The 55240-nt window shown below is 62.6% G+C and carries 61 protein-coding genes (2 of these 61 running past the window's edge); 28 read left to right on the forward strand and 33 right to left on the reverse strand.

Annotation, left to right across the window (positions count from 1 at the left end; genetic code table 11):
* Together UP09_RS28020 and UP09_RS28025 are read right to left on the reverse strand one after the other, a co-directional pair.
* A protein-coding gene (locus UP09_RS28020; RefSeq protein WP_082070317.1) for a DUF429 domain-containing protein crosses the window boundary here: on the reverse strand, positions 1 to 408 show its 5' portion. 267 nt of this gene lie to the left of the window's left edge; only the first 408 of its 675 coding nucleotides appear in the window; the start codon lies at positions 406 to 408; the stop codon falls past the left edge of the window.
* On the reverse strand, positions 405 to 2060 hold the full coding sequence (locus UP09_RS28025) for a fumarate hydratase (protein ID WP_044541572.1): 1656 nt from the start codon (positions 2058 to 2060) through the stop codon (positions 405 to 407). The genes UP09_RS28020 and UP09_RS28025 overlap by 4 nt, the downstream gene beginning before the upstream one ends.
* A 212-nt stretch (positions 2061 to 2272) precedes the next feature.
* On the opposite strand from UP09_RS28025, the gene UP09_RS28030 reads away from it, so the two are divergent.
* From UP09_RS28030 to UP09_RS28040, 3 genes are all read left to right on the forward strand, one after another.
* Positions 2273 to 2587 carry a Kazal-type serine protease inhibitor family protein gene (locus UP09_RS28030; RefSeq protein WP_044541573.1) on the forward strand — a complete coding sequence of 105 codons (315 nt, stop codon included), beginning with the start codon at positions 2273 to 2275 and terminating at the stop codon, positions 2585 to 2587.
* 110 nt (positions 2588 to 2697) lie between these two features.
* Positions 2698 to 3189: a hypothetical protein gene (locus UP09_RS28035; protein WP_044541574.1), complete on the forward strand. Its 492-nt coding sequence runs from the start codon at positions 2698 to 2700 to the stop codon at positions 3187 to 3189.
* Positions 3190 to 3299: 110 nt separating this feature from the next.
* Positions 3300 to 3974 (forward strand): methyltransferase family protein, encoded by a 675-nt coding sequence (locus UP09_RS28040; RefSeq protein WP_044541575.1) that lies wholly within the window; start codon positions 3300 to 3302, stop codon positions 3972 to 3974.
* Between the two features lie 5 nt (positions 3975 to 3979).
* On the opposite strand, the gene UP09_RS28045 is transcribed toward UP09_RS28040, so the two are convergent.
* The 10 genes from UP09_RS28045 to flgB form a co-directional block, all read right to left on the reverse strand.
* Positions 3980 to 4687: a glutathione S-transferase gene (locus tag UP09_RS28045; protein WP_044541576.1), complete on the reverse strand. Its 708-nt coding sequence runs from the start codon at positions 4685 to 4687 to the stop codon at positions 3980 to 3982.
* Between the two features lie 85 nt (positions 4688 to 4772).
* Positions 4773 to 5450 carry a lectin gene (locus tag UP09_RS28050; protein ID WP_044541663.1) on the reverse strand — a complete coding sequence of 226 codons (678 nt, stop codon included), beginning with the start codon at positions 5448 to 5450 and terminating at the stop codon, positions 4773 to 4775.
* A 148-nt stretch (positions 5451 to 5598) separates the two neighbouring features.
* A complete protein-coding gene (locus tag UP09_RS28055; RefSeq protein ID WP_044541577.1) occupies positions 5599 to 6561 on the reverse strand; it encodes a Tim44 domain-containing protein in 963 nt (320 codons plus the stop codon).
* Between the two features lie 152 nt (positions 6562 to 6713).
* Complete coding sequence (cckA, locus tag UP09_RS28060) at positions 6714 to 9284, reverse strand: cell cycle histidine kinase CckA (protein ID WP_044541578.1); 2571 nt, start codon at positions 9282 to 9284, stop codon at positions 6714 to 6716.
* A 145-nt stretch (positions 9285 to 9429) separates the two neighbouring features.
* A complete protein-coding gene (gene flhB / locus UP09_RS28065) occupies positions 9430 to 10506 on the reverse strand; it encodes a flagellar biosynthesis protein FlhB (protein ID WP_044541579.1) in 1077 nt (358 codons plus the stop codon).
* 15 nt (positions 10507 to 10521) lie between these two features.
* Complete coding sequence (gene fliR / locus UP09_RS28070) at positions 10522 to 11292, reverse strand: flagellar biosynthetic protein FliR (RefSeq protein ID WP_044541580.1); 771 nt, start codon at positions 11290 to 11292, stop codon at positions 10522 to 10524.
* Positions 11293 to 11310: 18 nt separating this feature from the next.
* Positions 11311 to 11574: a flagellar biosynthesis protein FliQ gene (gene fliQ, locus UP09_RS28075; protein WP_044541581.1), complete on the reverse strand. Its 264-nt coding sequence runs from the start codon at positions 11572 to 11574 to the stop codon at positions 11311 to 11313.
* A gap of 120 nt (positions 11575 to 11694) precedes the next feature.
* Positions 11695 to 12015 carry a flagellar hook-basal body complex protein FliE gene (gene fliE / locus UP09_RS28080; RefSeq protein ID WP_044541582.1) on the reverse strand — a complete coding sequence of 107 codons (321 nt, stop codon included), beginning with the start codon at positions 12013 to 12015 and terminating at the stop codon, positions 11695 to 11697.
* 30 nt (positions 12016 to 12045) lie between these two features.
* Positions 12046 to 12471 (reverse strand): flagellar basal body rod protein FlgC, encoded by a 426-nt coding sequence (flgC, locus tag UP09_RS28085; RefSeq protein WP_044541583.1) that lies wholly within the window; start codon positions 12469 to 12471, stop codon positions 12046 to 12048.
* Between the two features lie 27 nt (positions 12472 to 12498).
* Complete coding sequence (flgB, locus tag UP09_RS28090; protein ID WP_044541584.1) at positions 12499 to 12909, reverse strand: flagellar basal body rod protein FlgB; 411 nt, start codon at positions 12907 to 12909, stop codon at positions 12499 to 12501.
* 368 nt (positions 12910 to 13277) lie between these two features.
* Between flgB and UP09_RS28095 the strand changes: the two genes are divergently transcribed.
* The 5 genes from UP09_RS28095 (at position 13278) to UP09_RS28115 (ending at position 17506) form a co-directional block, all read left to right on the forward strand.
* Positions 13278 to 14240 carry a flagellar biosynthetic protein FliO gene (locus tag UP09_RS28095; protein ID WP_044541585.1) on the forward strand — a complete coding sequence of 321 codons (963 nt, stop codon included), beginning with the start codon at positions 13278 to 13280 and terminating at the stop codon, positions 14238 to 14240.
* Positions 14237 to 14989: a flagellar type III secretion system pore protein FliP gene (gene fliP / locus UP09_RS28100; RefSeq protein WP_044541586.1), complete on the forward strand. Its 753-nt coding sequence runs from the start codon at positions 14237 to 14239 to the stop codon at positions 14987 to 14989. Before UP09_RS28095 ends, fliP begins: the two co-directional genes overlap by 4 nt.
* An 87-nt stretch (positions 14990 to 15076) precedes the next feature.
* The gene (locus tag UP09_RS28105) at positions 15077 to 15964 is read left to right on the forward strand and encodes a hypothetical protein (RefSeq protein WP_044541664.1); all 888 of its coding nucleotides are present in this window, start codon (positions 15077 to 15079) and stop codon (positions 15962 to 15964) included.
* 50 nt (positions 15965 to 16014) lie between these two features.
* Positions 16015 to 17166 (forward strand): aminotransferase class V-fold PLP-dependent enzyme, encoded by a 1152-nt coding sequence (locus UP09_RS28110; protein ID WP_044541587.1) that lies wholly within the window; start codon positions 16015 to 16017, stop codon positions 17164 to 17166.
* Between the two features lie 154 nt (positions 17167 to 17320).
* Entirely contained in the window at positions 17321 to 17506 is a 186-nt protein-coding gene (locus UP09_RS28115) for a hypothetical protein (protein ID WP_044541588.1), read from the forward strand.
* Between the two features lie 7 nt (positions 17507 to 17513).
* Here the strand turns inward: UP09_RS28115 and UP09_RS28120 are convergent, their stop codons facing one another.
* From UP09_RS28120 to UP09_RS28135, 4 genes are all read right to left on the reverse strand, one after another.
* The gene (locus UP09_RS28120; protein WP_156164811.1) at positions 17514 to 18761 is read right to left on the reverse strand and encodes a YbfB/YjiJ family MFS transporter; all 1248 of its coding nucleotides are present in this window, start codon (positions 18759 to 18761) and stop codon (positions 17514 to 17516) included.
* A 65-nt stretch (positions 18762 to 18826) separates the two neighbouring features.
* Positions 18827 to 19066, reverse strand: a complete 240-nt coding sequence (locus UP09_RS28125) for a tautomerase family protein (protein WP_044541589.1) — start codon at positions 19064 to 19066, stop codon at positions 18827 to 18829.
* A 20-nt stretch (positions 19067 to 19086) separates the two neighbouring features.
* Positions 19087 to 19797 carry an SDR family NAD(P)-dependent oxidoreductase gene (locus UP09_RS28130; RefSeq protein ID WP_044541666.1) on the reverse strand — a complete coding sequence of 237 codons (711 nt, stop codon included), beginning with the start codon at positions 19795 to 19797 and terminating at the stop codon, positions 19087 to 19089.
* 87 nt (positions 19798 to 19884) lie between these two features.
* Positions 19885 to 20853, reverse strand: coding sequence for a LysR family transcriptional regulator (locus UP09_RS28135; protein ID WP_044541590.1), 969 nt, complete (start codon positions 20851 to 20853; stop codon positions 19885 to 19887).
* A 152-nt stretch (positions 20854 to 21005) separates the two neighbouring features.
* On the opposite strand from UP09_RS28135, the gene UP09_RS28140 reads away from it, so the two are divergent.
* Complete coding sequence (locus tag UP09_RS28140) at positions 21006 to 22223, forward strand: serine hydrolase domain-containing protein (protein WP_044541591.1); 1218 nt, start codon at positions 21006 to 21008, stop codon at positions 22221 to 22223.
* A gap of 54 nt (positions 22224 to 22277) precedes the next feature.
* On the opposite strand, the gene UP09_RS28145 is transcribed toward UP09_RS28140, so the two are convergent.
* The 3 genes from UP09_RS28145 to UP09_RS28155 all read right to left on the reverse strand — a co-directional run bounded on the left by UP09_RS28145 (position 22278) and on the right by UP09_RS28155 (position 27584).
* Positions 22278 to 23231, reverse strand: coding sequence for an alpha/beta hydrolase family protein (locus tag UP09_RS28145; protein WP_210166774.1), 954 nt, complete (start codon positions 23229 to 23231; stop codon positions 22278 to 22280).
* 255 nt (positions 23232 to 23486) lie between these two features.
* Positions 23487 to 23726 (reverse strand): hypothetical protein, encoded by a 240-nt coding sequence (locus UP09_RS28150; RefSeq protein ID WP_044541593.1) that lies wholly within the window; start codon positions 23724 to 23726, stop codon positions 23487 to 23489.
* A 72-nt stretch (positions 23727 to 23798) separates the two neighbouring features.
* Entirely contained in the window at positions 23799 to 27584 is a 3786-nt protein-coding gene (locus UP09_RS28155; protein ID WP_044541594.1) for a hypothetical protein, read from the reverse strand.
* Positions 27585 to 27915: 331 nt separating this feature from the next.
* Here UP09_RS28155 and UP09_RS28160 point away from each other — a divergent pair, with 331 nt between their 5' ends.
* Positions 27916 to 29439 carry a phage tail sheath family protein gene (locus UP09_RS28160; RefSeq protein WP_044541595.1) on the forward strand — a complete coding sequence of 508 codons (1524 nt, stop codon included), beginning with the start codon at positions 27916 to 27918 and terminating at the stop codon, positions 29437 to 29439.
* Positions 29440 to 29637: 198 nt separating this feature from the next.
* On the opposite strand, the gene UP09_RS37155 is transcribed toward UP09_RS28160, so the two are convergent.
* Positions 29638 to 29883, reverse strand: a complete 246-nt coding sequence (locus tag UP09_RS37155) for a hypothetical protein (protein WP_082070318.1) — start codon at positions 29881 to 29883, stop codon at positions 29638 to 29640.
* Positions 29884 to 30139: 256 nt separating this feature from the next.
* Between UP09_RS37155 and UP09_RS37160 the strand changes: the two genes are divergently transcribed.
* Both UP09_RS37160 and UP09_RS28170 read left to right on the forward strand, forming a co-directional pair.
* Positions 30140 to 30589 carry a GNAT family N-acetyltransferase gene (locus UP09_RS37160; protein WP_082070319.1) on the forward strand — a complete coding sequence of 150 codons (450 nt, stop codon included), beginning with the start codon at positions 30140 to 30142 and terminating at the stop codon, positions 30587 to 30589.
* A gap of 365 nt (positions 30590 to 30954) precedes the next feature.
* Positions 30955 to 31887 carry an MBL fold metallo-hydrolase gene (locus tag UP09_RS28170; protein ID WP_245302248.1) on the forward strand — a complete coding sequence of 311 codons (933 nt, stop codon included), beginning with the start codon at positions 30955 to 30957 and terminating at the stop codon, positions 31885 to 31887.
* 55 nt (positions 31888 to 31942) lie between these two features.
* On the opposite strand, the gene UP09_RS28175 is transcribed toward UP09_RS28170, so the two are convergent.
* The 6 genes from UP09_RS28175 to fliL form a co-directional block, all read right to left on the reverse strand.
* Positions 31943 to 32980 carry a serine hydrolase domain-containing protein gene (locus UP09_RS28175; RefSeq protein WP_044541597.1) on the reverse strand — a complete coding sequence of 346 codons (1038 nt, stop codon included), beginning with the start codon at positions 32978 to 32980 and terminating at the stop codon, positions 31943 to 31945.
* A gap of 130 nt (positions 32981 to 33110) precedes the next feature.
* Positions 33111 to 33812, reverse strand: a complete 702-nt coding sequence (locus UP09_RS28180; RefSeq protein ID WP_044541598.1) for a Crp/Fnr family transcriptional regulator — start codon at positions 33810 to 33812, stop codon at positions 33111 to 33113.
* 248 nt (positions 33813 to 34060) lie between these two features.
* Positions 34061 to 34864, reverse strand: a complete 804-nt coding sequence (locus tag UP09_RS28185; protein ID WP_044541599.1) for a MotE family protein — start codon at positions 34862 to 34864, stop codon at positions 34061 to 34063.
* A complete protein-coding gene (locus UP09_RS28190; RefSeq protein WP_044541600.1) occupies positions 34861 to 35334 on the reverse strand; it encodes a DUF6468 domain-containing protein in 474 nt (157 codons plus the stop codon). Before UP09_RS28190 ends, UP09_RS28185 begins: the two co-directional genes overlap by 4 nt.
* Positions 35331 to 36533: a flagellar motor switch protein FliM gene (fliM, locus tag UP09_RS28195; RefSeq protein ID WP_044541601.1), complete on the reverse strand. Its 1203-nt coding sequence runs from the start codon at positions 36531 to 36533 to the stop codon at positions 35331 to 35333. Before fliM ends, UP09_RS28190 begins: the two co-directional genes overlap by 4 nt.
* A gap of 18 nt (positions 36534 to 36551) precedes the next feature.
* Positions 36552 to 37043: a flagellar basal body-associated protein FliL gene (gene fliL / locus UP09_RS28200; RefSeq protein WP_044541602.1), complete on the reverse strand. Its 492-nt coding sequence runs from the start codon at positions 37041 to 37043 to the stop codon at positions 36552 to 36554.
* Positions 37044 to 37426: 383 nt separating this feature from the next.
* On the opposite strand from fliL, the gene flgF reads away from it, so the two are divergent.
* From flgF to UP09_RS28235, 7 genes are all read left to right on the forward strand, one after another.
* Entirely contained in the window at positions 37427 to 38191 is a 765-nt protein-coding gene (gene flgF / locus UP09_RS28205; RefSeq protein WP_044541603.1) for a flagellar basal-body rod protein FlgF, read from the forward strand.
* A gap of 16 nt (positions 38192 to 38207) precedes the next feature.
* Positions 38208 to 38996: a flagellar basal-body rod protein FlgG gene (flgG, locus tag UP09_RS28210; protein ID WP_044541604.1), complete on the forward strand. Its 789-nt coding sequence runs from the start codon at positions 38208 to 38210 to the stop codon at positions 38994 to 38996.
* An 11-nt stretch (positions 38997 to 39007) separates the two neighbouring features.
* Positions 39008 to 40102 carry a flagellar basal body P-ring formation chaperone FlgA gene (gene flgA / locus UP09_RS28215; protein WP_502689090.1) on the forward strand — a complete coding sequence of 365 codons (1095 nt, stop codon included), beginning with the start codon at positions 39008 to 39010 and terminating at the stop codon, positions 40100 to 40102.
* Positions 40103 to 40107: 5 nt separating this feature from the next.
* Positions 40108 to 40863, forward strand: a complete 756-nt coding sequence (gene flgH / locus UP09_RS28220) for a flagellar basal body L-ring protein FlgH (protein WP_044541605.1) — start codon at positions 40108 to 40110, stop codon at positions 40861 to 40863.
* A 261-nt stretch (positions 40864 to 41124) separates the two neighbouring features.
* The gene (locus UP09_RS28225) at positions 41125 to 41961 is read left to right on the forward strand and encodes a transglutaminase-like domain-containing protein (protein WP_044541669.1); all 837 of its coding nucleotides are present in this window, start codon (positions 41125 to 41127) and stop codon (positions 41959 to 41961) included.
* 178 nt (positions 41962 to 42139) lie between these two features.
* The gene (locus tag UP09_RS28230) at positions 42140 to 42577 is read left to right on the forward strand and encodes a hypothetical protein (RefSeq protein ID WP_044541670.1); all 438 of its coding nucleotides are present in this window, start codon (positions 42140 to 42142) and stop codon (positions 42575 to 42577) included.
* 12 nt (positions 42578 to 42589) lie between these two features.
* Positions 42590 to 42964: an antibiotic biosynthesis monooxygenase gene (locus tag UP09_RS28235; RefSeq protein WP_245302249.1), complete on the forward strand. Its 375-nt coding sequence runs from the start codon at positions 42590 to 42592 to the stop codon at positions 42962 to 42964.
* Between the two features lie 73 nt (positions 42965 to 43037).
* Here UP09_RS28235 and UP09_RS28240 read toward each other — a convergent pair whose 3' ends face one another.
* The 4 genes from UP09_RS28240 to UP09_RS28255 all read right to left on the reverse strand — a co-directional run bounded on the left by UP09_RS28240 (position 43038) and on the right by UP09_RS28255 (position 44657).
* The gene (locus UP09_RS28240; protein WP_044541606.1) at positions 43038 to 43466 is read right to left on the reverse strand and encodes a DUF1801 domain-containing protein; all 429 of its coding nucleotides are present in this window, start codon (positions 43464 to 43466) and stop codon (positions 43038 to 43040) included.
* A 33-nt stretch (positions 43467 to 43499) separates the two neighbouring features.
* Complete coding sequence (locus tag UP09_RS28245; protein ID WP_044541607.1) at positions 43500 to 43730, reverse strand: hypothetical protein; 231 nt, start codon at positions 43728 to 43730, stop codon at positions 43500 to 43502.
* A gap of 175 nt (positions 43731 to 43905) precedes the next feature.
* Positions 43906 to 44337, reverse strand: a complete 432-nt coding sequence (locus UP09_RS28250; RefSeq protein WP_044541608.1) for an SRPBCC family protein — start codon at positions 44335 to 44337, stop codon at positions 43906 to 43908.
* The gene (locus UP09_RS28255; protein ID WP_044541609.1) at positions 44334 to 44657 is read right to left on the reverse strand and encodes an ArsR/SmtB family transcription factor; all 324 of its coding nucleotides are present in this window, start codon (positions 44655 to 44657) and stop codon (positions 44334 to 44336) included. Before UP09_RS28255 ends, UP09_RS28250 begins: the two co-directional genes overlap by 4 nt.
* A 555-nt stretch (positions 44658 to 45212) precedes the next feature.
* Here UP09_RS28255 and UP09_RS28260 point away from each other — a divergent pair.
* The 3 genes from UP09_RS28260 to UP09_RS36460 all read left to right on the forward strand — a co-directional run bounded on the left by UP09_RS28260 (position 45213) and on the right by UP09_RS36460 (position 49589).
* Positions 45213 to 46685 carry a tyrosine-type recombinase/integrase gene (locus UP09_RS28260; RefSeq protein WP_082070321.1) on the forward strand — a complete coding sequence of 491 codons (1473 nt, stop codon included), beginning with the start codon at positions 45213 to 45215 and terminating at the stop codon, positions 46683 to 46685.
* 362 nt (positions 46686 to 47047) lie between these two features.
* Positions 47048 to 48481 carry a DUF8370 family protein gene (locus UP09_RS28265; protein WP_044541610.1) on the forward strand — a complete coding sequence of 478 codons (1434 nt, stop codon included), beginning with the start codon at positions 47048 to 47050 and terminating at the stop codon, positions 48479 to 48481.
* 148 nt (positions 48482 to 48629) lie between these two features.
* Positions 48630 to 49589, forward strand: coding sequence for an MrcB family domain-containing protein (locus UP09_RS36460; RefSeq protein WP_052833231.1), 960 nt, complete (start codon positions 48630 to 48632; stop codon positions 49587 to 49589).
* Here the strand turns inward: UP09_RS36460 and UP09_RS28280 are convergent, their stop codons facing one another.
* The 3 genes from UP09_RS28280 to UP09_RS28290 all read right to left on the reverse strand — a co-directional run bounded on the left by UP09_RS28280 (position 49590) and on the right by UP09_RS28290 (position 51988).
* Entirely contained in the window at positions 49590 to 51290 is a 1701-nt protein-coding gene (locus UP09_RS28280; RefSeq protein WP_044541611.1) for a DNA methyltransferase, read from the reverse strand. It lies immediately after the preceding gene.
* A gap of 204 nt (positions 51291 to 51494) precedes the next feature.
* Positions 51495 to 51743: a hypothetical protein gene (locus UP09_RS28285; protein ID WP_044541612.1), complete on the reverse strand. Its 249-nt coding sequence runs from the start codon at positions 51741 to 51743 to the stop codon at positions 51495 to 51497.
* A gap of 11 nt (positions 51744 to 51754) precedes the next feature.
* On the reverse strand, positions 51755 to 51988 hold the full coding sequence (locus tag UP09_RS28290; RefSeq protein ID WP_044541613.1) for a hypothetical protein: 234 nt from the start codon (positions 51986 to 51988) through the stop codon (positions 51755 to 51757).
* Between the two features lie 78 nt (positions 51989 to 52066).
* Here UP09_RS28290 and UP09_RS28295 point away from each other — a divergent pair, with 78 nt between their 5' ends.
* The 6 genes from UP09_RS28295 to UP09_RS37165 all read left to right on the forward strand — a co-directional run.
* Positions 52067 to 52480, forward strand: coding sequence for a hypothetical protein (locus UP09_RS28295; RefSeq protein WP_044541614.1), 414 nt, complete (start codon positions 52067 to 52069; stop codon positions 52478 to 52480).
* A 3-nt stretch (positions 52481 to 52483) separates the two neighbouring features.
* The gene (locus tag UP09_RS28300; protein ID WP_156164812.1) at positions 52484 to 53170 is read left to right on the forward strand and encodes a GNAT family N-acetyltransferase; all 687 of its coding nucleotides are present in this window, start codon (positions 52484 to 52486) and stop codon (positions 53168 to 53170) included.
* A 128-nt stretch (positions 53171 to 53298) separates the two neighbouring features.
* A complete protein-coding gene (locus tag UP09_RS37800) occupies positions 53299 to 53664 on the forward strand; it encodes a hypothetical protein (protein WP_156164813.1) in 366 nt (121 codons plus the stop codon).
* 13 nt (positions 53665 to 53677) lie between these two features.
* On the forward strand, positions 53678 to 54343 hold the full coding sequence (locus UP09_RS28305; protein WP_044541616.1) for an SOS response-associated peptidase: 666 nt from the start codon (positions 53678 to 53680) through the stop codon (positions 54341 to 54343).
* A gap of 34 nt (positions 54344 to 54377) precedes the next feature.
* Positions 54378 to 54911 (forward strand): hypothetical protein, encoded by a 534-nt coding sequence (locus tag UP09_RS28310; protein ID WP_156164814.1) that lies wholly within the window; start codon positions 54378 to 54380, stop codon positions 54909 to 54911.
* Between the two features lie 153 nt (positions 54912 to 55064).
* Positions 55065 to 55240, forward strand: the 5' portion of a protein-coding gene (locus UP09_RS37165) for a hypothetical protein (RefSeq protein ID WP_502689091.1). It continues 82 nt past the right edge of the window; 176 of the gene's 258 nt are visible here — the first part of the coding sequence; its start codon is at positions 55065 to 55067; its stop codon lies off the right edge, out of view.

Genomic DNA, 55240 nt, shown 5'->3' on the forward strand with positions numbered 1-55240 from the left:
CAATTCGGGATGGACCTCGCGGATGTCGCGCGCGCGATGCGCGCGCACGAACGCATCGACCTCCATGATTTTCTTGCCGAGGTGCCAGAGCTGGCGTGAGACCCGCGTCTGGCTGCGGCGCAGCGCGTCCATGTTCGCCTTGTCGGGATCGGCAAATTCCTGCCAGAGCCAGCGCCGCGCTCCGGTGAAGACGCGCGAGGCATGCGGCCGCAATTTGTCACGCGCGAGCAAGTCGCAATCTCGCGTGCCGTCGTCAGTCATGCCGATTGGAATATCGATGCCGGTGCGATCGAACGGATGCGCCAGCGCGTCCGCGATATCAGCCTGGAAGGACATCGTGCGTTGGTCGCCGTCGATGGTAACGGCGACCCAGCCTTTGGAAAATCCGTCGAGGCCGATCGCCTTCAACCGAGGTTCAGTTCCTTGAAGAAGTCGTTGCCCTTGTCGTCGATGATGATGAAGGCCGGGAAATCGACCACCTCGATGCGCCAGATCGCTTCCATGCCGAGCTCGGGATACTCGACCACCTCGACCTTCTTGATGCAGTGCTCGGCGAGGTTCGCCGCAGCACCGCCGATCGAGCCGAGATAGAAGCCGCCGTGCTTCTTGCAGGCCTCGCGCACCGCGACCGCGCGGTTGCCCTTGGCGACCATCACCATCGAACCGCCGGCAGCCTGGAACTGATCGACGAAGGAGTCCATGCGTCCCGCGGTGGTCGGGCCGAACGCGCCCGAGGCGTAGCCATCGGGCGTCTTGGCCGGACCGGCGTAGTAGACCGGGTGGTTCTTGAAATAATCCGGCAGCGGCTCGCCCTTCTCCAGCCGCTCGCGCAACTTGGCGTGCGCGGAATCGCGCGCCACGATCATGGTGCCGGTCATCGACACCCGGGTCTTGATCGGATGCTTCGACAGCGTCGCCAGGATGTCCTTCATCGGCTGGTTGAGGTCGATCTTGACGACGTCGCCGCCGAGCGACTGCTCGACCGCAGGCAGATACTGCGCCGGATTGTGCTCGAGCTCCTCGAGATAGACGCCGTCCCTGGTGATCTTGCCGAGTACCTGGCGGTCGGCCGAGCAGGAAACGCCGAGCCCGATCGGGAGCGAGGCGCCGTGGCGCGGCAGGCGGATGACGCGGACGTCGTGGCAGAAATACTTGCCGCCGAACTGCGCGCCGACGCCGAGCGACTGCGTCATCTTGAGGATCTCCTGCTCCATCTCAAGATCGCGGAACGCATTGCCGTCGGCCGAGCCGTGGGTCGGCAGCGCATCGAGATAGCGCGCGGAAGCAAGCTTCACCGTCTTCATGCAGAGCTCGGCCGACGTGCCGCCGATCACGATCGCAAGATGATACGGCGGGCACGCCGCGGTGCCGAGCGTCAGCACCTTCTCCTTCAGGAACGCCAGCAGGCGGTCCTTCGTCAGCACCGAGGGCGTCGCCTGGAACAGGAAACTCTTGTTGGCCGAGCCGCCGCCCTTGGCCATGAACATGAACTTGTAGGCGTCATCGCCCTCGGCATAGATCTCGCACTGCGCCGGCATATTGTTGGCGGTGTTCTTCTCCTCATACATCGACAGCGGCGCCACCTGCGAGTAGCGCAGATTGCGGCGGAGATACGCATCGCGCGCGCCTTCGGAGAGTGCGGCCTCGTCGTCGCCGTCGGTGATGACGCGAAAGCCCTTCTTGCCCATGATGATCGCGGTGCCGGTGTCCTGGCACATCGGCAGCACGCCGCCGGCGGCGATGTTGGCGTTCTTCAGGAAATCGAAGGCGACAAACTTGTCGTTGTCGCTGGCTTCCTTGTCCTCGAGGATGTTGCGGAGCTGTTTCAGATGGCCGGGCCGCAGATAGTGGTTGATGTCGCCGAACGCGGCCTCCGAGAGCGCCCGCAGCGCCTCCCGCGACACCACGAGCATGTCCTTGCCCAAAACCTTCTCGACCCGCACGCCCTCGGTCGTGACCTTCTTGTAGGGCGTGGTATCCGCGCCCAGCGGGAACAGCGGCGTGTGCTTGTAGGGCGGAACGGGCTTCTGCGGATCGGGGAAGGCGCTGGGGGCGTTCATGGGTTTGCTCGTCGGTTCGAGGGCCGGACCTAAAGCCTGCGAGGGGCCGGCCGGCGATATAGAGCCGTTCTAAGCATTTTTGGGACAAAGGAAAGGGAAGCCGGCCGCCGCCCAGCCATGCACGGGACCGCAATCCATGTGGGCTACTTCACAGACATGTAATCTATGGTTGTCGCATGATGGGATTCCATCACCAACCAAGGGAGGCCATCATGAAGACAGGACTTTTCGTGTCGTTCGCGGCGCTGGCGTTGCTGATCTCGATCCCCTCGGGCGCCAATGCCGCGGGCCAACGCTGCGGCGGCTTTGCAGGGTTCGTGTGTGGCCCTGAGGAGTTCTGCCAGTTTAAAGCCGGCACATGCGGCCGCTTCGACCAGTTCGGCAGCTGCGTGCGCAAGCCGCACATCTGCTTCAAGATCTTCCGCCCGGTGTGCGGCTGTGACGGCAAGACCTATGGCAACGATTGCGAGCGCGAGTCGGCCGGGGTCTCGAAGGCCCACAACGGCAAGTGCAAGGCCGAGTTCTAAGCCGACGACAGGTCCGAACGGCCGTCTGTGACCGCCCCGCGGTCACAGCAGATATTGACGGGCTCCGCGGGAGCCTGCATGAACCCTGCGCATACCGCCGCGGGGGTTTCATGACCAGACGATTGCGCCTTGATCTGCCGTTCCGTGTCCGCTCCATCCTGCCCGCCGCGCTGTTGGCGCTGACTGCGGCCTTCGCGGCGGCGCCCGCGCACGCTGATCCCTGCGAGGACATCGCAAAACAGCTCGCCGGCCAGATCGACGGCCTGAAGGTCAATTTCACCGCCGCCAACATCACCTACCTGACCCATCCGGCGGCGAAGGAATTGTCGCTCGGCTGCCGCGGCAAGGACTATTCGGTCGAGCTCTACGCCAAGACCGACCGCAAGATGAAGCCGGAGTTCTTCAACCTGGTCGGTTCGGCGGCGGCGCTGGTCTTCACCGTGCCGAAGGACGACACCCAGACCGGCACCACGCGCTGCCTGAAGCGCATGGGCATCCTGCGCGGCGACAAGGTCACGATGCGCTACAAGCGCCTCAATCTGGAATGCGCGCGCACCAAGACCGAGGCCTCGATCACGATCCGGCGCGGCAACAGCGAGTGATATGTTTGTGACCCCGGGAACGTCTGAGGCGATCTGAAAGTTGATCGTTGCCGCCGCACGTTTGCCGGAAGACGTGCGATGATCGGTCCCTGGACTCCACGGAGCCGCCAATGATCGCCAAGCTCCTCGTGCAGAATACGCTGTTCGTCGTCGGCATGGGCGCGCTGCTGTTCGCAGCCTCCGGCACGCTGCACTGGCCAGGGGCGTGGACGTACCTGGTCGCCTCGGCCGTGATCGGCCCGGCCACCGGCCTGTGGCTCGCCAGGACCGACCCCGGACTGCTCGCCGAACGCATGCGCTTCACCGCGCGCGAGGATCAGCCCCGCGACGATAAGTGGTTCATGCTGATGTTCGTGGCGGTGGCCGTGCTCTGGTTCGTCACGATGGGGCTCGACCGCCGGTTTGGCGGCGGCATCGCCGGCGTGCCACTGATCGTCGCAGGCCTTGCGATGTATCTGCTCTCGACTGTCCTGGTCATGTGGGTGTTCCGCACCAACTCGTTTGCGTCACCGGTCGTGAAGGTGCAGGCCGAGCGTCACCATCAGGTGATCGCGACCGGTCCCTACGCGCTGGTCCGCCATCCGATGTATGCGAGCATCATGCTGTTCTTTGTCGGCGTGCCGCTCATGCTCGGCTCATGGTGGGGCCTCGCCTTCGCGCCGCTGTTCTTCCTGATGTTCGCATTCCGCACCCGCATCGAGGAGCGTACGCTGGCGGCGGGACTGCCCGGCTATGCCGACTACGCGGCGCGGGTGCGCTATCGTCTGGTGCCCGGACTTTGGTGAGAGGGTTACAAATCCAGCGCCTTGTAGCGCCGGAAGATCCCGTCCTCGTTGAACGGGATCCGCCGCTCGCTCGCCAGATACGCCTTGATGTTCGGCCGCTCGGCGACGCGGTCGTGCAGCGCGATCAGGCGCGGAACCTTTTTCTCGAACGCCTGCATCCGCTTCGGGAACGCGTAGCGCAGGCCTTCGACGATCTGGAACAGCGACAGGTCGACGTAAGTGATGCGGCGGCCAGTGACGAAGGCGCCGCCATTGGCCTTCACCAGCCCCTCGAAATAACCGAGATATTTCGGCACGCGCGACGACCAGAATTCCTCGGTGCGCTTCTTCGCCGGCGCCTTCTGGTCCTCGTAGTAGAGCGACGGGCCCAGCGGATGATGGGTATCGTGAACCTCCACCACGAAATCGGTGATGGTGAGCTGGAGCTCGTGCACCCACAATTTTCCTGCCTCCGCCTTCGGCGACAGGCCGTGGCGCGCGCCGAGATAGAGCAGGATGTTGGCGGTCTGGCCGATCACGAGTTGGCCTGCCTTGAGGAACGGCGGCGCAAATGGCGGCGTGCCCCTGTGCCCCTCCATCAGCTTCATCATCGCGCCCGTTCCGCCCTTGCCGCGGGCAACATCGTCATAGCCGGCGCCGGCATCCTCCAGCGCGAGCCTGACATATTCGCCGCGGCCCTGGATCGAGGGCCAGTAATAGAGCTGATAGCGCATGGATGAGTCCCGGAGATCATTGACGATTGATATCGCCGCGCAATCTGCGGGGCGATCGCGCAAGCGTCAACGCACCAATCCGGGATCAGTTCGCCGCGAAGCAATACAGCAGACCGTCGCCGCCGGTGCTCTTCAGATCGGCCTGCGAGCAACCGCCGTCGGGGCCGCGCGAGGGATGCGACGCATTCCACGATTTGGACGCATCGTCGTCGCGCAGACCGATGCGATCGGAATGGCCGAGCATCGCGGACCCCTGCGTGCTGCTCGTCCAGTTCTTGCAGGTGCGATCTTCGGTGGCGGCAAAGGCGGTGCCATCTCCTTGCGAGCCGGTCAGCACGTCGTGGCGGTTCGGCGTATCGCCGCGGCCGTTGATCACCTCGCCCTTTTCTGAGAGCGCGGTCTGCTTGGTGAGATTGTTCGCCCCGCTGTGCAGATCGGCGACGTCTTTTGCGATCACGACGCCCTTCACATTTTGCCACGGGCCCTTGCCGATACGGTCGCGTGCATTGATCGCGGGCTTGCCGTCGGCCGCCTGCGTCGAGAGATAAGCGTGCCACGTCTTCGGTGCGCCGAAGCCTGCGGCCTGCGCCAGCTCCTGGCAGTGATTGTCGGCACCGGCGAGCCCACCGAGATTGCCGCCATTGCCGATGCCGTTGCTGGTCACGAAGAAACTGGTGTTGGCGGTCTGGGCCTGCGCCGGCAGCGCGGCCGCGACGGCGAGCGCAAAAGCGGCGGCAACACTGATCCGGGCAATGATGGTCATCTTGTCCTCCCGATGGTTGTTATGGTTCGCTGACATCAACCCGCGGTATAGTCAGATATTCCAGTCGGGCGACGCGCAAATGACCCCCGCAAAGCAAAAGCGCCGCGGGGTGAGCCGCGGCGCTTGCATCGTCATATCAGACAACCGGTCAGTTGGTCTGCTGGATCGCCGAAAGCTCCCAGTTGCCGCCGCGCTGGCGCAGGAAGGTCCAGACCTCGGTGATCTCGGCCGGCTGCTCGCTGCCGTCGACCAGACGGCCGGTGCCACGGTCGAGCGTGGTGTCGACCAGCGAGAACCGCATCGCCACCGTCGCATATTCGCTGTCGCCTTCGCGCCAGGCTTCCGCGAGGTCGCCTTGCAGGAGCTTCGTGCCCGTCACCTTGTTGATGACGTTACGGGCCTTGTTCTGCTCGAGGTCCTTCGAGAAGTACGACACCATTTCCGGCGTCGCGAGCGTGTGCAGCTTCGCGATGTCCTCGTTCGACCAGGCCGCCTGGATATCGCTGAGCAGCCGCTCGAACGCCTCATAATCTGCAGGCGCGATCTCGACCGGCGCCTCCGATCCGCCGCCGAGACCAAGGCCGAAGCCGGAGCGTTGGCTCGGCTGCGGGCCAACGCCGGAGGCGGGACCGCCGGCATAGGCCGCGGCCGGCGTATTGCGGCGCTGCCACCACGACATCGCAAGCCGCACCACCAGCACGATCAGGCCGATCTGCAGCACCAGGCCAAGGATCGACGACAGGCCGCCGAGACCTGAGAACAGACCGCCGCCGAACAGCATGCCGAACAGGCCGGCGCCGAGGAAGCCCGCGGCCAATCCGCCGAGCAGGCCACGGCCCATGCCGCCACGGCCGAACAGGCCGCCCGAGTTGGCCGCGGCCGGCGCGGCCATACCGGGGCTGCCCGGCTGGCTGAAGGTGCGGTTCATCGGTGCCACCGTTCCCGGCGCGGTGGCGGTTGAGGGCGGCGCGGAGAAGGTGCGCGAACCGCGCGAGCCGCCGCCGCTGACGCGGGCGTCAGCCGCCGAGATGGTCATCATGACGGGCAGCGCCAGTGCCATCGCGACGGCGACCGCCCGAACAATGCCACGCGTGCGTTGCGAGAAATTCATGTTGGTTTCCTCGAGAATATCCCCGGCTTGGGGAACCGAACCCCTAAGATGGGCAGGGTCGGGTAAAAGGGAAGCGGGAAACGGGAACCGCGGCTGCGGCCCTCCGTCGCGGCAATGTGACGATATGGTCCTTGTGGAGGCGGAAGCGCGACCTATTGCGCCGCAATAGTTTCCTTCACAGCCGCAACCAGCTGGGTCAACGTGAAGGGCTTTGGCAGGAAGGCGAATTGCTGGTTCTCGGGCAGGCTCTTCTCGAAGGCATCCTCAGCATAGCCCGAGACGAAGATGATCTTCAGCTCCGGATTGCGGATGCGCATTTCCTTGAGCAGGGTCGGGCCGTCCATCTCCGGCATCACCACGTCGGAGACCACGAGATCGACCGCGCCCTGTCTTTCCTCCAGCGCTTCGATCGCCTCGACGCCGTTGGCGGCCTCGATCACGCTGTAGCCGCGCGAGCGCAAGCCGCGCGCGTTCAGCGACCGCAGACCGTCCTCATCCTCGACCAGCAGGATGGTGCCCTGCCCGGTGAGATCGGGCTTCGGCTTCGCCGCATCGGTGGCGGCAGCGGTCTCCTTCGCGGTGCCGTTGCCGGCCTGCGCGTCCGGCGCAACCTCCTGCTCCGGGCGATGCCGCGGCAGGAAAATGCGGAAGGTGGTGCCTTGGCCTGGCGCGGAATCGACATAGACGAAGCCGCCGGTCTGCTTGACGATGCCGTAGACCGTGGAGAGGCCGAGGCCGGTGCCCTTGCCGACCTCCTTGGTCGAGAAGAACGGCTCGAAGATCTTGTCGACGATATCGGCCGGGATGCCGGTGCCGGTATCCGATATCTCGATCTTGACATAATCCGCCGCCGGCATGCCCTTGTTGGCGAGCTGCGCGGCCTGTTCGGTCGGCACATTCGACGTGCGGATGATCAGCTTGCCGCCGTCGGGCATCGCGTCGCGCGCGTTCACCGCAAGGTTGACGACGACCTGCTCGAACTGCGAGACGTCGACCTTGATCGGCCACAGGTCGCGGCCGTGCACGAGGTCGAGCTTGACCTTTTCGCCGATCAGCCGGCGCAGCAGCATGGTGAGATCAGAGAGCGCGTCGCCGAGATCGAGCACCTGCGGCCGCAGCGTCTGACGGCGCGAGAACGCGAGCAGCTGCCGTACCAGCGTCGCGGCGCGGGTCGCATTCTGCTTGATCTGCATGATGTCCTGGAACGACGGGTCGGTCGGCTTGTGCGCGTTCAGCAGGAAATCGTTCGCCATCATGATGGCCGAGAGCACGTTGTTGAAGTCGTGCGCGATACCGCCGGCGAGCTGGCCGACCATCTCCATCTTCTGCGACTGGTTGATCTGGTTTTCCAGCGCGCGCCGCTCGGTGGTCTCCAGCATGTAGACGATCGCGGTCTCGGCGTCGCGCTCGTCCTTCTCAACCAGGGTGACGAAGAACTGGGCGGAGCGCTCCTTGGGCCCGTCGAGCATCACCTCGACCGGTGCGATGTCGCCCTGCCCCTCCGCGGCCTGGTTGATCGCCGCGATCAAGAGGCCACGGTCGCGCGGATTGACCGCACGGAAGATCGACTTGGCGGCGCCGCCTTCGCCGTTCAGGCTCTGGGCGAGCTTGGCATAGCGGGCGTTGGCGCCGACCACGTTGCCGCCGCGGTCGACGGTGGCGATCGCCATCGGGGTGTGGTCGAAGAACCGCATGAAGCGCACTTCGGCGGCGCGTTCGGGATCGGAACGCTCGTCGCGCGCCCTGCTGATCACCAGCGTGCGCGAGGCCCCCGCGGCGCCATCGGCGCCGAAGGCGAGCTTATGATAGAGCCGCACCGGCAAGGTCTTGCCGCCGCGCATGCGCAGGTCGATGTCGAACACCTCGGTCTTGACCTCGCCCGGCACCGGCACAATCGAGGTCAGCAGCGATGCGCCATCGCCGGAGACGATGTCGGTCAGCTTCAACCCGCCCGAGCCGATCTCGGCGAGGTCATAGTCGAGCCAGTTGGCCAGCGTCGCGTTGACGTAGGCGATCTCGCCGGCCGGATTGACCGAGAAGAAACCGCAGGGCGCGTGGTCGAGATATTCGATCGCGTGTTGCAGTTCCTGGAACACGTCCTCCTGGCGCTCGCGATCCCGGGTGATATCGGCAACCGACCACACCGAATATCTCGCTTCGCGTTTGGTCTGGCCGAGCGGCCGCACCCGAAGCCGCAGCCAGCGGCCCTGATCGCCGTCATGGCCGGCGATGCGGACCTCCTCCTGCTGCCGCTTGCCCTCGCGCGCCGCCTTCAGCAGGCGGAACACCGCCTCCGAGACATCCGGGTTGCCGATGAAGACGCGCTCGACGGGACGGACGTCCTGAGGTGAGGCCGCGCCGGTCAGCGTCAGATAGGCGGCATTGGAATAGACCACATGGCCGCGCGAGTCGGTCACCGCGAGCCCGTCATGGGCATGGTCGGCGATCCGCCCCATGACGGGATCGTCGGAGGCGCGGTCGGAGAAGCGGATGATGCCGGCGGCGAAGGCGAACAGGTTGAACAGCCCGACCGTGGCCAGCAGCGCCAGGACGCCGAGGATATAAGGCTGCGCCTGGCTGCGGCCGATGGTCATCAGCCAGACCGCGACCGCGACGATACCTGCCGCGATCAAGAGCACCAGCACGATGCTGCCGCCGCGCCGCACCGGTCCGTGAGCCACGAACGGCTCGGTCGCGGGATGATCGTTGGTTTCGGCGGTCATCTGGAGAGACATGGCTCGTCGGCATCGCTGGGGCGCCCGGACCGGCCGCCCACCCCTGAGTGCCTGAATCGGACCCGAAAACGCAAGTACATCAGGACGCAAATCTACAAGTTACGGGCATTTCAAGCGGATATCTGTCCTGTTTTCACGAACGCAGCCCGGACAGCCCGCGCTTCAGCTTCATCACGTAACCGATGATTTCGGCAACTGCATGATAGTGCTCGACCGGGATTTCCTCGTCGATTTCGACGGTGGCATAGAGGGCGCGGGCCAGCGGCACGTTCTCCACGATCGGAATGTCGTGCTGCTTGGCGATGTCCCTGATCCTGAAGGCGACATTGTCGACGCCCTTGGCGACGCAGACCGGCGCCGACATCTTGCCCCGATCATAGTGCAGCGCCACCGAGAAATGGGTCGGGTTGGTGATGATCACTGAGGCCTTGGGAACCTGGGCCATCATGCGCTTCCTGGCGCGCTGGGCCCGCATCTGCCTGATCTTGCCCTTGATATGCGGATCGCCTTCGGACTGCTTGAACTCGTCCTTGATCTCCTGCAGCGACATCTTGTGCCGCTCGTACCAAGTCTGGTACTGGAAGAAAAAATCGCCGATCGCAACCACCGCCAATACGGCCACGACTGCGCCCAGCAGTTGCACGGTCAAGCTGGTGATGGCGGGCAGCAGTTCGGCCGGGTCGACGCGCATGAAGGCTTCCATGCGAAGGCGCTCGGGCCACAGCACCGCGACCATGACGGCGCCGAGCGCGATCAGCTTGAACAGGCCTTTCAGGAAGTTCGCCGCCGCCTGCTTGCCGAACAGCCGCTTGAAGCCGGCGGCCGGCGAGATCTTGGAGAATTTCGGTTTCAGATTCTCTCCCGACCACACCAGGCGGTGCTGGATCATGTTGCCCGCGATCGCGGCCAGCGCCAGCATCAGGAACGGGACGCCGATCGCGGCAACCACGGCATAGCCGAGCGTCCGGGTCAGATCGAGGAGCCCGGCGCCGTCGGTGTGGATCATCCATGAATTGGCGAGCAGGTTCCGCAGCGGCATCAGGATGCCCCCGCCGATCGAGCTGGAAAACGTCGACAGCACCAGCGTGGCGCCGGCAATCATGAACCAGGTATTGACCTCCTGGCTCTTGGCGACATCACCCTTGTCATGCGCCTCGTCGAGACGTTTTTGCGTAGGGTCTTCTGTTTTGTCGTCGCTATCGTCGGCCATGGTCGCTCCTGCCCGCTAGTTCATTGGAGCAAGCTGGCGCATGACGCCGATGAAGTAATCGAGATAGGTGCCCATCATCGCGGCAAGCACGACACCGAAGATCAGGAAACCGGCCAAGATAGTAAGCGGCACGCCGACGAAGAAGACCTGCATCTGCGGCATCAGGCGCGCCAGCACGCCGAGCCCGATATTGAAGACGAGGCCGAACACCAGGAACGGCGCCGACAGCTGCAGGCCGATCTTGAAGGCGGCGGCGAACGCGCTGGTCGCAAGCGAGGCGACATCACCGGTCGGCACCACCTCGCCCGGCGAGAAAATGCGGTAGCTCTCGCTGATCGCCGCGATGACGAGATAGTGGCTGTCGGTGGCGAACAGCAGCGTAATGCCGAGCATGGTGAGGAAGTTGCCCATGATCTGGCCCTGCTGACCCTGGGTCGGATCGACGGCGGTGACGAAGCCGAGGCCGAGCTGCTGGGCGATCACGGAGCCGGCGACCGTCAGCGCCGACAGCGTCACGCGCGCGGTCGCGCCGAGCACGATGCCGATGACGAGCTCATGCAGCATCAGCACAATGAGCGAGGCCATCGACGTCAGGTCGACATGATAGGCATTGCGATGCAGCGGCAGCATGATCAGCGTCAGCAGCAGCGCGATCGAAAGCTTCACCCGGGTCGGGATATTGGACTCGCCGAAACCCGGCAACAGCATCACCATCGCGCCCACGCGCGCGAACACCAGCATGAAGGTTGCGGCCAGCGCCGGCAGCAGGGAGACGTCGATGCGCATGACCGGGACATTACTGCATCAACCGCCGATGATTCGCGACGAAATCCGCATCATATGGGCGCTTAGCTGGTCCGCCATGAACGGCAGCGACAGCAGCAATGTGACGAAGATCGCGAGAATCTTCGGCACGGCGACCAGGGTCTGTTCCTGGATCTGCGTCAGTGCCTGGAACAGCGACACCACCACGCCGACCACGAGGCCGACCACCAGCATGGGCGACGACACCACCACAATGGTCCAGATCGCATCGCGCGCCACGTCGAGAGTTTCAGGGCCGGTCATTGTTGTTCTCGCTGCTGTTGTTTGCACCGTCGTTCCGGGGCGATGCAAAGCATCGAACCCGGAACCTCGAGATCCCGGGTTCGATGCTGCGCATCGCCCCGGGATGACGTCCTACGGACGTCAGATCGACATCTTCATGATGTCTTCGTAGGCCTGGATCACGCGGTCGCGGACCGAGACCAGCGTCGACACCGCGACGTCGGTTTCCGCAACCGCCGTCACCACGTCCATCACATTCCCCTTGCCCGAGGCCATCGCCATGGTTTGCGTATCGGACTTCTGGCCGGTCTCCATCACGCTGCCGACGGCATCCTTGACGAGCGCGCTGAACGACGGGCCGCCCGCGCCGGCCGTGGCCTGGCCGGCCTTCTCGGCTCCGCCGCGCTCCATCATCTTGGCGAGGCTGGCATATGCGTTGGCGGCGACTGTCGGTGAGGCCATGATTTACGATCCCTGTGTTGTTCTGTTGCGTCAGGATTTGAGGATGTCGAGCGTGCGCTGGATCATCCGCCGCGTCGCGCTGATGATGTTGAGGTTCGCCTCATAGGAGCGCTGGGCATCCCGCATGTCGGTCATTTCGACGATTGAATTGACGTTGGGGTATTTGACGTTACCGGCGGCGTCCGCCGCCGGATTGCCCGGCTCGTGCTTGATGGTGAACGCCGTCCGGTCGGGGCGCACCTTGCCGAGCGACACCGTCTGGGCGCCGAGCGTGCGATCGAGCGCCGATGAGAAGGTCGGCACCTTCCGGCGGTAGGGATCGCCGCCCGCTGTCTGCGCGGTCGAATCGGCGTTGGCGATGTTCTCCGAGATCACACGCATACGGCCCGACTGCGCGCGCAGGCCCGATGTCGCGATGCTCATCGAGCGGGTGAAGTCGCTGATCTCGTCTGCCATGCTGTCCTCCTGCCGCCCCTACGCGGCCTAGCCCTTGCCGATCGCGGTCTTCAAGAGATGCAGGCTCTTGCTGTAGAGCGAGGTGACCGCCGCGTAGTCCATCTGATTGGCGGACACTTTCAGCATCTGGTCTTCGAGATTGACCGCGTTGCCGGCCGGCCGGGTCTGGAAGCCGCTCTTGCCGCGGTCATTGTCGAAGGTCTCGGGGGCGCCCGAGGCCGTCATGTGGGTGCCACTGGTCTGCATCATCGCCAGTGATCCGACGCCGCCGCCGGTCGTGGAGCCGGCTCGGTCGAATGTCGGTTCGACCAGATCGCGCGGCCGGAAGTTGGGCGTGTCGGAATTGGCGACGTTCTCGGAGAGCACCCGCTGGCGTTCCTGGTGCCACTGCATCTTGGTGCGCAGCGCCGACAGGATCGGTAGATCGTTCATGGCCATGGGCGCCACTCCGTTAACCTCTTGGACAACCCCTTGGCCCTCCCGAGGTAGGCAGAATTTGCCCGGTGCATGGTTAACAGCTGGTTAAAATGCGGATATCAGCCGTGGAGAACGCCACAACCGTGGCTCGCGAGCGCATTTTCGCCATGAAAGCTGCGTTAACCAGCGCGGATCAAGGCAGCGTGGGGCGCCGAGAAGTCGTTTTGGGACAGGCGATTCTTGGTCTATTAATAGAACGCTCGGCTGTAAGCCGTGGGGAATTAAGCAATATGGCGAGTCTCGGGCGCGATTCGCTGCGCGATCCGCGATCAGTCTGCGCTCGCTGACGGCGGAAGCTGAGGAAGGCCACCATGGCCGGGGACTCCAGTATGCAGGCACCACTTACATTCATCCTCGCGTTCGTCGTCGTGCTGGTGCTGATCGGCGTCGCCGCATGGCTCGTGCGCCGCTTCGGCAGCAGCCGTCTTGGCGCCAACGCCAATCGCGGGCGGATGCCGCGGCTCGCGGTGATCGACGCTGCCGCCGTCGACGGCCGGCGCCGCCTCGTGCTGGTCCGCCGCGACAATGTCGAACATCTCCTGATGATCGGCGGGCCCAGCGACATCGTCGTGGAACCCAACATCGTCCGCGCCGCGCCCGGCCGCGATCAGATGTCGACCCGGCCGGCGGTTGCCGCCGACGCAGCGCCGCCGCGGGTCGCGCCGCTCCCCGATGCGGCCTGGGATGGCGACAGCGCCCGCGACATCTTCGATCATCCCGAACCGCAACTGCCGGATCCGCCGCAGCGTCCAGCCCGCCCGGCCTTTGCCGACGAGGTCCGCCGGCCCGCAGCCGCAGCAGAGCGCCGCAACGATCCGCTCGCCGGCTTCACGCCCGATCTGATCGGGAGCAGGCCCGAGCGCGGCGAACCGCGCCCCGATCCGATGCCGCCGCGCTTGCCGCGCGCCGAGCCCGCAATGCCCCGTCCACCGCGCGCCGCTGAGCCGCCGAAGGCGCCGCCGCCGCTACGGGCGCCCGAGCGTGCCGTGGCACCGCCACCACCACCTGCTCCGCCGCCGCCCGCCGCGGCTCCGACACCGCCGGCCCCCCCGGCTCCGCCAGCCGCATCGAACGCCGACGCCAATCTCGCCGAGATGGCGCAACGGCTTGAAGCCGCACTGCGCCGTCCGTCCGCTGCTGGTGACACCCTCGCGCCGCCGGTCGCACCCGAAGCGCCGGTCATCCGTCCGGCCCGCAGCGAACCGCCAGCGCCCGCTCCGCAGAAGAGCGGGTTCGAAAATCTCGAAGACGAGATGGCGTCCCTGCTCGGCCGACCGAAGACCCCTTCGTGAGGTCCGGGACAGTCCCGCGTAGAGTTTTTTTCATCGCTGTTCTGATTGCCGCCGGATCGCTCGCCGATCCGGCGGTCGCGCAGGATATCAGCATCAATCTCGGCGGCGGCAATGGCGGCGTCACCGAGCGCGCGATCCAGCTGATCGCGCTGCTTACGGTGCTCTCGATCGCACCGTCGGTCCTGATCATGATGACGTCGTTCACGCGCATCGTGGTCGTGCTGTCGCTGCTGCGCACCGCGCTCGGCACCGCGACCGCGCCACCGAACTCGGTGATGATTGCGCTCGCGATGTTCCTCACCGCCTTCGTGATGGGGCCGGTGCTGCAGAAATCCTATGACGACGGCATCAAGCCCTTGGTCGCCAACCAGATCGGCGTCGAGGAAGCCCTGCAACGCGCCTCCGGACCGTTGCGCGGCTTCATGCAGAAGAACGTGCGCGAGAAGGACCTGAAACTGTTCATGGACCTGTCCGGCGAACCGCCGCCGGCGACGCCGGACGAGATGTCGCTGCGCATCCTGGTGCCGGCCTTCATGATCTCCGAGCTGAGGCGCGCCTTCGAGATCGGATTCCTGCTGTTCCTGCCGTTCCTGATCATCGACCTCGTGGTCGCCTCGGTCCTGATGTCGATGGGCATGATGATGCTGCCGCCGGTCGTGGTCTCGCTGCCCTTCAAGTTGATCTTCTTCGTCCTGGTCGACGGCTGGTCGCTGGTCGCCGGCAGCTTGGTGCAGAGTTACGGGGGGTAGCCCCCCGTAACATTCATGGCCTGGTCGCTGGATCGGCCGCCGCATTCGACTATCATGCGCGGCATCGCATCCTCCGGATCCACGCCCATGCAGCAGCCATTCGACCGCGCCGCAGAAGATCTCGGCAATTCGATCCATCTCGAGCATGTCAACGTGCAGGTACCAGACCAGCGCCCGGCGACGCTGTTCTATGTCGCCGGCATCGGACTGACCCGCGATCCCTATCTGATGGTGTCGGACAGCAACATGTGGGTGAATGTCGGCCGCAGCCAGTTTCATCTGCCGAGCGGCCGGCCACAGGTGCTGCGCGGCCATACCGGACTCGTGATCGCGGGGCGGCAGGCGCTGCTCGACCGCCTGGCTTCGGTTGCGCCCAAGCTCGAAGGCACCGCATTCACGTATCGTGCGCGCAACGATCATGTCGAGGCCACCTGCCCCTGGGGCAATCGGCTACGCTGCTATGAGCCGGATGCCGGCCGTTTCGGGCGCGTCTCGCTCGGCATCCCCTATGTCGAATTCGAGGTGCCGCACGGCACCGCTGAGGCAATCACCCGCTTCTATCCCGAGATTATGGGCATTCCCGCCAGTCTCGCGGACGATGATGGCGCAGTGGCGCGCGTCAAGGTCGGCAAGGATCAGGTTCTGCAATTCCGCGAGAGCGATCGGGCGCAGCCGGAGTTCGACGGCCACCATGTCCAGATCTACATCACGGACTTCTCCGGCCCCTACCGGCGGCTGCGCGAGCGCGGGCTGGTCTCGCGCGAGGACAATCAGTACCAATACCGCTTCTGCGACATCGTCGATCCCGCCGATGGCCGGCATCTGTTCACCGTCGAGCACGAGGTGCGCAGCGCCACGCATCCGATGTATCTGCGGCCACTGATCAATCGCAATCCGGCGCAAACCAACCGCACCTTCGCGCACGGCCACGAGCAGGCGCCGTGGGCGATGGGGCCGGACCAGTACGACGGATAAATGTCCGGCCTGCGCCGACGCACCTTCAGCAAACGCAACAACGAGCCGACATGCTTCCTTCACAGCGCCATCTGTTCGAGATTCCACCCGACATCTGCTACCTGAATTCGGCATCCAGCGGCGCGCTGCCGCGCACAACGCTCGACGCCGGCCGCGCCGCGGTCGGACGGAAAGGCCAACCCTGGACACTCGGTGCCGGCTTCGACAGCCGCCAGTATGAACGCGCCCGCGCGGCGGCAGCACGTCTGATCAATGCCGATGCCGGCGACATCGCGCTGATCCCGTCGATCAGCTACGGCGTCGCGACGGCGGCAAAGGTGCTGACTGTTCCGCGCGGCGCGCGCGTCATCGTGCTGGAGAACGATCACTCCTCGCCGGTGCTGGAATGGCATGCCCGCGCCGAGGCGCAAGGCTTCGTCATCGAGACCGTGCGCCAGCCCGCCGACGGCGACTGGACCTCGGCGGTGCTCACCGCGATCGAGCGGTCAGGCGCGCCGCCGGTCGGCCTCGCCTCGATCTCGTCGGTGCACTGGTCGGACGGCGGCCTGATCGACGTCGACAAGGTGCAGGCGGCGCTGCGGCGGCATGGCGCAATGTTGGTGATCGATGCGACGCATGGCGCGGGCGTCGTGGCGATGGACGTCAAGCAACTCGACCCTGATGCGGTGATCTTCCCGACCTATAAGTGGCTGATCGGCCCCTACGGCCGCGCCTTCCTCTACATGGCGAAACGCCATCACAACGGCGTGCCGCTGGAGCAGACCGCCGCCGGACGCCGCAACGTGAATTCCGAGAACCCGGTCTATTTCGGCGATCTCGGCTATGTCGACAACGCGCGGCGTTACGACATGGGCGAGCGCGATTATTACATCTCGCTGGAGATGGCGTCGATCGGCATGGAGATGATGGCGGACTGGGGCGCGGCCGCCGTCGTCGAGCGGCTCGCGATGCTCACGCAACGGATCGCCGATGGCGTGCGCGACCTCGGCGTCAGCGTGCTGGATCGCCGCCTGCGCGCGCCGCATATCCTCAGCCTCGGCATGGCCGGCGGCATATCGAAAGACCTGATCGCGCAGCTTGGCGCCGAGAACATCCATGTCGCGCTGCGGCTCGGCCGGATGCGCATCTCGCCGCACGTCTTCAACGACGAGGCCGACGCCGACCGCTTCATCGCGGTCCTGGCGAAGCAACTGCGCGGTTAACGATTCGTAAAGTGCGAACCGTGCGCCTTGCGCCAACCATTCGTTCATCACGATGGTGATTGTTCCAGGGCGCGGCGGCGCCAAACGTGACCTGCTTCACATCTCGCGCGACGTCCCCCGTGCTTTCGTAATGCGAAGCATGTGGGGGACGCCAATGCAGAAATTCATCGAAGAGCTGGACAGCGGCGACCGCCGCGTTGCCAACAACTGGACGATCGTCGCGTTCAGCCTCTACGGATCGATCCTGGCAAGCCTCGCCATATATGCCGCGGTCGAGCACAACCGAGACATCGGCCTCGCCGCCGCCGATGTCTCGACCCCGGCGCAAGCGCAACATTAGCTGGCGATCAGGCCGGACGATTGCGTGTCGCCGTGAGCCCGGCGACGAGATCGAGTGCCAGCGCCGCGGCCACCGCTACCGCACCGATCACGAACAGCAACGTATAGTCGCCGCCGCTTTGCGTAAACAAATAGGACATCCCGTAGGCGCCGGCCGCCTGGAACAGTGCGAACGTCGTGGTAGCCTGCGCCCACACGGTGCGCTGGCCGGCGGCGCAATGCGGGATCAGCTCGTGGATGCGGCCGATCACCAGCGGCACGATGCCGGGCGTGAAGCCACCGACGATGATGCTGGACACGATCAGCACGGCGAGTGATGAACTCACCGCAGGCATCGCGACGGCCACGGCTTCAACCAGGAAGCCGACGCGAAGCGCCGCGGCGAAGCCGGCGCGATCGGCGAGATGCCCGGTCAACAGCGGGCCGATGACGGCGCCGAGGCCGTACAGCACCCAGTAATGCGATCCTGCCGCGATCCCCTGCCCAAGTCCGCGGGCCACGAAATCGACCAGGAAGACCATGTGGGGCACCAGCGCCAGCGCGTTGAGGCCGTACTCGACGCACAGCATCAGCACCATCAGCGACCTCGTGCCATGCGCCGCCACATGATGCGCCTCGCCGCCCTGCGCCGCAGGCGCCTCTGATGGCCACGCCTTCCAGCTGATCAGCGTCAGCACCGCCGACAGCACACCGAGGCCGACCCAGGCCTGCGTGACGCCCTGCTGCAGCAACAGCGGAACCAGCGTGCCCGACGCTGCGACGCCAAGCCCGACACCGGCGAAAATCACGCCGCCGACAAAGCCGCGCTTGCTCGGCGCGATGTGCGGCAGGATGGTCGATGCCGCCAGCACCATGATGACACCGCCGGTGACGCCGGCGAGAAAGCGGAAGCCGAAGAACCAGATGAAAGAAATCGGCACCGCGCAGGCAAAGCAGCAGAGCGCGGCAAGTAGCATCATGCTGCGCAGTGCCCACACCGAGCCGATGCGCGACCCGAGATCGCGGGCGATCAGCGCGCCGGCGAGATAGCCGGCGAGGTTGGCGGCGCCGAGATAAACGGCTTCCGATGGCGTGAACCATTTTGCCGCGATTAGCGCCGGGATCAGCGGCGTATAGGCAAAGCGCGCGAGCCCCAGCCCGACCAGCGAGGCGCAAAGTCCTGCGGCTGCAGACAGCCACACCGACCCGCCCGCATCCTGCGGCGCCGAGTGATGGCGCCGGCGATGATGATCGACATTGGTCCCGGACATCGACATCGGTTAAACCCTTCGGCAGATCGTGAAAAATGATTAGTTCCGATCGCTGCGATCGTTCGCAGCGATCACGGCTTGCGCATCGCTGCGAGCCTCTCGCGATACGCGAGCACCGGCAGTCCGCCCCAGCCCCAATTGTCAGTGTCGACCTCCTCGATGACGACGAAGGTCGATTCCATGGGCTTGTTGAGCACGTCGCGCAGCAGCTCGCTGGCGCCCTTGATCAGAGCGGCCTTCTGCTCCGGCGTGGTGGACGACGCCCCTGGCGCCGTCCCCTCACGCGTAACCTGAACGGTGACGATAGGCATGACACGCTCCCGATCATGCGCTAGCGGCCGGCGCTCTGGCCGCCGTCGACATGCAGGATCTCGCCGGTGACGAAGCCCGCAGTCTCCAGGAACAGCACGGCGTCGACGATGTCCTTGACCTCGCCCATCCGGCCGACTGGGTGCAACTTGGCGAGAAAATCATGGGTCGCGGGGGCATGCATCGGCGTCTTGATGACGCCGGGCGCAACCGCGTTCACCCGAATGCCCTTGGCGGCATATTCGATCGCCAGCGACTTGGTCGCCGCGTTCAACCCGCCCTTGGTCAACGACGCCAGCACGGAGGGAACGCTGCTGCTGGCATGATCGACGAGGCTGGTCGTCATCTGCACGATGTGCCCCGAGCCCTGCTTCACCATCTCCTTCGCCACGCGCCGCGTGATGTAGAAGAAGCCGTTGAGATTGATCGCGAGGATCGACGCATAGTCATGGTCGGTATAATCGGTGAACGGCTTTGCGATGAAGATGCCGGCATTATTGACCAGCGTATCGATGCGGCCGAAGCGATCCAGCGCTTGCGCAACGATGCGGTCCGCGGTCGCGGGATCGCCGATGTCGCCTGCCACCGCCAGGACATCAGGGTCGGAGGACGGCTTGATGCCGCGCGAATTGGCGACGACACGATAGTTGCGATCGCGATAGGCCTTGACCAGCGCCTCGCCGATCCCCTGCGATGCGCCCGTAATGACGGCAACCTTCTGTTCTGCACCCATGATCTCTCTCCATCGGTTGGTGAAGCGGCTCAGCGCCGTTTCGATGGAGATCAACCTAGATACATGCGCTATCCGCGCGAATGCCCGCTATTCGGCAGACACTCTTCCGCGCCGCGAATGAATGGCGCCGGCATTGCGGCTGGCCTCGCGCGTCAGCCGCTCGAAATAGCGTTTCAGCCGCGGCACGGCAAAATCGGCGAAGGCACGCACCTTCGGCACGTCGAAGCGTCCTTGCGGCGCGAGCAGATGCACCGGCAGTGGCGGATGCTCATCCTTCGCCAGCAGGATCTGCAGTCGGCCGTCGCGGATTTCCTCGGCGATGTGATAGGAGAACAGCCGGGTGATGCCGTGCCCTTCCGCGGCCGAGGCGACCGCCGCGCGCACCGTGTTGACGACAAGCCTTGGCGTGAACTGGATCGCGCGCGCGACCTTCGATTTCCTTGATGGCGGGAAGCTCCAGGAATCGATTCCGAAATGCGTCATCGCGATGATCCTGTGCTTTGCCAGGTCCGCCGGCTCGCTGATATCAGGATGTTGCGCGAGATAGCCGGGTGACGCCGCCACCACGCGGCGCACCTCGCCGAGCCTGATCGCCACGAAATTGGAGTCGGCGAGATGGGCGATGCGCAGCGCGACGTCGATCCCCTCGTCGATCAGGTTCACGGTGCGGTCGAGCATCACGAGCCGCACCGTGACCGCCGGATATTCCGCCATGAAGGCATCGAGCACCGGCCGCAGTACGTCTTCACCCGTGACCACGGGGGCCGTGATCGTCAGCGTGCCGCGCGGCGCGGTCCGTTCGCCGCCGGCAAGAATGTCGGCTTCCTCGAGCTCGGAGAGGATCCGGCGACAGGCTGCCGCGTAGCGCTGGCCCGCCTCGCTCAGTTTCAGCGACCGCGTGGTGCGGTGAAGCAGCTCGGCGCCGACATGATGTTCAAGGAACGCGATCGCCCGGCTGACCGCCGCCGGCGACCGCCGCAGCCGCCGCCCCGCGCCGGCGAGGCTGCCTTCGTCGACGGCCGCGACAAAGACCTTCATGGCGTCGATGCGGTCCATACTCTTTCTCGTTTGAGGAAATGATTGAACGGAGGTTACGGGCGCGCCGGGCAAATGGCAACGAACCACCATCGACGCCCTCGCGGCGTTGCGGCGTTGCGGCGGCATTGACGTGGCGATAGATTGCGACTGATCATGCCGACGGAGGCACCATGGTGGTCAGCAAATGCGCGGCGCTCATGCTCACAGCGGGCCTGATGATCCTCGCGGCTTCGGGCGCACAAGCGGATTCACCACGGACTGCGAGGATCCAGACGGCCCTGGAAGCATGGTTGGCCGACCGCGGTTCGGCTGAGAAGGTCACGGGCGTCGCTGCCTATGTCAGCTTCGGGGATACCGGTCCGGCTATCGAGGCGTTCGCCGGAAAGGTCGGCAGCGCTCCACAGGACGCGCCGGTTCGCCAGGGCACGCTGTTCCAGATGGGCAGCACATCGAAGTCCTTCACGGCGGCTTTGATCCTGAAGCTTGAGGCCGCGGGCCAGTTGTCGATCGACGACCCGCTCGGCAAATGGCTTCCGCAATATCCGGCGTGGAAGGCGGTGACCATCCGGCGCCTCCTCAACATGACGAGCGGTATCCCGAACTACTCCGAGACCGAAGCCATGTCCCGCATCTGGGTCAACGAGCCCACGCGCGATCTGACTGCCGAAAATCTGATCGAGCTCGCCTATCCCACCGGGAGCGGCGATCTGCCCAACAGCAGCGGTTACCACTATTCGAACACCAACTACATCCTCGCAGGCATGATAGCGGCGAAGGTTGCCGGCCAGTCCTATCGTGACCTCGTGCACCAAATGATCATTGAAGCGGTCGGGTTGGACAGCACGTTCTACGAAAGCGGCGCGTATCCGGCCGCCGTGACCGATCGCCTTGCACACGGCTATTTCGATAATCCGGCCTGCGCCGATTATCAACCCAAATGCGTCAAGTCCTGGAATCTCGCGCTGATCGGCCGTGACATCAGCTCCATGAGCACCTCATGGGCGCAGGCGGCAGGTGGCGCAATCGCCGACGCGCGCGATGTCGATCGCTGGATGCGCGCCGTGTTCGGGGGACGCGTGGTGCCGCCGAAGCAACAGGCGGAATGGATGGAGCTGGTATCGATCAAGACCGGCGAGCCGATCGCAGACGTCACGACGGACGACCCGCGCGGATTCTCGCTCGGCCTCGGCAGGGCCGTCCTCGGGTCGATTGGCTCGCACTGGTTCTACCAGGGTGAGACGCTCGGCTACCGGACGCTCTATGTGTGGTTCGAAAAAAACGATCTCATGATCACGCTGCAGACGAACTCGCAGCCCGCGGCCGAGGCAGACAAGCTCCATGACCTGGTCGGTGTCGTCTATGACATCGTGCGGAGTGACGCGAAGTAGCGGCCGACGAACAACGTTAGCCCGGTCGTCCAACGCAAGAGTGGAGATTGCGTTTCATTTCGGGCTCTCTCGCCGCACATTGAGGTTCGAATCGAAGAACTGCAACGCGGCGTTGCCGATGTGATCGTGCAGCTTGACCCTATCCACGCCGGGGGCATCATTGCAGGCATCGGGAAAATTGTCGCGCCCGACCTGGTCGCACTCGTTGCCGAAGATCTCGTGGCTGACCGGACCGGGCATCACGTCCAACTGCGCATGCGGGATGTATTTCGCAGCGAAGCCGGCATTGTCATCTGATGGTGTTGTGGTGTCACCGGCTCCGACGATCAGGTAGGTCGGGATCGCCATCTGCCGCAGCCCGGCCTCGTCCATGCCGAACCCCCTGATATCGCCAGGAGCCATCGCAAAGGCGGCGCGCACCCGATCGTCGCGCAGGTCGCGCGCGGGTTCGGCATCAACGCTCATCTGCTCGCGGATATAAGCCGGCACCGTCTCGTTGGTCTTCCAGCCGCGCTGGAAACGAACGAAAAGGTCGGGATTCACCTTGGCACCGCCAATCCAGAGCGAGGTGAATCCCCCCTGTGAATGTCCGGCCACGCCGATCTGGTTTGGATTGATGTGCGATCCCCAGACCTTGTCTTGAAGAAGATGGGAGATATCGAGGCTGAGATCGTGCGGCCGCTGCCAGATCCGGTTGCGCACGTAGAGCGCGCTCGAATCATAGGTATTGGCCCGGAAGTGATACAGCATTGCCACGAGATAGCCGTGGGAGGCGAGATATTCGCCGAACCACGCATAAAGCGCGCCGTTGCCGCCTGCCCCGTGCGAGAACATGACGAGCGGGTGCTTCAGACCATCGGACACGACTGGCGCGTCCTTGTACAAGTGCAAGTTGACGGCGAGGTGCATCTTGAAAGGAACGGCGGCCGGCGCCGGAGCGGCCGGATAGATCAGCATCAAGTTCAACGGCCGGCCGTCGGAAGCGTCGACATATTCGAGCTGTGTCATCCCGACAGGATACGGAGCTGCCCGGAGCACGTCTTGCGCCAGGGCCCGCGTCGGCCCGGTCAGAGAACCGCAATAGACTCCGAGGCAAACGATGACGCCGGAAAGCAAGCGAGTGAGACCATTTCGGCGCAGCTGGATTGTTCGCATGTCTCGCCCCTTCGCATGTCTTGCCCTTAGATGTCTTGCCCTTAGATATCTTGCCCCTTCGATTGGCTCCACATCGTCAGACCAACGGGAAGGTAGGGGCTGAGGCCGTTAGTCATTCTTCACATCATACTGCTTGCTGAGGTGATCGCCGATCTGCACCAGCATCGCGACGCATTCGGGATAGCCGGGCTTGGCCACCGTGGCGTCCTCGGCGCTGGCGCGGAATTCCCAGCTGTCGCCGTCGCGGAGGACCGAGATATCGATGCCATCAGGGCAGTCGGCGTGCACCTTCAATTCGACGCGCGCCATCGCGATCAGTTCGGCTTCGGTCTTGATCGGTTTGCTCATGTGACGGCTTCCTCCCGGCGCTTTCCAGTTTGCGCCGAGGTTGCCGATTTGACGGACGTCTGTCGAGAGGTGTTACTGGGCGGCGCTCGCGCGCTTCTCACCCTTGATTGCCGGCAGGTCGCTCACCGGCGTAGCCTTTTCCCTATCCTTTGCCTTATCCTGGGCCTTGTCCGGCAGCGATCCCGTCGAGACCGGATCCGGGAGCGGCGCGCGGGCGGTGGCGTCGGGGAAGCGGGTCTTCATCTCGCGGATGAAACCGTCCAGCGTGTCGACACCCGCGGCCATCTTGGCGATCGAGGCGAACTCCGCGCTAGAGGTCGCGACCGGCTTGCTGGCCGCGTCGAACGCCAGCCTGTCGGCGTCACCCGACATCAGCGGCGCGTATTTTTCGCGGAACCGCGACAGGCCGATGGCGTCCTCGGCGAGCGCGTAGCCGACCACGGCGCGGATGATATCGGCCTTCTCGGCGGCATTAAGCGGCGTGAAGTCGCGCCAGCGATCGGCGTAATAAAGCTCGATCTGCTCGGACGCCTCGCGCCATTGCCGCTGTGCCCAGTAGATGTCCGCCCGCAGCCGAATCGCCTCGCGGCCGGTGATGTTGGAGATGATGTCGAGCGCGAGGTCGTGCCGGCCGACATCGCTCTGCGCGCGCGCCTCGAGCAGCAGCCGCTGCTGGCGCAATTCGCCGGAGAGGTCGGCGATCCGGGTCAGGCGCAGCGCGGCGATGGCGCGGTCGGGCTTGCGGTTCATCAAATAAACCATCGCAAGGCGCGCGGCGACCTGGGCGCGCGCCGCGCCCTCGAGCCGCTTGTCGACCTGATATTGCAGCAGATCGGTGGCCTGATCGAGCAGATCGACGCCGACGAGGCGATCGGCCAGACGGCGGATCATCTCGTCGCCACGGCGGCCGATCGGGGTCAGCTCGCGATATTCGTAGAAGGTGCCGAGCGCGTCGATCGGCTGCATCTCGTCGCCCTTGGCGCCGAGGAAAAGCTCCGTGAACAGCGCCGAGGCCGCATCCTGCGCCTGCCGCGATTCCGGCGAGTTCGGCTGCAGCCGCGTCGCGGCGCGGGTCGCGGCAAAGGCGTCGGCATAGCGTCCGGTGTCGGAATAAATCTTGGAGAGCACGAACAGCGTCTTCAGCTCGATGGCGTCGCCGCGCCACATCATCGATAGCAGCTCGAGTTCTTTCAGCACGTCGGCCTGGCCGATCTCGCCGCGCTTCTGCCGCAGCAGGGTTTCGAGCAGCTTGCCTTCGGCGGCGGCCTCGCGGTCGGCCGAATTGGCGGCGAAGCGATAGGCGTCGAGCGCATCCTTCTCCTGGCCGAGGGCTTCGCCCAGCCGACCCTTCAGCACGGCGACGGCAGGCTTGACGTCGTCGGGGACGCCGACCACGTCGAGGTCGCTCTTGCGCCGCGCCGCGCCGGCATAGTCCTTCACCTCGAGCGAGGCCCGCATCGCATCCATGGTGATGATGCGCTGCAGGTCGGACGGCAGCGTCGCGACCGAGAATTCCGCGTTCTTGAATCGCTCCCGCGCATCGGCCCATTTGCCCTGGCGCGCAAAGGCAAGCGCCTTCCACAATTGGGAATCGTAGCCGTTTCCGATCACGGGATTGGCGAGGTCCTTGAGGCCCTGCGCCGGGTGGCCGACCAGGATGCTCGCCACCGCATGCGTCATCACCACGGCCGGCTCCTCGCTGCCGCGCTTGCTGTCGGAGAGGATCAGATTGGTGACCGCATGGGCTTCGGGATACATGCCGCGCGCCATGTAGAAATTGGCGAGATCGAGCCGGGCCTGCGGAACCTGCTCGGCATTGGCCGCCGAGATCGCCGTGATCAGGCCGTCGAGGCGCTCGAGGAAATTCTCCGACTGGTTCTTGCGCCATTCGTCGACCTCGAACAGCGGCTTGACCGCGGCGGTGGCGCGCTCGGCGGCGACGTCGGCCGACGACAGGGTCAGCCCCCCGGGCCGCCCCAGCATCACCTTGTCGGCGCTGACCTCGGCCTTCACGTCATCGGCGTTCGGATGCACCACGAGACCGTGGATCGATTCCAGCAGCGACAGCTCGACGAAATCCTGCCGCTTCATGATGCCGCGGGTCGGCGGCGGCGCGGTCACGACCCAGAGCGTGTCGCCGGCATCGGGATCGACCAGCCTGTGAAGCTGGCCGGGATTGGCAAGCGGCACGCTGACATTGGCGAGCGCGGGATCGGAGATGTTGCGCACCACGGTGAGCGGCAGCGGCGGCTTCTGCACGCGGTCGGCGAAGGTCAGCGTCCAGCTGACGCCGCGCGAGCGGTCGTCGCTTTCGAGCGAAGGCATCTGCGGCCGGTTGAGGCGGATGCGGATCGCCTGCCCTTTCTCCAGCGGAATCCGGCTGACGTCGCCGATGATGGCGCCGCCCTTGTCGCGGATTGGATCGAGGTCGATGGCGTCAAGCGAATCGAACACCATCCACACCGCGTCGGCGCGGCGGAACAATGCGGCGGGCGTCGCTGAAGGGAAGGAGAAGGTGACGCGGAGCCCGTCGCTGTCGCGCTGCGCCTCAACCGAACCGGTCTTGACGTTCGGGCGCGCCTCCGAGGGCGGTGGTTGCGAGGCGGCCTGCGGCGCCGTCGCGGGACGCTCCATTGCAGGAGCCGGCGATTTCTGCGCCTCGCTGAGAGCCGCCTGCCGCGCTTCTGCCGCGCCTCCAGCCTTGCCGTCATGGACCGCAGCCGGCCTGCTTTCGTCCGCAGGCGCGTTCTGCGCCGATGCAGCCGCAGCCTGGACTGGCTCGGATTTGGCTGGCTCGGAGTTAGCGGTCTCGGACTTGACCGGTTCAGACTGGGGCGTCTCGGATTTCGCCTGTGCAGGCTTGATCTCGATCCTGGCCTCTCGCGCAAAACCTTCCGACGTCACCGGGGCGACCGCGGCCGGCTGCTGCAGCGCCGCCCCCTTCTGCTTGCCGCGAACCGCGGGCATCAGCGAGGTGGCGGCCGGCGTCGCCGGCTCCGGCTGCTCGTTGCGCTGGAACGCGACGTCGACGATGTAGTTCTTTTCCTCGCGGAACGAATGCACGTCGACATCGCCGATCAATGTCATGTCGACGGCCGACGTATCGGTATCGGCGCGCGCGCCGATCGAGGCGACGTTCGGGGGGGCTGCAATCTTGGCATCCGCCAGGTCGAAGATCAGGGGCGTGTTGAACGACAGCGTCAGCTTCTGCTCGTTCAGCACCGAGGAGACGCCGACGCCGTCGGGGACCTCGAAGACGAAACGCACGAAGGTCGGCTGCAGCAGGGCACGGACGCGCACCGGCGGTCGCTTCTTCGCGGCATCGGCCGCGCGCTGCAGGCGAAGCAGGCGCTCGGCGGCGCGGGCGCGGTCGGCGAGTTCGCGGATTACCTCCTGCGGCAGCGACGGCGGCGGACCGGTCCAGCTGTCAGGCAGGAAATCGATGAAGATGCGCTCGCCCGCGGTCATGGTGTTGATGGTCACGCGGCGTGCCAGCGACAGGCGGATGGCCGAGCCGTCCGGATCGCGGCGCGCCGAGCCGACATAGTCGGGTACGGCCTCCGACAGTTTCTCGACGGGGACGTCGACCGGACGCTTGAAGCGGATCACGATGATCGAGCCCGCCGTCGTCACCTCGGACTCGACGTCCTCCTTCAGCTTCAGCGTCAGCCGGGCAAAGCCGTTGGCGGCGGAGAATGTCGCCTCACCCGGCACCGGTGGCACGGGATCTTCGGCGCGCGCAGCGGTCGGCGATGCGAGAACGGCGAGAACGAGGCCGGAGGCAAGCGCGCACAGACGGGCAATCCGCGCCCACGCGCGGCCCTGCGACCATGTTCCAGCGGCAGCCGTTCGCGCCATCTCGAAACGTCTTGTCAAAGCCTCAACAATGCCAGCGCGAAGCGCCCTCGCCCACGCGTCCCGATCTTGGATTGGCGGCGTTAAGGAGCTGTTAACGTCAATTGCGGCGTGGCCCCGAAAAGATGAGAAAAATCAATGATAGACGGCGTGTCCGTTGTCTACGAAGCAACTCGCGGGCCCTCCATGGCCCGAACCGCATCGAAATCGTGATATGAAGGTCACTGAAGCCAGGATTTGGCGAGGCGGATTGCTCCGACCGCGAGTGCTTTTTATCGACCCGAGACGTCAGGGTCCGTAGTCATTTCATCGCGCATGAATTGGATTTGGCATCATGGCACAGCCGAAAACACCGGGCGTCTTTATTCAGGAAGTCACCAGCTTTCCCAACTCCATCGTCGAAGTCGAGACCGCCGTTCCCGCCTTCATCGGATATACGGAGATCGCGGCGGATGGCGCGAGGTCGCTGCACCGGACGCCGTTCCGCCTCTCCAGCTTAACCGAATATAAGGCTCATTTCGGTGGCGCGCCGGTAACGCAGTTCGAGTTCGGCCCGATGCCGGATGACTGGTCGGCCCAAACGTCCTTTGTGCTGCAGGAGCCGGGCACGTCTGCGCTGGGTGCCGACACGGACAGCCATGTCGCCCATGCCCGCTACTATCTGTACTATGCATTGCGACTGTTCTTCGCCAACGGCGGCGGCCCCTGCTACATCGTCAGCGTAGGAAGTTACGACAATGCGATCACGAAGGACGATCTTCAGGCGGGCCTGGACCTGCTGACCGAGCAGCCGGACGCTACGATGATCGTCATCGCTGACACGATGAGCCTGTCGCGGCAGGATGCGGAGGCTATTCAGCGCGCGACGCTGTCGCATTGTGCGGACCTGGCGAGTTGCGTCGCCATTCTCGACGTGTTTGCCGGCAGCAGCGGGCTCAGCGAGAATGATCCGATCGGCAATTTCCGTAGCGGCATCGGTTTGGTCGGACTCGACTACGGCGCGGCATACTATCCGTGGCTCGCGACGTTTATTGTCGAGTTCGAAGACATCACGATCGCGTTCCTGACTGCCAACGCACGCGGAACGCTGCTCGACAGACTCAATGACTTCGTTGCGAAACGGCCCGACGCGCCAACGCTCAAGAACTTCGTGAGGGATCTCGGGCTGGCGCCTGCGTCGCAACCGGCCGCGCCAGCGCTCCGGCAAGCGGCGCACCACGCTCTTCAGGCAATCGTCCCTTTCTACCAATCGCTGATGCTCGCCTTGCAGAGCGCCGTAAACCTCCTGCCGCCATCGGGCGCCATCGCCGGCGTCTATGCACGGACCGATTTCACGCGCGGCGTGTTCAAGGCTCCGGCGGGCGTCGACATCAGTTCGGTGGTCAAGCCGGCTGTGGCCTTGTCGGATGCCGACGTGCAGGACTTGAATTTGCCGCTGGACGGCAAGGCCGTCAACGCGATCCGCGCCTTCCCCGGGCGAGGCGTCTTGGTCTGGGGCGCGCGCACCTTGAACGGCAATAGCGAAGATACGCGCTATGTGTCGGTCCGGCGAACGCTGATCATGTTCGAGCAGTCGATCAAACAGGCATTGCAAAGCTTCGCGCTCGAGCCGAACACGCCCGCGACCTGGAGTGCCGTGGCAAGCGAGATCGACAACTTTCTGATCAACCAATGGAAGGCCGGAGCACTGTTTGGCGCGACCCCCGTCCAGGCATTCAGCGTTACCGTCGGTCTCGGTACGTCCATGTCGCACGACGACGTCGCCAACGGCGTCCTGAAAGTCATTGTCAGTGTAGCGCTGGTGAGGCCGGCCGAGTTCATCTCGCTGTCGTTTGAGCAGATGGTGCAACCGCCCTAACTGAACCGGTTGCCGGACTTTCGCCATTGCTTGGCGATCCGGCTTGTCTGTCATCGGTCATCCTCAGGGACAACCTGTCACAGAAATTAGCGTGTCTCACTTACGGGGTGCAGTCCAGCACTGTCACCTTAATTGGCTGGCTAGGAACCCGCAGCGGACACGGCGCCGATGACTAATTCAGTAACCGGGTGCGCGGACTCATCGTTCGCGCCTTGGCTGGCTGGCTTTCGGTGGCATGACGATGGCGCCAGCGTTGGATTGATGATCGTCGGTGAGCGCTCGCTGCCGGACGCCATCACCTGGCACTCGTCCGTCAAACAGGAACAGCCGCGTTCCACTCGCGCTGGCCACAGCCGGCGTGCCCGATTGTCCCGACTTGGTATCTTGCGCGTTGGTCCCGGTCGCGACCAGCGCCAACACCAACGCGATTGCTAGTCTCGACATGACGGGCTTCTCCTCTTGCGAGCGGGACCACGTGCGGCGAAACGGCTTGTTTCGGTCACCGTCAGGAAGAAACCAGGCGTCAGGATGGCAGCCATCTAACCGGTTGGAAAATTGGGTGCGGATCGCGGTGCATAGTGCCCGGAACGGAAGTCGGCGACCGCCAAAGCCAATTCTTTCAACAGGTCCCTCACGTCTTTCAGACGTCGAGTTTAGACGGCTATAATGCACTCTTCTGATCGATCCCTGGTATCAGTCCATGAACGAAGCCATTGTCCGCTCTGCGGCAGCACACGATCTGCCCGAGCTGTTGAAGCTTTACCGACACCTTCATCCGCACGATCCTCAGCTCGAGGCAGCAACCGCCGAGCGCGTCTGGTCGAAATTGCTGACATCCGGCGTCATGACCGTGATCGTGGCGCAAGCAGCGGAGCTACTCGTATCCTCGTGCACGCTCGCGATCGTGCCGAACCTAACGCGAGGCGGCAGATCATATGGGGTGATTGAGAACGTCGTCACTCACGCCGACTACCGTCGGCTGGGGCTCGGCCGACGGGTTCTTGCTCATGCGCTCGATGTTGCCTGGCAGGCCGATTGCTACAAAGTCCTGTTGGCGACGGGTTCGAAGCGGGAGACCACCCTGCGCTTCTATGAGGAAGCAGGCTTTCATCGCGGCGGCAAAACCTACTTCGAAGTACGCCGTCCCTAGCGTGCAGTCTCCCAGGATGTCGGACATCTTGCGCGGTTGGCTCTGCGAGGCGATCTCGTAGAGCACGCTCATGATGCGCCACTGCTTCACGACAGCTGCGACACTCACGAGAAGTTTGTCGGAGAAGCAAGTGATGCGCTCCATGGCGCCGCCCGGCGGTCACATCTGCCCCGAGTATCCCATGCTTCTGCCTCACGACGCCTTGACTTGACGCCAAGTCAGACACCCATCACGTTAGATTTAAAGTATAATCGTCATATAATGGTGGAGGCGATCGTCACGAAAATTCGGGCGCCATCACACCCGGTACAGAGCCACGCACGAGGCTCGCCCTTGGCACAACTTCCTTGAATACGAGGTTTAATATGAACCGCCGCGATATGATGAAGCTGGTTTCTCTGGCCGTGCTGCCGATGATGCCGGGAGCAGCAATGGCGGGTTCGGATAGCAAGACGCCCTCGTTGAGGTACAAGGTGTTTACTGTCACTCGCCCGGGCCTGAACCGCGATGTGCCGCCCGGTAAGGAGCCCCTGATGTGGGTGGCCAATTCGGCGACGCTCATCTACGGAGAGCGAGAGGCGGTCCTCGTCGATACCTTCCTTACGGTGGAGCAGTGCAACGGTTTGGCCGACGCCATTGTTGCGAGCGGGAAGACGCTGAAAGCAATTTATGTCACCCATGGACATGGCGATCACTTCTTCGGGATAAAGGTTTTGCAGGATCGATTCCCAGGCGTGAAAGCCTTGGCGACAGCTGAAGTCGTCGCAAAAATGAAGCTTCAGATCACGCCGGAGAAATTGAATAGCCGGTGGCGCAAACTGTTCCCAAATCAAATTCCGGACCCCATTTCCATCGCGGAGCCCCTGGACGGCAGTGAGATCGATTTGGAAGGAAGCAAATTGATCGTTGCGAAGGTCGGGCATACGGACACTGACGATACAACGTGTCTTCACGTCCCATCCATCGGGTTGGTCGTCGCCGGCGACGCCGTCTATAACGGCATTCATCCATTCCTCAACGAGTCGAACCGGCAAACCAGGCTGGAATGGATTGCCGCGCTCGACAGGATCGACGCGCTGAAGCCGTCAGCGGTTGTTGCGGGACACAAGATTCCTGGCAACGATGACAGTCCGAAAAATGTGGAGGAAACGCGTCAATACATCCGCGACTTCATTCGGTTGAACGACGCGACAAAAACCGCCCGCGAGTTCTATGACCGGATGCTGGAGCTTTACCCCGATCGGGCCAATCCCGGTTCCCTCTGGAGTTCTGCGGCTACTGCCAAGGCCGAGACATGACGCTGCACACAGATTGCGATGCCGACCTCAATCGCGGGTCGTCGCGAATCCGAAATCAATCCTTTGAAGTCGCGGGCAAAATGTATCGATCCAACAAGTCCAACTCGGGCGCAACCATGTTTTTGGATACGTGGGACGCGTTGAAGACGACGACCATGTCAAGCGCGGGGATGATGATGGTCTTTTGGGAATTGTAGCCCCTCGCGTAGATCCATTGAACGACGCGGTCCCTGTCCAGTGATTGCCCGAGCCACCACTGATAGCCATAAGAGCGCGGGCCTTCCGTCCTGATTTGCTCAGCCGTCGATTGAACCACCCAAGACGCCGGAACGATCTGCCGACCGTCCCAAACTCCACGATTGAGAACAAGCTGGCCGATTTTCGCCCAGTCGCGGGGCCGCAGGTTCAGCCCCTCACTCGATGTTGGAAGACCGGTAAACGGCGATTTATACCACTCAACATCTTTGATGCCGAGCGGTGCGAAAATGTCCTCCTGAGCCAAAACATCGACGGTCTTCCCGGTGACCTTTTTCAGGATGGCTCCAACAAGTTCGGTTTCGCTGTTGTTGTACTCGAAGGAGACACCGGGAGCTCTGCCGGAGCCCAATCCCGCTGACATTGTCAGGAGATGGCGCAGGGTTATGGGATCCTTGTCAGGCATATGGAGATCGGCATCATCTGGAAAATACGCAACAACCGGAGCGTCCAGGTCCTTGATCAAGCCGCGATCCATGGCGATCCCGACCAGCAGCGAGACGACGCTTTTGGTCATAGAATTGCCGCGGTGCCGCGTGGTCGCGTCGGCATGGATCTGCTGCTGAGGGTAGGCGAAGTAGCGTTCGTAGACGAGCACCCCGTGGCGAACGACGACAATTGCGTCCACATTGGCGAGTTTGGCGCCGGTTATGCCGTCGTCCATCGTGCAAAGCAGTCTCGAGTTCACGCCCTGTTTTTCCGGCGACGTCATCGCCCATCCGTCATGGATATCCGACGGAATGCCGCAGCCGGATGCGGCTTCGGCTCCGAACGCAGTTTGAGCTCCGATGGGACTGAAAGCGAAGGCACACAAGGTCGCAATGATCCGTGCCCGCATGTCAGGTTCTCCGCAACCATTGCTCACGATGGCCCGATTGGGAGCTGGCGTTCCTTGTGTGTCTATTTTGCGGCGTTGTGTCGCACGGGCACGCACGAGGCGCTTCGAAAACAGAATCTCCAAATGGGCGTCAATCGTCGCCGCGCGTTCCTGCGCTCGCGAGCTCCCGCAGCGCCGGCGCATCGAGGACGACAATCGCGCCGTGTTCAAGACGAACCCATTTGCGCAAGACCCACGCCCGCAATTGCTTGTTGATGCTCTCGCGGGTCATGCCGACCATGTCGCCGATTTCCTGTTGCGTAATCGCAATGGTGCCCCCTTCGGCATCGAGCTTGCGCGCCTCGCTCAGGCCAAGCAGCGCGCTGGCAAGTCGCCCCGGCAAATCCTGCAGAATGAGCTGCTCGACCTGATCGCTTGTCCGCCGAACCCGCGCGCACAACAGCTCGATGAACTTCATGGCGAGCGTCGGCTGGCTGCGCACGAAGGGGAGAAAGTCGCGGCGGTCGATGACGAAAATCTCGCAATTGGTGTTCGCCGTGGCGTCGGCGCTCCGCGGCTGTGCATCCAGCACCGCCATCTCGCCGAACAGCTCGCCGGGCCCGATCAAGTTGAGGATTGCGTTGCGGCCTTCGGAGGAGGAGATACTGATCTTCACCGTGCCGCTGATAACAACGTAAAGGCTGTTGCCCGGATCATCCTTGGCGAAAAGCGTGGCGCCTCGCTTCAGCACAGTGTGCTTGGCGTAGCGGCAAAGCTGGTCGAGCGCCTCGGCCGCAAGATCGCGAAAGTACGGGTGCTGGCGCAAGACGGACAATTTAATGGGTTGGGTCATGTGATCCGCTGCCGAGAAAATCCGACAATTTGCGTGCCCGGTTGCTGCGCACGAGCCGTGGATCGGAAGGTCACCGCGCCGAGCACCACGAGCCACCCCATGGGGCCATGCGCATGCAGTGGGGGGACGATACCACGCTCAAATCACCCAGTCTGTGATGACGTCACGCTCCAGATCATCCGCCAGCCGCAGGCTGGTTGGGGCGCCACACGTCTCCCAGCGATAGGCGAAGAAACCACGCTAACCCGTCAATTCGACTTCGGCGTCAGCAGCCTGCCCTCGATCTTGGGAAGATCATCGCTCGTCGTGTTGCTGCCGGCGCGGCGCGCGAGTTCGACGGTGAGCCGCTCGGCGGCTTCCGGCTGCATCAGGCCGAGGATGTCGGACATCTTGCGCGGCTGGATCTGCGAGGCGATCTCGTAGAGCACGCTCATGTCGAGCCGGTCGAACACCTTGGCGGCGTCCTTCGGCTTCATGTTCTCGTACATGGTGACGATGCCCTTGAAGCGGGCGGCGTCGGCCTCGGCCTTCTTGGCCGCGGTGGCGATCGCCTGGGCATCGTTGGCCTTGGCCTCCTCGACCTTGGACGCGATGCGCTTCTCGGCGGCCTTCAACAGGCTCTCGCGGATATCGACCTCGCGCGCGCGCTGCTCGAGTTCCTGGCGGCGCGCCTGCAGCCGTTCCAGGATGGCGCGCTCCGAGGCCGAGACCGGCGCGGTCTGGTCCATATTGACCACCACGCCGTCAGGCTTGGGCGCGGCTTCGGGAGCCACGGGCTTTGGCGGCTCCTCCTTCGTTTCTTGCTTCTTTTCTTCCTTGCCTTCCACCGATCCCGTGATGTCGGCGGGGTCGATCCTGACCTTGTCCGCCGCGACCTTGTTGCGGCTGGGGAAGTTGAAGGTCTCCTGTGCCCACGACTGCGTGGTCGACTGCGGATCGTAGTCGAACACGTAGCCGCCATCGAGCACGAGGCCCGCGATCTTCAGCACCATCAGGCCGAAGATCGCGGCCAGCACGACGGGTATCACCCTAATGTCACGGAACCACTTCATGCAGCGAGGCCGCTGGCCCTCCGGCGCTCGGTGAAGGCTTCGGCGGCCGCCGCGACGGCACGCGCGGCGGAGACCCTCGGCGCCGGTGCGACCGCTGCTGATGGCACCGATGCCGATACAGGCCCCGCTGGGGGTTCAGCGGGCCGCGCCGCAAGCGCGATCTTGGACAGGCGGCGCACCACATGATCGCTTTCGGCGAGCTGGCTCTTCAGATGCGCCGACATCTGCGTCGCCGCCTCGAGCCGGTTGCCGAGGTTCTCGTTGACGTCGCGAACGGCGTGCTTCAGCCCGCCGATCGCCCGCTCGGCGATCTCGGTCGCGGTGATCAGTTCGCCGATCGTCGCCTTCAGCGAATGCTCGTCCGCCTTCAGCCGCTGCAGCCGCTTGTTGAGCAGCCAGCAATAGCCGATCGTCAGCATCAGAAGCACTGCGACAAGACTCTCGATTGCTATTCCAAGTCCGTGACTCATGGTGCCTCCATCATCTTGGTCTGCTCGTCCGCCCTCTCGAACATCGCGAAGGTGGTTTGCGGCTTGCGCAAATTCTTGGTGACGCGGATCGCGACGCGGTCGCCGACCCGCCCCATACGCCCTTCGGTCAAAATGACGTTGCCGCAACGAACCGACACCAGCGAGTTGGCGCTAATGTCGAGCGGCAGCGTGTCGCCGACCTTCAGCCGCATCAGCTGCTTCAGCGGAATGTCGGCCTCGTAGAGCACCGCATCGACCGAGATCTCGGCCTGCGCCACTTCGGTGGCGAAATGGCCTTCCCAGATCTCGTCGCGGCCGAACTTTTCGCCCATGAACATCTGCAACAGCACGTTGCGGATCGGCTCGATGGTGGCGTAGGGCAGCAGCAATTCGACATTGCCACCACGGTCTTCCATGTCGATGCGCAACCGCACCAGGATCGCGGCATTGGCCGGGCGGCTGATCGCGGCGAAGCGCGGGTTGGTCTCGAGCCGGTCGATCGTGAACGTCACCGGCGACAGCGGCCGGAACGCCTGTTCGGCATCCGACAGCACCACCTCGACCAGGCGCTTGACCAGGTTGGTCTCGATCGTGGTGTAGGGCCGGCCCTCGATGCGGAGCTGGGTCTGGCCGCGGCGGCCGCCGAGCAGCACGTCGATCATCGAATAGATCAGGCTGGAATCGACGGTGGCGAGGCCGAAATTCTCCCACTCCTCCGCCTTGAACACCGAGAGCACCGCCGGCAGCGGGATCGAGTTCATGTAGTCACCGAACCGCACCGAGGTGATGCGGTCGAGCGAGACTTCGACGTTGTCGGAGGTGAAATTGCGCAAGGATGTCGTCATCAACCGCACCAGGCGGTCGAATACGATTTCGAGCATCGGCAGGCGCTCGTAGGACACCATCGCAGAATCGATGATGGCGCGGATGCCGGAATGCTCGTCGAGACTGACGTCGCCGACGGTGAAGCCGAGGAGGTTGTCGATCTCCTCCTGCGACAGCACGCGCTCGCCATTGGCGGTCTTGCTGCCGAAATCGCGACTGCCGTCCTCGACCATGGCTGCCCATTGCAGCGACATGTTCTCGGTGAGTTCGTTCTTGGCCGCCTCCTCCGCTGCGGCAACGGGATCCTCGGAATCGAGCGAGGCTTCCCATTGCGCCGCAATGGCATCCTGGTCCATCTGGTCGTTGCCGGCCATGGCTTTATATCCGCCCCGTCACTGGATCACGACTTCCTTGAACAGCACCGCGTTGACCTGATTGGGCGCCAGCGCGAGATTGACACGCTTGGTCAGCTCCTCCTTGAGGCGGAACAGGCCGGCCGAGCCGTTGAGGTCGCTCGGGCGCAGTTCGCGCATATAGGTCTGGAACAGGTCGGTGACGCGCGGCAAAGCCGGCTTGATGGCCTCGGCCTGCTTCTCTTCCTTGACCTCGAGCACCAGCTTCAGTTTCAGGTACTGCACGCGCTCGCCGGGCGCTCCAACCAGATTGACCATCATGTCGGGGATGTCGACGAAGGACGGCGGCTTCGGCGGCGGCGCTTCGGCGTGGTGCTCCTCGCCGTGGCTGCGCATGAAGAAGAACCATCCGCCTGCACCGGCACCGACGATGACCAGGAAGCCGACGGCGGCAATGATCAGCTTGAGCTTGCCCTTCTTCGGGGCGGCGGCTGCGCCGTCGCCGCTATCCGTCTTTTCCTCGTCCGCCATCGTCCGCCCGCTTCAATTGAAGGATGCGAACGCGATTACCACCAGCCTTGGCCTGAAGACGCGATACAAATGCCGCTGGCGCACGCGCGCCCCCACTGACGGCAACTCTGCGGTAATAATGGTTAATGGAAACTTAGCATTAACCCTCCACTAGGAAAAAACTGCCGGGCAAACATGGTCAACAAGACCTTTCTGCCGCCCCGTCAGGCGCCCGGTAAAACACCTAACCCATTCAAATTACGTAATATTTTGAGTTGGCACGGCTTTCGCTGAGAGGACAAGCGTAACCGGCAGGCTTGGGAGAGCCGAGAGGTTACCGACGATCCGGTGTCAAGGCTTGGGAGAGCTTAGCAATCGGATCACCTCACAGGGGAGAACCACCGATGCAGAATACGCTTCTGGTCGGACTATCGAAGCAGATGGTGCTGGAGCGGCAACTCGATGTCGTTTCCAACAACCTCGCGAACATGAACACCAACGGTTTCAAGGCCGACCGCTCGCTGTTCCAGGAATATCTGTCGACGAGCGCGCATGAGGACAATTTCGCCTCCTCGGACCGCCGCGTCTCGTTCGTGCAGGACCGCGCCACCTTCCACGACTTCACGGCGGGTCCGACCGAGCAGACCAAGAGCCCGCTCGACGTCGCGATCGACGGCGACGGCTTCCTCGTGGTGCAGACGCCCGGCGGCGAACGCTACACCCGCGACGGCAATCTGCAGATCAACAACCAGGGCCAGCTCGTCACCTCTTCGGGCTACCAGGTGCTCGGCAATTCCGGCCCGATCGTGTTCCAGCAGACCGATCACGACGTCAACATCGCCGCCGACGGCAATATCACGGTGGTCGAGGGCACGGCCCGAACCGACTCGGTGCGCGGCAAGCTGCGGCTGGCGTCGTTCGCGCAGGCCCAGCGCCTGCTGAAGGAAGGCGGCAACCTCTACGCGCCGGGTGAAGGCGCCACGGCGGCGATCGACACCAAATCGCAGATCCGGCAGGGCTTCATCGAGAAGTCCAACGTCAATTCCGTCACCGAGATGAGCCGCATGGTCGAGATCACGCGGACCTACACCGCAATCGCATCGCTTCTGCAGCAGCAGAGCGACCTGCACAAATCGGCGATCGAGAAGCTCGCCGACGTGCCGACCTGATCCGGAGGATTGACCGATGCGCGCATTATATACCGCTGCGACCGGAATGGCGGCACAGGAACTCAACGTTCAGGTGATCTCCAACAACATCGCGAACCTGCAAACCACCGGCTACAAGAAGCAGCGCGCCGCGTTCCAGGACCTGATCTACGACCATGTCACCCGGGTCGGCGCGCAGGCCTCCAGTCAGGGCACTATCCTGCCTGTCGGCATCGACCTCGGCGGCGGCGTCAAGACCGTCGGCACGCCGCGCATGATGACCCAGGGTACGCTGTCGCCGACCGGCAACACCCTCGATCTCGCGGTCCGCGGCGACGGCTTCTTCAAGATCCTGATGCCGGACGGCACCTTCACCTACACCCGCGACGGCTCGTTCCAGATGGACAACCAGGGCCGCGTCGTCACCGCGCAGGGCAATCCGGTGCAGCCGACCATCACGATCCCGCAAAACGCCTCGGGCATCACCATCAACACGCAGGGCCAGGTCTCGGTAACGCTGCCGGGCTCGACTGCCTCGACCACGGTCGGCCAGATCGGCCTGACGCGGTTCATCAACGAGGCCGGGCTGAATCCGATCGGCGACAATTTGTTCACGGATACGCCGGCCTCCGGTCCGGCGCAGGACGGCATCGCCTCCGCCGACGGCTACGGCGACCTGCAACAGGGCAACCTCGAACAGGCCAACGTCGAGGTGGTCTCGGAAATCTCCAACCTGATCGCGGCACAGCGCGCCTACGAGATGAACTCCAAGGTGATCTCCGCGGCCGACCAGATGATGCAGTCCACCTCCAACCTGTTCCGTTGAGGATGATGTCGATGATCGCCCGCTCGCCCTTCGCAGTCTCGGTCCTGGCAGCCTCGGTCCTGCTCGCCGCGACCGTGACCCTGGTCGCGGCCACGACCTCCGCGGCGGCGCAAAGCAGCGGCGACACCATCGCGGTCCCGACGCTGCGCGCCAGCGTCACTGTCGCGGACGACATCGTGCGGGTCGGCGACCTCATAGACAACGCCGGCAGCGCCGCCACCGTTGCGATCTACCGCGCGCCGGACCTCGGCACCACGGGCACGCTGCCGGTCGCGCAGGTGTTGAACATGCTGCGCGCGCGCCAGGTCATCGGCGTCGACACTAGCGGCCTCAAGGAGATCACGGTGACGCGGCTGGCGCGCACGATCGACACCAAGGAGCTCGAGCAGCAGGTGGCGCACGCGCTCGAGCGCCGCCACGGCCTCGGCGATGCCGCCAATATGAGCCTGACCTTCGACCGCGATCCCGGTGACCTCCGCCTCGAAGCCACCAACACCGGCGCGATGCAGCCGGTCGCGGTGCGCTACGAACCGCGCAGTGCGCGCTTCGACGTCAGCTTCGAGATCGCCAATGCCGCCGGCGCCGCGCCGCTCAAGCTGCGCTTCACCGGAACCGCGATCGAGACCGTCGAGGCCGCCATCCTGACCCGCAGCGTCGAGCGCGGCGATGTGCTGAAGGCCTCCGACGTGGTGGTCGAACGCCGCCCGAAAGCGGAGGTCGGCACCGACGCCGCGGCGCGCGACAGCGCCATTGGCATGCAGGCCCGCCGCCAGATCACCGCCGGCCGGGCGCTGCGCACCCCCGATCTGGTCAAGCCCGATCTCGTCACCCGCGACCAGAACGTCACGCTGATCTACCAGAACGCCGGCCTCTACCTCACCGTCCGCGGCAAGGCGATGGACGGCGGCACCGAAGGCGACGTCGTCAGCGTGATGAATTTGCAGTCCAAGCGTGTCGTCTCCGGCACCGTGATCGGCCGCGGCCAGGTTGCGATCGAGGTCGCAACGCCGCGCCCGGCACCGGCCGCCGACGCCACCTCTTCGCTCGGCACCGCCCAGCCGCCCGCCACCGTCAAACTCAGTTCAGTCGCTCCAAACGCCGAGTAAGTGTCATGTCCCCGTATCGTACCAACCGCTTCCTCCTGACCGTTTCGCTGCTCGCGCTCGGAACAATCGCCAGCGGCTGCTCGGCAATCGACCGCCTCTCCCAGATCGGCGAGCAGCCGAAGCTGGCCTCGATCGACAATCCGACCACGGCGCCCGGCTACAAGCCGGTGCAGATGCCGATGCCGAAGCCCGAGGTCGCCTCCTACAGCCCGAACTCGCTGTGGCGAAGCGGTTCGAGGGCCTTCTTCAAGGACCAGCGCGCCGCACGCGTCGGCGACATCCTCACCGTCACCGTGAACATCACGGACAAGGCCAATATCGCCAACGAAACGCAGCGCAGCCGCACCAATACCGAAGACTCCGGCGTCACCGATTTCCTCGGCGCGAAGACGCTCGGCGCCCAGGCGCAGAAGGTGCTGCCCGGACGGCTCTTGACCGCCGATTCCACCTCATCCAGCGACGGCAAGGGCTCGGTCAACCGCCAGGAAGCGCTGCAGACCAACGTCGCGGCCGTTGTCACCCAGATACTGCCGAACGGCAATCTGGTGGTCGAAGGCAAGCAGGAGATCCGGGTCAATTACGAAATGCGCGAACTGATCGTAGCCGGCATCGTACGCCCGGAGGATATCCAGAGCGACAACACCATCGACTCCTCGAAGATCGCGGAGGCCCGCATCGCCTATGGCGGCCGCGGCCAGATCAGCGACGTGCAACAGCCGCGCTACGGCCAACAGGTGCTGGACGTCCTGCTCCCGTTCTGACCTCTCTTAAAGAGCTCCCACATCTCGTCGCGAACCTAGGCGCGGCGTGATGTACCAACGCGGCCTCCGTTAGCTCCCCTAACGGAGGCCGCGGCATTTTGATCGCGCGCACCCGGGGAGCGAACGGTTCCCCAGCGGCGACGACGATTTCAGCACCACGAACGCCTGCAATTTCAGCAGCCTTAATCCGCAATCGCGCGGAACCATCTCCTGCCATTGACGCTTGATGCGAACCCAGCAGGCGAACCTATGGAGTGGGCGTTGAAAATACGGGCAGGCTACGACATCGCATTCCAGTGCTTCCAGGAAACCCCGATGGTGCTGATGCTCAGCGTCCATCCGTCCCGCGCGCCGGACCTGAGGTCGGAGCATCGCATCAGCCTCTCCGGCGGCATCGCGTCACGCGATTACCTCGATATGTTCGGCAACGTCTGCACGCGCCTCGTTGCGCCACCAGGCGTGATCGAGATCCGCAACGATTTCGTCATCGCCGACAGCGGCCGGCCCGACGAAGTCGCGCCCGCCGCGCGGCAATGGGCGATCGACGCGCTGCCCGATGACGTGCTGGTCTACCTGATGGGCAGCCGCTACTGCGACACGCAACGACTGTCCGAGCTCGCATGGTCGCTGTTCGGCGGCGTTGCGGAAGGCTGGCCGCGCGTCCAGGCGATCTGCGATTACGTCCACGACCGCATCGAGTTCGGCTATCACCACGCGCGCTGCGACCGCACCGCCTCCGAGGGCCATGCCGAACAGATCGGCGTCTGCCGCGACTTCGCCCATCTCGCCGTCACGCTGTGCCGCTGCATGAATATCCCGGCGCGCTACTGCACCGGCTATCTCGGCGACATCGGCGTTCCCCGCGACCCCGCGCCGATGGACTTCAGCGCATGGTTCGAGGCCTTCCTCGACGGGCGCTGGTTCACCTTCGACGCGCGCCACAACCATCCGCGGATCGGGCGCGTGGTGATCGCACGCGGTCGCGACGCCGCTGACGTCGCGATCTCCACGGCGTTCGGCATCACGCAGCTGGCGCGGTTCGCCGTTACCACCGACGAAGTGACGGACGAAAACCGCAAGGCGCAGGAAGCGGCCTGACCGCCAAGAACTTGACCGGCACGACTTGGCCGGCCCAGCTTCAACCGGATACCGCTTCGCACAACTTGCGCCATCGCTTTTTCCGTTCGTTAACCGTCGCAACAAAGCGCAGTAGCCGTGCGCAAACTTGCACCGTAGCTAGAGGACAACGCAGGGTTTTCCAATTGCAATGATTGCCATGCCCAGAGACGGTCAATATGCGGCCTGGTTCCGGACACCGCGCGGCGAAGGCACCGGCATCGTCTATCTCGAAAACGGCAAGATTTCCGGCGGCGATTGCATGTTCGCCTACGGCGGCTCCTACGAGGTCGAGGATAACCGCTTCACGGCGACGTTGACGACGCGCAGATACGCCGACGGCCCGACCACGGTGTTCGGTTGCGACGAGGTCGAGGCGCTGCTGACGGGCAAGTTCAACGGCAACACCGCAGTGTGTTCGGGCACCGCCAGGCAAGCCCCCGATGTTCGTTTCGAGGCCACCCTGTTCCTGCAGCAGGAGCCGCCACCCGCGCCCGCTCCAAAGCCGCCGCCGGCGCACGCGGATCTGGCGCGGCTACCGAAAATCCCCTCCGACCGCCGCACCGCAACGCAGTTCGGCAACAAGCGCTTCGGCTGAACCGATCCCCCGATGGCGTCTCCGCCCGGGCAGGCGTACGATCGCGCCTGCGCGAAGCGCAGCATCGCGATCGCAGCAAGCCGGGAGGATCTGATGTATGCCGCCATCCGTCAGGCCAGGGCGAAGACTGGCTCCGCCGAAGAACTCGCGCGCCGGATCAAGGAAGGCGCGATTCCGATCATCAGCGACGTCGAAGGCTTCATGGCGTATTACGTGGTCTATGCCGGCGACGACACGGTCACCGCGATCAGCGTCTTCAACAACCATGCCGGCGCCGAAGAAGCCAACCGCCGCGCGCTGGCCTGGATCGACGAGAATCTCGCCCCTCTGCTGGTCGGACCGGCCACCGCGGTCGCGGGTCCGGTGATTGTGCATACCAAGGCGTGACGGCCGACAACGCGACCGACGTTGCGCGGGCCGCGCATCGCGGATCGCACGGCTGCGACAATGCGTGAGTGCTTTATGCCTTCTTGCCCTTGCGCGCAGTCGCACGAGCCGGCGCTGACGCCTTCTTCGCCGGTTTCTTCGATTTGGCCTGGTTGAACGCGATCGCCGCCCTGATCAGGGTCTTGAGCGCGCGGTCGTTGATCTTGTCGCCCTCGAGGAAATCGATCGCGCGCCGCGCGTTGCCTTCCAGCCCGGCGTTGAAGAGCTTGTCGGGGTCCGGCAGGCTCGCGCCGTACATGAAGGTCAGCTTCACCTTGCCCTTGTGGGCATTGCCGACCGCGATGATGCCGTCGCGCTCCCACACCGGGCTTCCCATCCACTTCCATTCCTCTGTGATCTCAGGGTCGGCGCCGAGGATGCTCTTGCGCATGCTGGCGAACGTCTTGCCGCGCCAGTCCGTGATATCAGCGATCATCTGGTCGATACGTTCCGATGGAGTCATTGATGCCTCTCGTCCTGAGTCCTGTTCATGCAATCACATCGACGATGCTGGCGTCGAGGCCTTCATCCGCCGCGGGCTCAGATAGGGCAGCGCGAACAGATACAGGCCGGAGAGCAGGAGCAGGATCAACGGGATCAGCGCCAGCAAACCGATCCAAACGGCTTGCTGCTGTTGGACGATGGCGATGACGTTGACGATGACCGCCACCGTGAACGCGATCGAGAGCCAGCGGTGGAGTTGGCGTAACAAGCTATTCCAGTTCAATGAGACCTCCTGTTGGATACTGCAAACAATGAAACTCCGTCATTGCTGCGAGGAGCGTAGCGACGAAGCAATCCATGGTTCCGCGTATGCGGTGCAGTGGATTGCTTCGCTTTGCTCGCAACGACGGGGATAGAGCTGCGCAATTCTCCCTGCACCGCCCCGTGAAGCAGAAACCTCAGTCCGGCCTCGCCACGACCTGCTCGAGTTTTTCAAAGAACTGCTTCCATCCGGCGTGGGCGCCGCCATAGGCCTGCTTCTGGTTCGGCTGGAAGCCGGTCTGCTCGACGCGCAGGTGGGTCCCGGTGCGCGTCGGCGTCAGCGTGAAGGTCACCACGCTCTCCAGATTGAACGCCGCATCCTCGTGCGCGAAATTCCAGGTGTAGGACAGCGTCTTGTTCGGCTCGATGGCGAGAACCTTGCAGTCCAGCACGCCACCCCAGTCGCCGCGAAGATTGAAGCTGTGCCCGACGACGGGCTTGAAATCGTTCTTCATCAGCCACTCCTCGATCAAATGCGGTTGCGTGAGCGCGCGCCAGAGCTTTTCCGGCGGATGGGAGATGTCGCGCTCGACAATCACCGCGCGCGTTTCAGTTGCTTGCATGGTCATTGGTCCATCCTTTTGAGGAGGTCTTCGAGATGGTCGAACCGGTTCTGCCAGAAGTTGGCCATCTGGCCGGTCCAGTCGATCAGCGGAGCCAGCGCGCCGAGTTGCGCGCTGTAATGGGTCTGGCGCCCTTCATGGCGGTCGCGCACCAGCCCCGCCTGTTTCAGGACGCCGAGATGTTTCGAGACGGCCGGCTGCGAGACTCCGGCCCGCGCCGTCAGGGCTCCGACCGTCTGCTCGCCGTCGCGGCACAATCGCTCGAAGATCGCCCGCCGAGTCGGGTCAGCGAGCGTCCTGAACAGCACATCGTGGGTGTTAGACATTGTTGATCAATAACCCGCTGGCTATGGATATACACATAACTGGCAAGCTATGGGTTAGTCAACTGGAATGTTCGGTGAACGTAAAAGAGGCTGCACCGCTCAGCACAGCGCCCGTCCTGAAGCAGCCTTGCGAGGCCGATTTATAACCACATAGCTATGTTATTGAGTCCGGGCGTCCCAGATCTGCCCGTCGAGCGGCTACGCAGCAAAACCCTCGTCAATCTCGCGCGATCAGAATATTCGTCTTTTCCGAATTTCAACTTGACGCGAACCCCAACTCACCCGTCTAATGTCGCCGTCTCACTCGATTGAGGGGCGCTCGCGATCGTCACGGACGTTGCGGTGAGATGCGGTGGCCGCTGCGGCACACGAGACGAACGTGCCGAGGCGGACGGTGAAGTCGTGTGGGCTATATTTTGGCACCCAGTGAGACACGCTGAGACTAAGAAAACCCTATAATACAAGCTCTTTCTGTATAGGCTTGTAGCGGGCTGTTTCTGCGGGTTTTGCCAAATATAGGGCCGGGCCCTTCACCCATCGCAGGACACAAAGCACATGACCACTACCGCCACCGTGGCGTCGATCGGCGCCACCAGCACCGCCGTGACGCCGACCGCGACCAGCACCACAGCCGCGCGCGGCACCGCCTCCACCACCGCCGAACCCGTTACCAAGCGCCCGCGCCGCACCAGCACTATCCTGACCGACCGCGCATGCCAGAGGAGCGTCACCAAGCGGGAGAAGGTCTACGACCGCAAATGCCCCGGCCTCTATGTCAGCATCATCCCGGCTGGCGTCGCGACCTTCAATTTCAAGTTCACCGATAGCACCACCGGCAAGCAGCGCTCGACCGTGCTGGGCGTCTACAACCCGGAGACCTTCACCGTCGAGCAGGCCCGTAGCAAGGTCTACGGGCTGAAAGGCATGGCCCCGACCGCGCTGGTCGAGCAGTTGCGCCAGACCACGGCGATCAAGACCGCGCGCGGCAAGACGGTCAATGAGGTCATTGAGGAGCGGATCGACTGGATGAACACGCTGGTCCTCAAAAAGGACGGCGAGAAGCGCGCCCGGATCGAAAGCTGGGAGAATGTTGCACGCCATTTGCGCAACTTCATTAGCCCGAGACTGGGCAAGAAGATTGCCAGCGAAGTCACCAAGCACGACATTGCGACACTCTCGAATGACATCGTGGCGGGCGAGCACGGCGGCAAGGCGTCGGTTAGCAATGCCCGCCATATGCGCCGTGCGGCGTCCGGCCTGTTTAATTGGGCGTGCGAAGCGGGCCGCGACTACGTCACCGCATCGCCTTGCGCAAATCTGCCAAAGCTCGACGAGGAGCATCCCCGCGACCGCGCCCTATCCGAAGATGAGATCAGGACGCTATGGCACGGCCTCGACCGTAGCGATTTGCCGTGGGACCGCAGGACACGGCTGGCGCTCAAGTTCGCGCTGATCACAATGCTGCGTTCGGGAGAGATGTTGCCTATCCACCGCGACGAGATCAACGCCGGGGAAGGCACCGTCGACATCCCAGCGCGGCGGGTCAAGAAGCGTCGCGTCATCAACCAGCCGCTTTCTGATCTTGCGCTAGAGATCATTAGGGAGGCGATGGGAAACTATGACTTCGCCTTCACGGGCCGCTTCGGCAACGCGCCGCTGGCTCGCCTAGCGATGTCTGGCGCACTGACCGGGACCAAGGTAACGAAGAACGGCAAGCGAGTCGCGCGCACGCCGGGCATCTGCGAACTGCTCGGGCTCGCGCCGTTCACGCCGCACGATCTGCGGCGGACGGCGGCGACGATGTGCGGCGAGCTTGGTCTGTCGGAGGGGAGCATTGCGCTCTGCCTCGACCACCAGGCCAATAAGGACGAGAACGGCAAGCCGCTGCCAGCGGTCACCCGCAAGGTCTACAATCGCGCCACACGCATCGTCGTCACGAAGAAGCGCGAAGTGCTTGAGAGATGGGCTGTCGAACTGCGGCGGATCATCGGCGAGCCTGTGGCGGACGATCTGCGGATGGCAGCCTGATCAGCGCATAGCCCCCACCAGTGCGTTAGATCAGGGGGGCCGGTGGGTCGCGGGGTTATCCGGCCGTGGCGGGGCGATGGAGGGGCCTCGTCCGCTTTTGCTCGCACACCCGGCTCAAGTGGGACATAGCGGCATGTCGGCTACAGGCCGCAAGCTGACGTTGCTTGCTGATCCAACAAAGAGGCCACCCACTAGGGCTGACTTATCGCCTGTATTGAGGCTGGGCGAATTGGCTGAGCAACTGCACCCATCCCTCGAATAGCCGGGGATAACGCCACAACCGACGATTGGTATACATATCGGAGGTGCCACCCTGCTTTTTATCGCGAATCAGCGCGTATGGCGGCAACCTCAAGCAAAAGATGCCAAAAATTTCGCAATTTTTCAGACTGAACCGCGCTCAGACGCAGTTGGATTTTGTGGATGTTAATACCGACGACGATCTCCCTCTGTTTCTCGATCCCTATGGATTCACTCAGTCGAACGATGCATGGTCTATCCAATGCAACGAAGAAATCCTCTCGTTCTTCGAGGCCGTGCTTGCAGCAATCCGGGCCGGCGACAATGTTCGTGGTCGCTCTCTATTGAACAATCTTGGCGAGCCAAACGAAACCTGCTTAGGCTTATCCTTGGGTCGCCCAGCGGGCCGTGGCGTGGGACGACAGCAGGCTGACCAGCTATTTGATAAAATCGCGACCAGTCGAGCGGCTCAATCGGGTCTGCTGTCCGAATTGGCGGACTGCGAGCTATTCATCCCATTTTTCGGTGCTGACAAAATCTCCGACGTGACGACAAACATCATACGTCGGCACTTGATCGATTACACGGTGGCTCAATGCGACCTGCACCGCATTCCGCTGCACGATAATGTCGCGTCCGGGATGCTTTGGGATAGTGCGGCATCACGTTGGACTAACAGGTACGTCACACTTCCCGTTATCGATGGCCGAAAAATACTGCTGGTTCCGAAAGCGAGCGTTCGCTGGAATTTGGCTTTTTCACACAGCGATTATTACAATCAATTTGTGCTTGAGTTTTTGCAAGCGGAACATTTGCGTCAGGACACCGCGCTTGTTGAGACGCTAAGGAATGGTCGAAGACGGGTCACAAAAAAATCCCTCAAAGAACTCCATCCACTCGCCAAAGATTTTCTCGCCGCCTTTACGGACCAAAACCCAGAAGTATTGACGCGATACAAGCGCCTGCTCAAAAGCCCAGATGGCGTGCGCGACGAGGATTTGGATCAAGAGTTTAATGAAGCCGCCTTTGCTCAATCGCTGATCGATCAATTACCTCTAATCGACGCTGGCAACGCGTCCGCGACCCGGTTTCACCATCTTATGATTGGTGCCTTGGAATTTATATTCTACCCTCACTTGATCTATCCTGTTCGCGAGGACGAGATCAACGAAGGCAGGAAACGCATTGATATTTCGTACACAAACAATGCCCATCAGGGTTTTTTCTTCCGGCGCCGATCCGAGCAAAGAGCAAACGCCTTAAAGATCATGGTTGAGTGCAAGAATTATCAAAAGGAGATGGCGAATCCTGAATTGGATCAGCTTGCCGGCCGGTTTTCAGATGTGCGCGGGCGGCTTGGATTTCTCGTAGGTCGATCATTCGATAATCGCGAGCGATTTGTTGCTCGCTGCCGAGATACCGCCCAAGCAAATAACGGATTCATTATCGCGCTTGTTGATCAAGACATTATTCGTTTCCTAGAATTCATACGCGACAAAAACCGTCACCAGATAGATCGCGATCTAGAACGCCGATTTAGCGAGTTAATAAATTGATCCCTGCATCAGAATTCGCAATGCCGTTTCCAGCCACCGCTCCCGCAGGAGGATGCTCCCGACAACTCGCTTGATGGTTACAGTAGATTGAGGGCGGGGCGTACGCGGACGCAGTCCGTGACCGGCTGAGTTCATACAGGGGAACAGAATGCCACTGCGCGAGACCTTGCAACGGATTCTGAGCGAATATTCAGCCAGCAAATCTGCTCCGCTCGAAGGTCATCCCTTGGCGCAATTCATTCGCGGTGCAGCTGGGACCAACATATCTGATGCGCTTGGTACGGACAGCGAGGGTCTGATAGTACAAGGCAGTCCCGGGCAAGGAAATTGGGCGTCGGTCCCATGGATTTCCATATTCGACCCGGCGATCACGACGAGTGCAACGCGAGGCTATTATGTCGTTTATCTGTTTCATGCGGAGGAGCCGACCGTCCATCTCTCGCTGAACCAGGGCACCACCACTGTACGGCAAGAGTTCGGAGCTAAGGCGCGCGATGTTCTCGCCGACCGGGCAGAATTTATTCGAAAGCGGGTAACGGACTTTCGAGATCGCCTCCCGGTATTCGCTATCGAATTGGGATCGCAGGCTCGCCTGCCGATCGACTACGTAGCAGGTCACGCAATGGGTGCGACCTACAGGCTCGACGCATTGCCGGATGAGGTATCATTGCGGCGTGACTTGCGAACTATTGTTGGCTCATATCGCGCCCTAACCTTTCGTGGTGGAATCGAAGGTGACACGGAACCGCAGTCCGATCTTTCCGACGAATTCAATATACCTGCCGACACCTCTATTACCGAGACGCGCAAATATGTCTTCCATCGAAAGATTGAACGCAACCGCACGGCTGCAAAGAATGCTAAGAAATTTCACGGCACAAGTTGTCAGGCTTGCGCCCTTGATTTCTCCAAGCGATATGGACCGATAGGCGAAGGCTTCATTGAGGCTCACCACCTAAAGCCAATCGGGACGTTAGAGGAAGGAGTGCCGGTCAAATACGACGTTGCTTCGGATTTTGCGGTACTGTGCGCTAATTGTCATCGCATGATTCATCGGACCGGTGATCCAAGCGACTTGGATGGATTCAAAAAGCGTCTTTACGTTTGATTATTCGGCGGATTGAAACAAACGGGAATCGAATCTTGGGTCAACAAAATCACCCTTTGCAGGCTTGATCGCAGCCCCCTCGAAAGGAAGGAGCAATTCAATCTGATCGCCGTCCTTCTTGCGACGGGGTTTGGCTTTCGTCTCTGCGCGCTCTGGGATGGGTGGCAGCTTGGGCAGTCGACCATCGAGCATGTCTGCAATCGTCAAGATTTGTAGACGAGGCATTCTGCCGTGCGCCGATTTGGTAACAAAGCCGGCCGATGCACACTCAGCCAACATCGGTCCAGTTGGTTCTGTCAGCGTAACGAGAATGCCCATTTGAGCTTCTTCACGCTCGATCACTCCACGAAGATCGCGCACCATAGCAACGCCAACGTTCTCGCCTCCCTTGACGGACGTGATAATGCGACCTGTCCCATAGGGGCCGTTAGGATAAAAGATGTTGCCATCAATGCCACGATCAGCGCCGCGCTTCTCTTCACGATAAGTATGTGAACCTAGATACCAAGCCGCCCACCATTGGAATTGGTGTTTGTCTCGCCTTGCGAGTTCGCATGCGCCAGCGAAATCGGCCGGCCTGCCGACCACCTGGTAAGAATTCGCGGCCACGCGCAAGCCCTTGAGGCGGTTCTCGATTAAGGTCACCGCATAGTGTGTAACGTCAATCCCAATCCATTGCCGCTTTAGCTTCTGGGCAGCCTCTACTGTGGTCCCACAGCCGCAGAATGGATCAAGCACGACTTGCCCTTCATCGGACGATGCCTTGATTATCCTCTCAAGCAACGCGAGGGGTTTTTGCGTCGGGTAGCCTAATCGTTCACGCCCGGCTGCTGCTCTTATGTCACCCCAATCATTTTGAAGTGCAACTCCTGGCATTTCATCAAGGTATCGTTTCTGAGCAGGAACGTTTCCAGGGTTCAACTGGACTACTCGACCTTCTGCAATCAATGCATTCATTCTTTCTTTCGAGAACCGCCAATACCGCTCAACACCGAAAACTTTATATCGGGGGTTTCCTTTTGCGGCTCCGCCAGGCCCGGTCAGATCACTCAATCGGTAGCGGCGACCTGTCTCCGACTCAACGTGTTTATAAAATGCCTCGACGTATTCAGGATCATATGGCGTGTACTGCGGATTCCATGTCCATTCGTCACCACGGGAATAAAAGAAAATAACATCGCGGACGTTGCCATACTGGCGTCGACCCTGCTTTGCATCGTTATGCGCTGACTGGCGACGCCAGCTAATTTCGCTGCGGTAGTTTGTTGGGCCAAATGCGGCATCAACGATCACTTTGAGATAATGGCTGGCCGTGGGATCACAGTGCAGATAGAGAGAACCGGTCGGCTTTAGAACCCGGCGAAGCTCGATGAATCGGGCAGCCATCATGGCGAGGTATGCCATCATGGCGCTGTCGCCTAGCGATTTTCTGAGGCCAGAAACGATAAGCGCCACGTCTCCGTTAGCGCGCATCACGTCGTCGTACGCGTCACGTGCGGACTCGCCCCACTCCCATGTATCCCTGAATGCTTCGGCTTGCGCTTGTCCCGTCTGCGCTTTGAAAAGCACATTGTAATTTGCGTTGGAGTTAAACGGCGGGTCTAAGTAGATCAGATCAACGCTTTCGTCGGCGATGCGCTCCCTGAGTACATTCAGATTATCGCCAAAATACAGGCGGTTTACTGGACTCGACTTTGACACGACGCAACCCCCAGGGCGCTTATTGCGCTTCCTGGTTGTAGTGTAGCGAATCACTTGGCGCAGTGGGGCGGCCCCGGGCTACTGCCGCCATAAACCTTTATAATTGGTTAACGGCTTCGGTGCCTTTCAGCTACGCCCTCCCTCAAGGCATCGATACACCTGCCCAACCGAAGCGCTGCTTTAGATCGCTCGCAATATCGGTCATCACAACGTACTCAAATCATCCGGCACGTCGCCAAACTTTCGCAACACAGTCGCATCGCTAAAATCACCGGTGGCAGGATCACCCGTGCGGCTGAACGCGATCGCGCCCGTATGACCCAACACTTTCCAAAGTCCCTGCGCGCGCTCAATAGCGACGGCCGGGCTCAGACATTCGATGGGTTCACCAACAACAACGCTACCGTCAGCAACATCGAACGGCAACGCCACGAAATATGTAATTCCGGCCATGGTTCACCTAGTCAATCATACCAATCCTTGCGGTCGCGGGGCGCGAGTTCGAATCGGCCCCGCGCGTAGCCGTTCGAAACGGCGGCTTGTAGTTCCGCAACTTGTGCTTCCAGAAACTCATTTGCCAGGATCAGCGCCTTGACGGCATCGCGAGCCTCACCGCCGCATGCTGCAATCGCTTGGTCCGCTGCCACCTCAAGCCGGTCAGCGTCGGCCTGTGGATTGGACGCAGGACCACTCGACATGGAAGGTTCCGAGTTGACTGGACGCCGAGAATGTTCTCATTCTGTTCTCAGGGTGTCAAGCGGGCAATACCGTCCTCCATGGGCACAAGATCGCGGGAGTCAATCTACGGTGCGTCGGTCCGCGCAGCAGCGGAGAGGGCGACTGAGGCACGCAAGCGAGCCGACCGGCTCGCCTGTGAGGCTTGGAACGCGCGCATGCTCGGCTTTCAGGGACCGGCACAGCCGTCCCCGGCTCTCGGCGATGCGCTCAACGCCGGTTACCTGTATCTTGAGGTTAAATGCCTTGGCTGCGACACGCATCAGACGGTCGCGCTCAACATTGTGCGGCGGCCGAAAACGACACCGATCCACGAACTGGAACGCTACATGCGCTGCAAAGACTGCTCGGAAGTTCGCCGCTACCCGTACAAGCGCAGCCATCTGGTGGCGCTACGGCTGACCAAGATTTCTGCCATCGATCCACCATCGACGTGGTGGCCGGGGGAACGATAACCAATGCGAGTAATGTTGCACGCGGCTAAAATCACGCTGGAAAGTCTCGAGACAGCCAAGGCAACTATCAAAGGCCGGGGCGGCGAGATCGTCTACCATCGTCAGGATTCTCTAACAGGAGGTGGCGTGATCGCTCACCTAATTATTGAAGGTGAACGCACGGCAATCGGTGGGATATTACACTTAGTCATAGTTGAACAACTCGACGGCTTCACTCAATTCGGTCCCGGCGACACAATGGCGACTGGAAATTTGGCCTATCGAGTGGCTGTTCCCAACGATGAGGTCGGCATTCTTTTAGTTTTCGCGGAGGCCGCGCCTGAGGTCCCAACAAGAGTTTATCCCGACACCTTGGGGACGATAGAGGGTTTGATAGCAACGGGCCAGTCGTGGGTTGCAGTCGATGCCAACGACCAAATTGTCGGACACGCGCTTGCTTCAAAGTATGACAACACGATCTTGCTAACCTATCTTGGCGTTTCCAAAACGGCGCGAGATCAACACATCTCTACAGCTCTTGTCTCGAAGCTAAAGGAAAGCGGTGCGCCGATTGTCACGGACGTCCGGCCCGATAACAAAAGTTCAATGGTTGAGCGTTTTGCAGGTTTTGACTTCGTCGAAATACCTCATGAATTTGCTGGCACGAAGCTGCGCTGGGAAAAGTCGACCAAGCCTGAGGATAAAAACTAAGTGATGAAATTGGCAAATACCCGCCTGCATACCGAGCAGTCATGAGACCGCCGATATTTTCGACTGGGGCAAGTGGATCGCAAGCGCAACAGTATCTGCGCCGGGGCATGCATTTTCGCGATGCTGCAATGTCACTGGCCAGCTATGTGAACGGCGAAACGAATTGGCCACGAATTTCTCTGCTCACGCATGCAATCGAGCTTGCGTTGAAAGCCTATGTCATCCACGCGGTGGAGTCAGGATCGCACTCAGCTCCGGCAAAGCCGCCAGCAAACCACGACTTGGAAAGTTGGTATCAGATCGCTGTGGACTTCGGCTTGCCTCACAACGTCAGTCTATCGGAGGATGTCGCCGTGCTTAACTCGCTTCACGAACCGCATTTTGCGAGATATCCGCAGCCTCCAATTCGCCCGGTCCCTGACCTATCCGTCATTCCAGATCAGGTCGTTGAGCATCTGATGTCGGAATGTTTGCCCGTGATATTCCCTCGGTGAATTTGAAGTCCAAATGTGTAACCTCTACAGTATCACCACCAACCAAGCCGCCATTGCTGCGCTGTTCCGCGTCGTCAATCGCTACGTCGGCAACCTTGCGCTGATGCCGGGCGTATTCCCCGACTATCCTGCACCGGTCATCCGCAACACAGACCACGGCAGCGAGCTTTCCTTGATGCGTTGGGGAATGCCGCCACCGCCGCGCACGGGCGGGCCGCCGGTCACCAACATTCGCAACACCGCTTCGCCGCACTGGCGAGGCTGGCTCAAACCTGAGAACCGGTGTCTCGTCCCGGCCAATAGCTTCGCGGAATACGCGCCTGAACCGAACCGCGTGACCGGCAAGAAGGACGTCGTCTGGTTTGCGTTCAACGAGGACCGCCCGCTATTCGCCTTCGCTGGCATCTGGACGACGTTCAACGGTGACCGGGGTACCAAGTCGAAGCCGATACCAGGGCCGCACCTCGTCTATGGCTTCCTGACGACGGCACCGAACGCGGTCGTCGAGCCGATCCATCCAAAGGCGATGCCGGTTGTCCTGACCACCGATGAGGAACGCGATATTTGGATGCGCGCGCCCTGGGACGAAGCAAGGGCGTTGCAACGACCGTTGCCGGATAACAACTTGATGATTGTCGCCCGCGGTGCTGACAAGGAAGACAGGGTGAAAGCGGCCTAGCATTTGGCGTTCCGACTCTTTGGTGAGAAGCTCCATGACACTTCCCAGATACATCGAGATATTGCTGCCTTCCCCACAAAGGAAACGATATCTCAGGCTATGGGCGAGCAAAAATAGTTTGGAAAAGGCCCAAGGCTACTGCGATCACATGATAAAAAAGAGGATGCACGACGGTCATACACGAACGAAGGGCGCGTTTTTGCAGGCGGAAGTATTCACCACGGCCCTCGTCGTCACTTACGTGGGCGCGTTTATCGATCCCACCGATTGGGAGCGGACACTTTTGGACCTCGCCGAGCCCACAGACAAGCAGCGCGCTTTACACCAGTCCTTGAAGAACATGCGCAACCAACTGTTCGCCCACTCAGACTTGCGACACTTCGACATCACACCGGGGCGAATCGGTCAGCGTCGATTCGAGAGTGTGGGCGTGACCTATTTTGAGTTGAAGAAACATCAAATTGAACTCTTGCGGGACTACATCATTGGCTTGATAGTTGAGATACATCGGGAATTGAATGTTATCGCCGATGCTCACCTTCCTACCGGAACAGATTCGGTCAATTGACAGTTTGCCTAGTGCTTGACTGGCCCGCCAATTAGCTGACTGACATCGGGCTCTCAGCCCTATCGCATTCGCAAGGCATCCGGCTCAAAGGCAAGGACTCGCGCTCTATGGGGCAAGATCGACCACGGCTTTGACGAGACATCAGCCAAGGATTTGCAGGCCCGGCTTGCGCCGTTGATCCACAAAACCCAGCCAAACCGTGAGAGGATCGCGCACCGGAGCGTTTGGGTTAAGCCGTCGCTATTGGCGGAAGTCGAGTACCGGACCAAGTGCGCCCTGGGGCGAGGTAAGGCATCCTGTCTTCAAGGGAATCCGGGAGGATTTGTGAT

The sequence above is a fragment of the Bradyrhizobium sp. LTSP885 genome, assembly GCF_000938305.1.
GTDB lineage: Bacteria > Pseudomonadota > Alphaproteobacteria > Rhizobiales > Xanthobacteraceae > Bradyrhizobium.

Coding starts and splice junctions, on each gene's coding strand:
- UP09_RS28130 (WP_044541666.1), bottom strand. CDS start 19,797: ATGGGTGCAGAACAGAAGGTTGCCGTCATTACGGGCGCATCGCAGGGG.
- UP09_RS28185 (WP_044541599.1), bottom strand. CDS start 34,864: ATGAAGTGGTTCCGTGACATTAGGGTGATACCCGTCGTGCTGGCCGCG.
- fliR (WP_044541580.1), bottom strand. CDS start 11,292: ATGCGCATCGACGTCTCCCTGCTGCCGGCGCTGGCCGCAACCTTCATG.
- UP09_RS28105 (WP_044541664.1), top strand. CDS start 15,077: ATGCAGCAGCCATTCGACCGCGCCGCAGAAGATCTCGGCAATTCGATC.
- UP09_RS28140 (WP_044541591.1), top strand. CDS start 21,006: ATGGTGGTCAGCAAATGCGCGGCGCTCATGCTCACAGCGGGCCTGATG.
- UP09_RS28285 (WP_044541612.1), bottom strand. CDS start 51,743: ATGGCCGGAATTACATATTTCGTGGCGTTGCCGTTCGATGTTGCTGAC.
- UP09_RS28095 (WP_044541585.1), top strand. CDS start 13,278: ATGCAGGCACCACTTACATTCATCCTCGCGTTCGTCGTCGTGCTGGTG.
- UP09_RS28135 (WP_044541590.1), bottom strand. CDS start 20,853: ATGGACCGCATCGACGCCATGAAGGTCTTTGTCGCGGCCGTCGACGAA.
- UP09_RS37155 (WP_082070318.1), bottom strand. CDS start 29,883: ATGTCGAGACTAGCAATCGCGTTGGTGTTGGCGCTGGTCGCGACCGGG.
- flhB (WP_044541579.1), bottom strand. CDS start 10,506: ATGGCCGACGATAGCGACGACAAAACAGAAGACCCTACGCAAAAACGT.
- UP09_RS28025 (WP_044541572.1), bottom strand. CDS start 2,060: ATGAACGCCCCCAGCGCCTTCCCCGATCCGCAGAAGCCCGTTCCGCCC.
- UP09_RS28290 (WP_044541613.1), bottom strand. CDS start 51,988: ATGTCGAGTGGTCCTGCGTCCAATCCACAGGCCGACGCTGACCGGCTT.
- flgF (WP_044541603.1), top strand. CDS start 37,427: ATGCAGAATACGCTTCTGGTCGGACTATCGAAGCAGATGGTGCTGGAG.
- UP09_RS28045 (WP_044541576.1), bottom strand. CDS start 4,687: ATGCGCTATCAGCTCTATTACTGGCCCTCGATCCAGGGCCGCGGCGAA.
- UP09_RS36460 (WP_052833231.1), top strand. CDS start 48,630: ATGCCACTGCGCGAGACCTTGCAACGGATTCTGAGCGAATATTCAGCC.
- flgH (WP_044541605.1), top strand. CDS start 40,108: ATGTCCCCGTATCGTACCAACCGCTTCCTCCTGACCGTTTCGCTGCTC.
- flgC (WP_044541583.1), bottom strand. CDS start 12,471: ATGGCAGACGAGATCAGCGACTTCACCCGCTCGATGAGCATCGCGACA.
- UP09_RS28230 (WP_044541670.1), top strand. CDS start 42,140: ATGCCCAGAGACGGTCAATATGCGGCCTGGTTCCGGACACCGCGCGGC.
- fliL (WP_044541602.1), bottom strand. CDS start 37,043: ATGGCGGACGAGGAAAAGACGGATAGCGGCGACGGCGCAGCCGCCGCC.
- flgG (WP_044541604.1), top strand. CDS start 38,208: ATGCGCGCATTATATACCGCTGCGACCGGAATGGCGGCACAGGAACTC.
- UP09_RS28295 (WP_044541614.1), top strand. CDS start 52,067: ATGGGCACAAGATCGCGGGAGTCAATCTACGGTGCGTCGGTCCGCGCA.
- UP09_RS28190 (WP_044541600.1), bottom strand. CDS start 35,334: ATGAGTCACGGACTTGGAATAGCAATCGAGAGTCTTGTCGCAGTGCTT.
- UP09_RS28240 (WP_044541606.1), bottom strand. CDS start 43,466: ATGACTCCATCGGAACGTATCGACCAGATGATCGCTGATATCACGGAC.
- fliM (WP_044541601.1), bottom strand. CDS start 36,533: ATGGCCGGCAACGACCAGATGGACCAGGATGCCATTGCGGCGCAATGG.
- UP09_RS28120 (WP_156164811.1), bottom strand. CDS start 18,761: ATGTCGATGTCCGGGACCAATGTCGATCATCATCGCCGGCGCCATCAC.
- UP09_RS28160 (WP_044541595.1), top strand. CDS start 27,916: ATGGCACAGCCGAAAACACCGGGCGTCTTTATTCAGGAAGTCACCAGC.
- UP09_RS28305 (WP_044541616.1), top strand. CDS start 53,678: ATGTGTAACCTCTACAGTATCACCACCAACCAAGCCGCCATTGCTGCG.
- UP09_RS28145 (WP_210166774.1), bottom strand. CDS start 23,231: ATGACACAGCTCGAATATGTCGACGCTTCCGACGGCCGGCCGTTGAAC.
- UP09_RS28265 (WP_044541610.1), top strand. CDS start 47,048: ATGCCAAAAATTTCGCAATTTTTCAGACTGAACCGCGCTCAGACGCAG.
- UP09_RS28250 (WP_044541608.1), bottom strand. CDS start 44,337: ATGACCATGCAAGCAACTGAAACGCGCGCGGTGATTGTCGAGCGCGAC.
- UP09_RS28050 (WP_044541663.1), bottom strand. CDS start 5,450: ATGACCATCATTGCCCGGATCAGTGTTGCCGCCGCTTTTGCGCTCGCC.
- UP09_RS28125 (WP_044541589.1), bottom strand. CDS start 19,066: ATGCCTATCGTCACCGTTCAGGTTACGCGTGAGGGGACGGCGCCAGGG.
- UP09_RS28180 (WP_044541598.1), bottom strand. CDS start 33,812: ATGACCCAACCCATTAAATTGTCCGTCTTGCGCCAGCACCCGTACTTT.
- flgA (WP_502689090.1), top strand. CDS start 39,008: ATGATCGCCCGCTCGCCCTTCGCAGTCTCGGTCCTGGCAGCCTCGGTC.
- UP09_RS28055 (WP_044541577.1), bottom strand. CDS start 6,561: ATGAATTTCTCGCAACGCACGCGTGGCATTGTTCGGGCGGTCGCCGTC.
- UP09_RS28110 (WP_044541587.1), top strand. CDS start 16,015: ATGCTTCCTTCACAGCGCCATCTGTTCGAGATTCCACCCGACATCTGC.
- UP09_RS37160 (WP_082070319.1), top strand. CDS start 30,140: ATGAACGAAGCCATTGTCCGCTCTGCGGCAGCACACGATCTGCCCGAG.
- UP09_RS28260 (WP_082070321.1), top strand. CDS start 45,213: ATGACCACTACCGCCACCGTGGCGTCGATCGGCGCCACCAGCACCGCC.
- cckA (WP_044541578.1), bottom strand. CDS start 9,284: ATGACCGCCGAAACCAACGATCATCCCGCGACCGAGCCGTTCGTGGCT.
- UP09_RS28155 (WP_044541594.1), bottom strand. CDS start 27,584: ATGGCGCGAACGGCTGCCGCTGGAACATGGTCGCAGGGCCGCGCGTGG.
- UP09_RS28255 (WP_044541609.1), bottom strand. CDS start 44,657: ATGTCTAACACCCACGATGTGCTGTTCAGGACGCTCGCTGACCCGACT.
- UP09_RS28175 (WP_044541597.1), bottom strand. CDS start 32,980: ATGCGGGCACGGATCATTGCGACCTTGTGTGCCTTCGCTTTCAGTCCC.
- UP09_RS28115 (WP_044541588.1), top strand. CDS start 17,321: ATGCAGAAATTCATCGAAGAGCTGGACAGCGGCGACCGCCGCGTTGCC.
- UP09_RS28310 (WP_156164814.1), top strand. CDS start 54,378: ATGACACTTCCCAGATACATCGAGATATTGCTGCCTTCCCCACAAAGG.
- UP09_RS28035 (WP_044541574.1), top strand. CDS start 2,698: ATGACCAGACGATTGCGCCTTGATCTGCCGTTCCGTGTCCGCTCCATC.
- UP09_RS28040 (WP_044541575.1), top strand. CDS start 3,300: ATGATCGCCAAGCTCCTCGTGCAGAATACGCTGTTCGTCGTCGGCATG.
- flgB (WP_044541584.1), bottom strand. CDS start 12,909: ATGGCCATGAACGATCTACCGATCCTGTCGGCGCTGCGCACCAAGATG.
- UP09_RS37800 (WP_156164813.1), top strand. CDS start 53,299: ATGTCACTGGCCAGCTATGTGAACGGCGAAACGAATTGGCCACGAATT.
- UP09_RS28150 (WP_044541593.1), bottom strand. CDS start 23,726: ATGAGCAAACCGATCAAGACCGAAGCCGAACTGATCGCGATGGCGCGC.
- UP09_RS28030 (WP_044541573.1), top strand. CDS start 2,273: ATGAAGACAGGACTTTTCGTGTCGTTCGCGGCGCTGGCGTTGCTGATC.
- fliQ (WP_044541581.1), bottom strand. CDS start 11,574: ATGACCGGCCCTGAAACTCTCGACGTGGCGCGCGATGCGATCTGGACC.
- UP09_RS28300 (WP_156164812.1), top strand. CDS start 52,484: ATGCGAGTAATGTTGCACGCGGCTAAAATCACGCTGGAAAGTCTCGAG.
- UP09_RS28235 (WP_245302249.1), top strand. CDS start 42,590: ATGGCGTCTCCGCCCGGGCAGGCGTACGATCGCGCCTGCGCGAAGCGC.
- fliE (WP_044541582.1), bottom strand. CDS start 12,015: ATGGCCTCACCGACAGTCGCCGCCAACGCATATGCCAGCCTCGCCAAG.
- UP09_RS28170 (WP_245302248.1), top strand. CDS start 30,955: ATGAACCGCCGCGATATGATGAAGCTGGTTTCTCTGGCCGTGCTGCCG.